The 41,547-nt window shown below is 63.1% G+C and carries 41 protein-coding genes, 1 tRNA gene and 1 pseudogene (1 of these 43 only partly in view); 25 read left to right on the top strand and 18 right to left on the bottom strand.

Annotated features, from left to right (window positions below; all coding sequences use genetic code 11):
• The 4 genes and pseudogenes from ACWUKX_RS13690 to ACWUKX_RS13675 form a co-directional block, all read left to right on the top strand.
• Window positions 1-1,326 (top strand): OmpA family protein (locus tag ACWUKX_RS13690; RefSeq protein WP_456007316.1); only part of this gene is annotated, 1,326 nt, incomplete at its 5' end.
• Between the two features lie 16 nt (window positions 1,327-1,342).
• Window positions 1,343-1,834 (top strand): Rab family GTPase, encoded by a 492-nt coding sequence (locus ACWUKX_RS13685; RefSeq protein WP_240992676.1) that lies wholly within the window; start codon window positions 1,343-1,345, stop codon window positions 1,832-1,834.
• Between the two features lie 3 nt (window positions 1,835-1,837).
• On the top strand, window positions 1,838-2,908 hold the full coding sequence (locus ACWUKX_RS13680; protein ID WP_456007308.1) for an adenylate/guanylate cyclase domain-containing protein: 1,071 nt from the start codon (window positions 1,838-1,840) through the stop codon (window positions 2,906-2,908).
• Between the two features lie 249 nt (window positions 2,909-3,157).
• Window positions 3,158-3,364 (top strand): annotated as a pseudogene (locus ACWUKX_RS13675) (transposase); the annotation flags it as partial.
• A 68-nt stretch (window positions 3,365-3,432) separates the two neighbouring features.
• Here the strand turns inward: ACWUKX_RS13675 and ACWUKX_RS13670 are convergent.
• A tRNA-Gly gene (locus ACWUKX_RS13670) sits at window positions 3,433-3,507 on the bottom strand.
• 231 nt (window positions 3,508-3,738) lie between these two features.
• Between ACWUKX_RS13670 and ACWUKX_RS13665 the strand changes: the two genes are divergently transcribed.
• The 4 genes from ACWUKX_RS13665 to ACWUKX_RS13650 all read left to right on the top strand — a co-directional run bounded on the left by ACWUKX_RS13665 (window position 3,739) and on the right by ACWUKX_RS13650 (window position 6,599).
• Entirely contained in the window at window positions 3,739-4,236 is a 498-nt protein-coding gene (locus ACWUKX_RS13665; RefSeq protein WP_065007342.1) for a prolyl-tRNA synthetase associated domain-containing protein, read from the top strand.
• A gap of 94 nt (window positions 4,237-4,330) precedes the next feature.
• Entirely contained in the window at window positions 4,331-5,329 is a 999-nt protein-coding gene (trxA, locus tag ACWUKX_RS13660) for a thioredoxin (protein ID WP_287336239.1), read from the top strand.
• A 165-nt stretch (window positions 5,330-5,494) separates the two neighbouring features.
• Window positions 5,495-6,166 (top strand): LON peptidase substrate-binding domain-containing protein, encoded by a 672-nt coding sequence (locus tag ACWUKX_RS13655; protein ID WP_029349515.1) that lies wholly within the window; start codon window positions 5,495-5,497, stop codon window positions 6,164-6,166.
• A 196-nt stretch (window positions 6,167-6,362) separates the two neighbouring features.
• Entirely contained in the window at window positions 6,363-6,599 is a 237-nt protein-coding gene (locus ACWUKX_RS13650) for a Trm112 family protein (RefSeq protein ID WP_095520024.1), read from the top strand.
• A gap of 12 nt (window positions 6,600-6,611) precedes the next feature.
• Here the strand turns inward: ACWUKX_RS13650 and ACWUKX_RS13645 are convergent, their stop codons facing one another.
• The 3 genes from ACWUKX_RS13645 to ACWUKX_RS13635 are packed head-to-tail and all read right to left on the bottom strand — an operon-like array spanning window position 6,612 to window position 12,416.
• Window positions 6,612-9,977 carry an error-prone DNA polymerase gene (locus ACWUKX_RS13645; RefSeq protein WP_456007305.1) on the bottom strand — a complete coding sequence of 1,122 codons (3,366 nt, stop codon included), beginning with the start codon at window positions 9,975-9,977 and terminating at the stop codon, window positions 6,612-6,614.
• Complete coding sequence (locus tag ACWUKX_RS13640) at window positions 9,974-11,455, bottom strand: DUF6504 family protein (protein ID WP_095520026.1); 1,482 nt, start codon at window positions 11,453-11,455, stop codon at window positions 9,974-9,976. The genes ACWUKX_RS13645 and ACWUKX_RS13640 overlap by 4 nt, the downstream gene beginning before the upstream one ends.
• Window positions 11,397-12,416, bottom strand: a complete 1,020-nt coding sequence (locus tag ACWUKX_RS13635) for an ImuA family protein (RefSeq protein WP_456007303.1) — start codon at window positions 12,414-12,416, stop codon at window positions 11,397-11,399. Before ACWUKX_RS13635 ends, ACWUKX_RS13640 begins: the two co-directional genes overlap by 59 nt.
• 174 nt (window positions 12,417-12,590) lie before the next feature.
• Between ACWUKX_RS13635 and ACWUKX_RS13630 the strand changes: the two genes are divergently transcribed.
• Window positions 12,591-13,013, top strand: a complete 423-nt coding sequence (locus ACWUKX_RS13630) for a metallopeptidase family protein (RefSeq protein ID WP_127314839.1) — start codon at window positions 12,591-12,593, stop codon at window positions 13,011-13,013.
• Between the two features lie 88 nt (window positions 13,014-13,101).
• Here ACWUKX_RS13630 and ACWUKX_RS13625 read toward each other — a convergent pair whose 3' ends face one another.
• Both ACWUKX_RS13625 and ACWUKX_RS13620 read right to left on the bottom strand, forming a co-directional pair.
• Complete coding sequence (locus tag ACWUKX_RS13625) at window positions 13,102-13,308, bottom strand: DUF1737 domain-containing protein (RefSeq protein WP_135934097.1); 207 nt, start codon at window positions 13,306-13,308, stop codon at window positions 13,102-13,104.
• Between the two features lie 25 nt (window positions 13,309-13,333).
• The gene (locus ACWUKX_RS13620) at window positions 13,334-14,230 is read right to left on the bottom strand and encodes an HpcH/HpaI aldolase/citrate lyase family protein (protein WP_456007301.1); all 897 of its coding nucleotides are present in this window, start codon (window positions 14,228-14,230) and stop codon (window positions 13,334-13,336) included.
• A 298-nt stretch (window positions 14,231-14,528) separates the two neighbouring features.
• On the opposite strand from ACWUKX_RS13620, the gene ACWUKX_RS13615 reads away from it, so the two are divergent.
• The 4 genes from ACWUKX_RS13615 (at window position 14,529) to ACWUKX_RS13600 (ending at window position 19,567) form a co-directional block, all read left to right on the top strand.
• Complete coding sequence (locus tag ACWUKX_RS13615; RefSeq protein ID WP_456007299.1) at window positions 14,529-16,076, top strand: DUF4153 domain-containing protein; 1,548 nt, start codon at window positions 14,529-14,531, stop codon at window positions 16,074-16,076.
• A 3-nt stretch (window positions 16,077-16,079) separates the two neighbouring features.
• On the top strand, window positions 16,080-16,775 hold the full coding sequence (locus tag ACWUKX_RS13610) for a response regulator (protein WP_456007297.1): 696 nt from the start codon (window positions 16,080-16,082) through the stop codon (window positions 16,773-16,775).
• A 59-nt stretch (window positions 16,776-16,834) separates the two neighbouring features.
• Entirely contained in the window at window positions 16,835-18,337 is a 1,503-nt protein-coding gene (locus tag ACWUKX_RS13605) for an ATP-binding protein (protein ID WP_456007335.1), read from the top strand.
• 63 nt (window positions 18,338-18,400) lie between these two features.
• Complete coding sequence (locus tag ACWUKX_RS13600) at window positions 18,401-19,567, top strand: NAD(P)/FAD-dependent oxidoreductase (protein WP_456007295.1); 1,167 nt, start codon at window positions 18,401-18,403, stop codon at window positions 19,565-19,567.
• On the opposite strand, the gene ACWUKX_RS13595 is transcribed toward ACWUKX_RS13600, so the two are convergent.
• Entirely contained in the window at window positions 19,486-20,274 is a 789-nt protein-coding gene (locus ACWUKX_RS13595) for a DUF72 domain-containing protein (RefSeq protein ID WP_456007293.1), read from the bottom strand. The genes ACWUKX_RS13600 and ACWUKX_RS13595 overlap by 82 nt on opposite strands.
• Window positions 20,275-20,431: 157 nt before the next feature.
• Window positions 20,432-20,857, bottom strand: coding sequence for a GNAT family N-acetyltransferase (locus ACWUKX_RS13590; RefSeq protein ID WP_456007291.1), 426 nt, complete (start codon window positions 20,855-20,857; stop codon window positions 20,432-20,434).
• Window positions 20,858-21,009: 152 nt separating this feature from the next.
• On the opposite strand from ACWUKX_RS13590, the gene leuD reads away from it, so the two are divergent.
• Both leuD and ACWUKX_RS13580 read left to right on the top strand, forming a co-directional pair.
• Window positions 21,010-21,615, top strand: coding sequence for a 3-isopropylmalate dehydratase small subunit (gene leuD, locus ACWUKX_RS13585; protein WP_456007289.1), 606 nt, complete (start codon window positions 21,010-21,012; stop codon window positions 21,613-21,615).
• 59 nt (window positions 21,616-21,674) lie between these two features.
• Window positions 21,675-22,604 (top strand): hypothetical protein, encoded by a 930-nt coding sequence (locus ACWUKX_RS13580; protein WP_456007287.1) that lies wholly within the window; start codon window positions 21,675-21,677, stop codon window positions 22,602-22,604.
• A 112-nt stretch (window positions 22,605-22,716) separates the two neighbouring features.
• Here ACWUKX_RS13580 and ACWUKX_RS13575 read toward each other — a convergent pair whose 3' ends face one another.
• Window positions 22,717-23,511: a lytic murein transglycosylase gene (locus ACWUKX_RS13575; RefSeq protein WP_456007285.1), complete on the bottom strand. Its 795-nt coding sequence runs from the start codon at window positions 23,509-23,511 to the stop codon at window positions 22,717-22,719.
• A 264-nt stretch (window positions 23,512-23,775) separates the two neighbouring features.
• Between ACWUKX_RS13575 and ACWUKX_RS13570 the strand changes: the two genes are divergently transcribed.
• The 7 genes from ACWUKX_RS13570 (at window position 23,776) to rpsP (ending at window position 30,827) form a co-directional block, all read left to right on the top strand.
• The gene (locus ACWUKX_RS13570; RefSeq protein WP_456007283.1) at window positions 23,776-25,023 is read left to right on the top strand and encodes a flavin monoamine oxidase family protein; all 1,248 of its coding nucleotides are present in this window, start codon (window positions 23,776-23,778) and stop codon (window positions 25,021-25,023) included.
• 100 nt (window positions 25,024-25,123) lie between these two features.
• A complete protein-coding gene (locus ACWUKX_RS13565) occupies window positions 25,124-26,215 on the top strand; it encodes a zinc-binding metallopeptidase family protein (RefSeq protein WP_456007281.1) in 1,092 nt (363 codons plus the stop codon).
• 64 nt (window positions 26,216-26,279) lie between these two features.
• A complete protein-coding gene (locus tag ACWUKX_RS13560; RefSeq protein WP_456007279.1) occupies window positions 26,280-26,879 on the top strand; it encodes a DUF1236 domain-containing protein in 600 nt (199 codons plus the stop codon).
• 204 nt (window positions 26,880-27,083) lie between these two features.
• Window positions 27,084-28,031, top strand: a complete 948-nt coding sequence (locus ACWUKX_RS13555; RefSeq protein ID WP_456007278.1) for a CPBP family intramembrane glutamic endopeptidase — start codon at window positions 27,084-27,086, stop codon at window positions 28,029-28,031.
• Between the two features lie 342 nt (window positions 28,032-28,373).
• Window positions 28,374-30,002, top strand: coding sequence for a signal recognition particle protein (ffh, locus tag ACWUKX_RS13550; RefSeq protein WP_456007276.1), 1,629 nt, complete (start codon window positions 28,374-28,376; stop codon window positions 30,000-30,002).
• Window positions 30,003-30,009: 7 nt separating this feature from the next.
• Window positions 30,010-30,336: a chorismate mutase gene (locus ACWUKX_RS13545; protein ID WP_127209851.1), complete on the top strand. Its 327-nt coding sequence runs from the start codon at window positions 30,010-30,012 to the stop codon at window positions 30,334-30,336.
• An 89-nt stretch (window positions 30,337-30,425) separates the two neighbouring features.
• Window positions 30,426-30,827: a 30S ribosomal protein S16 gene (rpsP, locus tag ACWUKX_RS13540; protein WP_027153676.1), complete on the top strand. Its 402-nt coding sequence runs from the start codon at window positions 30,426-30,428 to the stop codon at window positions 30,825-30,827.
• 79 nt (window positions 30,828-30,906) lie between these two features.
• On the opposite strand, the gene ACWUKX_RS13535 is transcribed toward rpsP, so the two are convergent.
• The 3 genes from ACWUKX_RS13535 to ACWUKX_RS13525 form a co-directional block, all read right to left on the bottom strand.
• Entirely contained in the window at window positions 30,907-31,170 is a 264-nt protein-coding gene (locus ACWUKX_RS13535; protein ID WP_456007274.1) for a YMGG-like glycine zipper-containing protein, read from the bottom strand.
• Window positions 31,171-31,324: 154 nt separating this feature from the next.
• Complete coding sequence (locus ACWUKX_RS13530; RefSeq protein WP_456007333.1) at window positions 31,325-31,735, bottom strand: DoxX family protein; 411 nt, start codon at window positions 31,733-31,735, stop codon at window positions 31,325-31,327.
• Window positions 31,736-31,864: 129 nt separating this feature from the next.
• A complete protein-coding gene (locus tag ACWUKX_RS13525; RefSeq protein WP_455840745.1) occupies window positions 31,865-32,770 on the bottom strand; it encodes a bestrophin family protein in 906 nt (301 codons plus the stop codon).
• Between the two features lie 155 nt (window positions 32,771-32,925).
• Here ACWUKX_RS13525 and ACWUKX_RS13520 point away from each other — a divergent pair, with 155 nt between their 5' ends.
• The gene (locus ACWUKX_RS13520) at window positions 32,926-33,333 is read left to right on the top strand and encodes an ACT domain-containing protein (RefSeq protein WP_456007272.1); all 408 of its coding nucleotides are present in this window, start codon (window positions 32,926-32,928) and stop codon (window positions 33,331-33,333) included.
• A 265-nt stretch (window positions 33,334-33,598) separates the two neighbouring features.
• Here ACWUKX_RS13520 and ACWUKX_RS13515 read toward each other — a convergent pair whose 3' ends face one another.
• Complete coding sequence (locus tag ACWUKX_RS13515; protein ID WP_455840747.1) at window positions 33,599-34,633, bottom strand: aspartate-semialdehyde dehydrogenase; 1,035 nt, start codon at window positions 34,631-34,633, stop codon at window positions 33,599-33,601.
• A gap of 436 nt (window positions 34,634-35,069) precedes the next feature.
• On the opposite strand from ACWUKX_RS13515, the gene ACWUKX_RS13510 reads away from it, so the two are divergent.
• Together ACWUKX_RS13510 and ACWUKX_RS13505 are read left to right on the top strand one after the other, a co-directional pair.
• Window positions 35,070-36,911: a DEAD/DEAH box helicase gene (locus tag ACWUKX_RS13510; RefSeq protein ID WP_456007270.1), complete on the top strand. Its 1,842-nt coding sequence runs from the start codon at window positions 35,070-35,072 to the stop codon at window positions 36,909-36,911.
• 276 nt (window positions 36,912-37,187) lie between these two features.
• A complete protein-coding gene (locus tag ACWUKX_RS13505; RefSeq protein ID WP_456007268.1) occupies window positions 37,188-37,901 on the top strand; it encodes a DUF805 domain-containing protein in 714 nt (237 codons plus the stop codon).
• Here the strand turns inward: ACWUKX_RS13505 and ACWUKX_RS13500 are convergent.
• The 5 genes from ACWUKX_RS13500 to ACWUKX_RS13480 form a co-directional block, all read right to left on the bottom strand.
• Complete coding sequence (locus ACWUKX_RS13500; protein ID WP_456007266.1) at window positions 37,891-38,259, bottom strand: hypothetical protein; 369 nt, start codon at window positions 38,257-38,259, stop codon at window positions 37,891-37,893. The genes ACWUKX_RS13505 and ACWUKX_RS13500 overlap by 11 nt on opposite strands.
• Before the next feature lie 7 nt (window positions 38,260-38,266).
• On the bottom strand, window positions 38,267-39,370 hold the full coding sequence (leuB, locus tag ACWUKX_RS13495) for a 3-isopropylmalate dehydrogenase (RefSeq protein ID WP_456007264.1): 1,104 nt from the start codon (window positions 39,368-39,370) through the stop codon (window positions 38,267-38,269).
• Window positions 39,371-39,636: 266 nt separating this feature from the next.
• On the bottom strand, window positions 39,637-40,020 hold the full coding sequence (locus tag ACWUKX_RS13490) for a RidA family protein (RefSeq protein ID WP_456007262.1): 384 nt from the start codon (window positions 40,018-40,020) through the stop codon (window positions 39,637-39,639).
• A 316-nt stretch (window positions 40,021-40,336) separates the two neighbouring features.
• Entirely contained in the window at window positions 40,337-40,624 is a 288-nt protein-coding gene (locus tag ACWUKX_RS13485; RefSeq protein WP_456007331.1) for a GIY-YIG nuclease family protein, read from the bottom strand.
• A gap of 259 nt (window positions 40,625-40,883) precedes the next feature.
• On the bottom strand, window positions 40,884-41,547 hold the 3' portion of the coding sequence (locus ACWUKX_RS13480) for an argininosuccinate synthase (protein ID WP_029349459.1). The gene runs 560 nt beyond the window's last position; the window shows 664 of its 1,224 coding nt (coding positions 561-1,224); its start codon lies beyond the right edge, outside the window; its stop codon occupies window positions 40,884-40,886.

Raw genomic sequence — 41,547 nt, 5'->3', positions numbered from 1 at the left:
GATCGCATCGTTGCCGAGGGTGAGGCTCCCGACACCTGGATAGATCGGGCGCGCGTAGCGGCCCGACAGCTTTCGGCAGGCGGACCGGTATTCGACATCTCCAAGGTTCGTGATGTGAGCCCCGAAGCACGCGCGGCGGAGCACTGGCAGGCCTATGTGTCGCGACTGGAGACCCAGCCGGGCATCATCGTTGCCGATCAAAAGGTGCGCGATGGCCAATTCTATATTGCCGGCCTGAGAGACCCGCTTGCCGCCGACCCGCAGGCTCTGCTGTCCGGAACGCAGATTGATCCTGCCCGCGTTCATTCGCAGTGGCAATTCTATCAGAGCCTTGATCCGAAGTTCGTGCTGAAGCGGCTAACGGCGTCCCTGACCCCGCCGAAATCGGTTCGGCTTTCGATCGTCGAGGATCGCATCGTTGCCGAGGGTGAGGCTCCCGACACCTGGATAGATCGGGCGCGCGTAGCGGCCCGACAGCTTTCGGCAGGCGGACCGGTATTCGACATCTCCAAGGTTCGTGATGTGAGCCCCGAAGCACGCGCGGCGGAGCACTGGCAGACTTATGTGTCGCGACTTGAGGCCCAACCGGGAATCATCGTCGCCCAACAGACGGCGAGGGGTGGACACTTCTATATTTCCGGCCTGAGAGACCCGCAGGCCGCCGACCCGCAGGCTCTGCTGTCCGGAACAGGGGTTGATCCGGCTCGCGTTCATTCGCAGTGGCAATTCTATCAGAGCCTTGATCCGAAGTTCGTGCTGAAGCGGCTGGTGGCGTCGCTTACTCCGCCGAAATCGGTTCGGCTTATGACCATCCAGGATCGCATCGTTGCCGTGGGTGAGGCTCCTGCCGCCTGGATAAACCGGGCGCGGGTCGCCTCCCAACAGCTGTCCGCGGACGGACTCTCTCTAGATATCTCCGAGCTGCGTGAGTCGACCCCTCAGGAACTCACGCATTTGAGGGACGCTATTCAAGCGGTCGACATTTTCTTCGATTCTGGCAAGGCTGTACCGGGACCAGAGCAATTGCCGGTTCTCGACAAATTGGCGAATCAGTTGAAGGAATTGGCCAAGGACGCCCGCGAGGCAGGCGTAACAGCCCAGTTCATGTTGACCGGCCATTCGGACGCGACGGGCCGTGAAACGGCCAACGTGTCGATCAGCGCCGCCCGCGCGGAGACAGTTCGCGCGCTTCTCAAGAAGCGCGGCGTCGATCCGGAATTGCTCTTGGTTCGCGGCGCGGGCACCTTTGAGCCAGCGGAGACTGAAAATAGCCGAACCGGGAGCTCCGCCAATCGCAGAGTTTCGGTTACGGTAAACTTCCACTAGGGCGGAGCCCAGGATATTGCAAAAGAAGATCTGCATGTTGGGCGGGTTCGCTGTCGGAAAGACGAGTCTGGTTCGCAGGTTTGTGCAAAGCATCTTTTCAGAAACCTACTTGACCACGGTGGGAGTGAAAATCGACAAGAAGAGTGTCGTATTGCCCGATAAAACCGTGGATCTGATTTTGTGGGATTTGGCCGGCGAAGACGATATCGGCTCATTCCGCGTCAGCTATGTGCGAGGTGCGAGCGGGCTCGTGCTTGTCGTCGATGGAACCCGCGCCGCGACTCTTGCCGTGGCGCTCACGCTGCGCGAGCGGGCCGAGGCCGAATTCGGCCCTATGCCGTTCGTATTGCTGGTCAACAAATCCGATCTGGCCGATCGGTGGGCAATATCGGATGGCGAGATTAACGAACTGAGGCAACTAGGATGGCAAATCTATCTAACAAGCGCGCTTTCGGGTGAATGTGTTGATGATGCGTTTCGTCAGCTTGCTTCGATGGTTGCCAAATAGACCATGCATGAATTGCCAAGAGAAGTCAGAAACTGGATTTACGATTTCTTCTACAACGAGCACTCTGTCGCATATCTGAAAATTGACGCCCAGCTTTGCATCGCTGCGAAGGGCGGTAGTGTTGAACATTACGGCCTATCATCACTTCGCATTGGCAAGCCCGTAGCCGAGCAGCTTGAATTCATGGAAGGCTTGCTGCCTTGCCCGGAGCTTCCATATCATATGGCCATGGTCGAACTGCCCAGCGGGCGTGTCGCGGACCTTCATCTTTTTGCTGACAATGCCTGCGTGTGGCTGCTCTTTCTTGACGCCACTGCCGAACGCGACAATAGGCAGCGGCTTCAACAGAAGGCTTATGAAATGACACTCCTGCAAGAGAGGGAGCGTCAACTCAACGAAAAATTACAATTGACGAACGAGGCGTTGAGGCAGAGCCAAGAGGGATTGTCGCGTGAATACCAGCGCGCCGAAAACCTACTCCTCAACATTCTTCCGGCGTCGATCGCGGAGCGGTTAAAAGCGGACGAACAAATTGCAGACAACCATGCTGACGTGAGTGTGCTTTTTGCCGACATCGTCGGCTTTACGGAAAGAGCGCGGAGCGTCGGAGCCGAGACAACGCTAGCTATTTTAAATTACTTCTTCAAGGCGGCGGATCTGCTCTCGGAACGATACGGCTGCGAAAAGATCAAGACAATCGGCGATTGTGTGATGGTGGTCGCTGGCCTGCCCGCCGCGCGATCCGATCATGCAGAAGCCCTTGCACACTATGCACTTGAACTGCGGAATGCGGTCAAGCACGAGCGCTTCGCAGGAGAACCGATAAGACTCAGAATTGGAATTCACTCGGGACCAATCGTCGCGGGCGTCATAGGCAAAAGGCGGTTTGCCTATGACCTGTGGGGCGAGACCGTTAATCTCGCCGCACGTATTCAAACGTCAGCGGAGCCCGATGAAATCCGTATTTCGGATGCAACTCGCAAACTGCTTGGACCGAATTTTCCTTGCGACCCACTCGCGGAAACGGAATTGCGTGGTACAGGTCGTGTGCGAATGTGGCGGCTCCCGGCCTGATTTGCCGGTTGGCAGTGCCGACGCTGGAGCGCATTGCAGCTCAAGCAACATCATGGTTTCGAATGTCCGCAGAGGTGCAGTCGACCACCGAGCGGGGTCGCGTCCCCATAGGTGGTGTGGCTCGGCGGTAGCGACGCCGCTCGCGAGCGCGCCCTCGATAGCGCTGTAGCGAGCGAGCGGCTTTGCCATGGTCATCGACAATTCGCCGTTAAGGTTGGGTTGCTGACACCAACCTCGAAGGAACCATCGATGACCAATGGCATGATGAACCTGCGCGCTCGTGGAGAAGCCTCCAGATTCCGATCTCTTGCGCGAGATGATTGGCTTTGCCGCCGAGCGGCTGATGGAGTTGGAGGTTGGGGGCCGCCACCGGCGCCGCCTATGGCGAGAAGAACCCGTTGCGCGCACGGCCCAGCGCAACGCTATCGCGAGCGCGACTGGGAGACGCGCGCCGGTTACAGCGCCATGTAAGCAAAAGGCGCCCCGAAAGGCGCCTCTTAATCGCTTGATTCCCCGTGGGAAACTGGAGCGGGTGAAGCGATTCGAACGCTCGACCCCAACCTTGGCAAGGTTGTGCTCTACCCCTGAGCTACACCCGCTCGCGCGGCTTTTGGGCCGCAAGCCGCGCCTATATGGCTGAAGGGCGCGGCGATTGCAACAGGGGAATCGCAGGTTTTTTGGCCGCACCCGGCGACGTAACCGAGCCTTCCGTGGCGTGTATCGCCACGGAATTCAGTGCGTCGCCGCGCAACGGTCTTGTCTCGGCCGCGTCATTGGCCGTAAACGGCATGATCCAAACCGCGACAGCAAGAAGTCCGACAAGAAACAACATGCCGAAAACCGAAGCCGAGCTTTTTGCCTTTCTCGCCGATCTCGGGATCGAGGTCTCGACCTTGCGCCATCCGCCGCTGTTCACGGTCGCCGATTCGCAGGCGCTGCGTGGAGAAATTGCCGGCGGGCACACCAAGAACCTGTTCCTCAAGGACAAGAAGGACAATTTCTTCCTGGTCAGCGTCGATGAGGAGGCGGTGGTCGATCTCAAGCAGATCCATCATGTCATCGGCGCCGCCGGGCGCGTTTCCTTCGGCAAGCCGGAGATGCTGATGGAGCTTCTCGGCGTCGTACCGGGCGCGGTCACGGTGTTCGGCGTGATCAACGATACGGAGTTGCGGGTCAAGGTCGTTCTCGACCAGGAGTTGATGCGCCATGCGGTCATCAATGCTCATCCGCTGACCAATGAGGCAACGACCTCGATCGCCGCTGCCGACCTCGTCAAATTCGTCGAGGCAACCGGGCATGATCCTGTTATCTTGAAAGTCACGGGATGATCGCCACATGGATGACGATAAACCGATTTCTGAGTGAGAATAAAGGACGTTGCGCCGGGCCGGTGGCCGGCGGCGCGACCGAAAGGGCGACGAGATGAGCGACAACAATCAATTTGGCGGCCCATTTGGCAGCAATGGTGGACAGTATGCCACCACAGTGCAGTATGGCGGCACTGAGGCCACTCCCGCGGGAGTCGCGCTTGGCGAGCCGCCTGTCACCGTCGACGTCATCAAGGATACGACGACCGCCACATTTGCCGCCGACGTCATCCAGGAATCGCGCCGTCAGCCGGTTCTGGTCGATTTCTGGGCGCCATGGTGCGGGCCCTGCAAGCAACTGACGCCGCTGCTGGAAAAGGCGGTCACCGCCGCCGGCGGCAAGGTCAAGCTGGTCAAGATGAACATCGACGACCATCCTTCGATCGCCGGACAGCTCGGCATTCAATCAATACCGGCGGTCATCGCCTTTAGGGATGGCCAGCCGGTCGACGGCTTCATGGGCGCCATTCCGGAGAGCCAGATCGCCGCGTTCATCCAGAAGGTCGGCGGCAAGAACAATGGTGCGCCGCAGGTGGCCGAGGCGCTTGCCGCGGCCGCGGAGGCGCGCGCCGCCGGCGATGTGCAGACCGCGGCGGACATCTACGACGCCGTCCTGGAACAGGCGCCGGACACGATCGAGGCGATTGCCGGGCTTGGCGATCTGCTGTTCGAGGCCGGCGATGCCGAGGGCGCCGAAGCGGTGCTGGCGCGGGCGCCGGAAGCCAAGAAGGATGCGCCGCCACTCGCCGCCGTACGCGCCAAGATGGCGCTTGCCGCGCAGGCAGCAGCACTTGGCAATCCGGCCGAACTCCAGCGGCGCCTGGCTGAGAACCCCGGGGACCACCAGGCACGTTTCGATCTTGCGATGATCCAGAACGCCAACGGCGAGCGCATGGCCGCGGCCGACAATCTGCTGGCGATCGTCAAGGCTGATCGCTCGTGGAACGACGACGGCGCCAAGACGCAGTTGCTGCAGTTCTTCGAGGCATGGGGCATGACCGACGAGGCAACGCTGGCGGCGCGGCGCAAATTGTCGTCGCTGCTGTTTTCCTGAGCGCGCATCAAGCTGTTTTTTCCTGATGGCCTTGCGATCGACGACGGCTGCGCCAGATTAGGAGGCCTGACCGATCCGTTCTTCGCTTCGTGATGATTACGCGTCAGGTTGCGATGGGATGGGCGGGGTTCATGCGCTTCTTGAGGGAGCGACCGGAGGCTTGAAGTGCAGGCGGGAAACGCGCATTACCGACTCGATACGGATTTGCCGTCGACGGTGCCGATCTTCCCGCTCGAAGGCGCATTGCTGCTGCCGGGCGGCCGCATGCCGCTCAACATTTTTGAGCCGCGTTATCTTGAGATGGTGGATGAGGCGATCGCCGGATCGCGGCTGATCGGCGTTATACAGCCCAGCCTCGACGGTGCAAGGCGTGGCGATGGCGAGCCGGAACTCTGCAATGTCGGCTGCGCCGGACGTATCATCGCGCTTTCCGAGAGCGGCGATGGCCGCTACCTGATTTCGCTGCAAGGTGTGTGCCGGTTCCGCATCGTGCAGGAGCTTGCGGTCAAAACGCCCTTCCGCCAGTGCCGGTTTGCGCCCTTTCTCACCGATCTCGACGAAGATCAGGCAGAGGCCGAGATAGACCGGCCAGCGCTGCTCAAGGCATTTCGCGCCTATTTGCAGGCCAACGATCTTGAAGCCGACTGGGAAAGCGTCAGCCGCGCCGAAAATGCCATGCTGGTCAATGCGCTGTCGATGATGGCTCCCTACGGGCCGGCCGAGAAACAGGCGCTGCTTGAAGCGGCGGACCTGAAGACACGCGCCGAAACGCTGATAGCCATCACCGAAATGGCACTGGCACGTGAGAACGAGGATTTCGGGTCGAGCCTGCAATAGGGGCTCTTCCTTCTCCCCTTGTGGGAGAAGGAAGATTGGCGCGCAGCGCCAAGACGGTTGAGGGGTGCTGGACGGAGCGCGGTTGGTGCCAAGCTGGAACACCCCTCATCCGTCGCCTTCGGCGACACCTTCTCCCACAAGGGGAGAAGGGAGAGCCGCGCGAAACCTAAAGTGACCCCAGAGAAGGACAGACCGAATGGTGGATGGGCGTGATGGAAAGAAGGCCAATGTCGACCCCAAACTGCTGGAATTGCTGGCCTGCCCGCTGACCAAGGGCCCGCTTACCTGGGATCCGGAGCGAGGCGAGCTCATCTCGAGGGTCGCACGGCTTGCCTATCCGGTGCGTGACGGCATTCCGATCATGCTGCCTTCGGAGGCGCGCTCGCTCCCCTTCGAGGACGGATTGCCGCCGCGTCTGGGCGGACCGTCCTGAACGGTGTAAGGCCTATTGAAAATTGCGCCCTTTGGGCATGACCTTCTCCGCCTTTCCCGACAGCGCCACGAGATCCCGCTGGACCGGCGCGGCTTGTGGGGCATGTGCGTCTGCAACGCCCTCTTCGCGGTTGTCATTCTCCATGCGCCCACTGGCCGAAGGCTCATTGACAGGCTGGCCGTTGCCGGCCTCCTCCAAAAGCACGGACAGCCACGGTGTCAAATCCTCGACCTTGTCGGCGACGATATGGATGACGTCCGATTCCGACTGCAGTTTGCCGGTGACACGGATTAACCGCGCGCCCATGACAATGGGCCGGTAGCGGTTGAAGGTTCTTTCCCAGAAAATGACGTTGGCCACCGCCTGCTCGTCTTCCAGCGTCAGGAAAATCGCTTTGGCGTTACCCGGCCGCTGCCGCACCAGGACAAGACCGGCGACCGAAACCCGTTTGCCGTCCCGAACCTGGCCGAGGCGCGCATTGGGCGTGACGCCGGAACGCTCCAGCCGCTGGCGCAGAAAGGCAAGCGGATGCGCCTTCAGCGACAGGCCGAGCGAACGGTAGTCGTGGATGACGTGCTCGCCGAGCGGCATTGTCGGCAGCCTGGTCTCGGGCTCAAGATCGCGCAAGCGGATCGCCGGCTGGTCGAACAGCGGCAAGGTCTCGGCGGCACTCTTGCCGTCGAGCGCGCGGACCGCCCACAGGGCCTCGCGGCGGTCGAGGCCGAGCGAACGGAAAGCGTCGGCTTGCGCCAGCTTCTCGATCTCATCGACGTAGAGGCCTGAGCGCAGCCAGACATCGCGAACGGATTTGTAGCCGTCGCCGCGTCTGGCGACAAACACCTCCATGCGCTCCTTCGACAGGCCCTTGACCTGGCGAAAACCCAACCGGACGGCATGATTGGTCCGGATGACACCGCGCATTTCGGCATGGCGGCCGAGGATGCGGGCCGGGTCGAAGGGTGCGTCCTCCAATGCGCAGTCCCAACCGGAAAAATTGACGTCGACCTCGCGGATTTCGACGCCATGGTCGCGCGCGTCGCGGACAAGCTGAGCCGGCTGATAAAATCCCATCGGCTGGGAATTCAGGATCGCGGCGCAGAACACGTCTGGATAAAATGTCTTGAACCAACAGGAGGCATAGACCAGCAGGGCGAAGGAGGCGGCATGGCTTTCGGGAAAGCCGTATTCGCCAAAACCCTCGATCTGCTTGAAGCAGCGCTCGGCGAAGTCCTTTTCGTAACCCCGCAAAACCATGCCATCGACCATCCGCTTGCGATAATTGCCGATCGTGCCGGTGCGCTTGAAGGTGGCCATCGCGCGGCGCAGTTCATCGGCCTCGCCCGGCCTGAAGCCGCCGGCGACGATGGCGATCTTCATCGCCTGTTCCTGGAACAGCGGAACGCCCAGTGTCCTGCCGAGTATTTCTTCCAGTTCCGGCTTGGGATATTCGGGCTTTTCCTTGCCCTGCCGGCGGCGCAGATAGGGGTGGACCATGTCGCCCTGGATCGGGCCTGGTCGCACGATCGCCACCTCGATGACCAGGTCATAGAATGTTTTCGGCCTGAGGCGCGGCAGCATCGACATCTGGGCGCGGGATTCGATCTGGAAGACGCCGATCGTGTCGGCGCGGCGGATCATGTCGTAGACATGTGTGTCCTCGGCAGGGAGGGTGGCCAGCACATAGGGTTGCCCATAGCCATCCCGCGCCTCCGGATAATGATCCTGGAGCAGGGTGAAGGCGCGCTGCAGGCAGGTCAGCATGCCGAGCGCCAACACGTCCACTTTAAGGATTTTCACCGCGTCGAGATCGTCCTTGTCCCACTCGACCATCTTGCGTTCGTCCATCGCCGTCTTGATGATGGGCACGATCTCGTCGAGCCGGTCCCTGGTGATGACGAAGCCACCGACATGCTGCGACAGATGACGGGGAAAGCCCATGATCTCGTTGGCGCATTCGATCACATGCCTTGTCGATTGGTCGGTCTGGTCGAGGCCGCCGGCCCTGGTCTCCTTTTCGCCGAGCTCCGAGGTCGACCAACCCCAGATCGAGCTGGACAACGCGCTCCTGACATCGTCCGACAGGCCCATCGCCTTGGCCACTTCGCGCATCGCCGAGCGGCCCCGGTAGCTGACGACGGCCGCGGCAAGCGCAGTGCGCTTGGCACTGTATTTCTCGTAGATGTACTGGATGACCTCTTCGCGCTTTTCATGCTCGAAATCGACATCGATGTCGGGCGGCTCGTTTCTTTCCTCGGAAATGAAACGCTCGAAAAGCGAGTCGATCCGCTCGGGTCCCACTTCGGTGATGCCGATGCAATAGCAGACCACCGAGTTAGCCGCGGAGCCACGCCCCTGGCAGAGTATGCCCTGGCTGCGGGCGAATTTGACGATGTCGTAGACAGTCAGGAAATAGCGCGCGTAGTTCAGGCGCTCGATCAAAGCGAGCTCTTCCCGGATCCGCCTAGTCACATCGGCGGGAACGCCTGAGGGGTAGCGCATCGCGGCTCCCTCTCGAGCCAGCCTTTCCAGTTCGGCCTGTGGCCCGAGGCCCGATTCCGTCGGTTCATCGGGATAATTGTATTGGAGGTCACTGAGAGAGAAGCTCAATTCGCCGGCAAAGCGCAGCGTTTCCGCCAGTGCTTGCGGATGCCGCCGGAACAGCCGCGCCATCTCCATTGGCGGCTTCAAATGGCGCTCGGCATTGGCCGCCAGTTCCAGCCCCGCTTCGGCAACAGGCACGTTGAGGCGGATCGCCGTCAGCACGTCCTGCAACCGGCGCCGTTCGGACGTATGGTAAAGAACGTCGTTGGTCGTCATCAGCGGAAGGCCTGATGCCTCAGCCATGGCAGCTGCCTGCTCGATACGGTAGTGGTCGTTGCCGCGATAATCTGGCGAAACGGCAAGCCGCAGATTCTTGCCGAAGCGGTCTTTGAGTCGGCTAACCAGCCTGAGACCATCCTCCGCCGGCGTCGACAGATCCGGCAGGACCGCCAGGGACATGAGATCGCCCCATTCAAAAAAGTCGTCGCGATAGAGAAGCGGTGCGCCCTTTTCGCTATCGTCGCGCATATTGGCTTGCGTCAGCATGCGGCACAGATGGCCCCAGCCCTTGCGGTCCTGCGGATAGGCGAGAACGTCGGGCGTGCCATCGCAAAAAACCAGGCGGCAGCCGGGATGATAGGAAAGACCTTCCACCTTGGCCTGCTGCCAAGCGCGCACGACACCGGCCACCGTGTTGCGATCGGCAAGCCCGATCGACGAAAAGCCCAGAAACTTTGCCGCGACCACCAGCTCCTCCGGTTTCGAGGCGCCGCGCAGGAACGAGAAATTCGACTGGATGCCGAATTCGGCATAGGGAACGACCGTCAGCGCGTTCATGCGAAGACCCCATGCATGAACCAGCGCGGCGGGACTTGAGAGGCGCCGTAGAGACCCTGGCGGTAGAGCCAATAACGGCGGCCGTCGCTATCCTCGATGCGGAAATAATCCCGGGTCGGCGCGTCTTCCGGCCCCGACGTCTCCCGCCACCATTCCGGGGCGATGCGTTCCGGCCCTTCGGCGCGCGCGACCCGGTACAGCGCGCGCCGCCAGCGGAAGTTCATCGGCGGTCCCTCAGGCATTTCGGTGGCCGGCACCTCGATCGGTTCGGGCGAACGGAACAGCCGGATCGGCCGTTCCGGCCGAAAGACAGGCGTGGATGAAGTGTCTTGTATCTTGTCCGGCTTCTTCGGCGGAGAGACCCTTTGCGGTGCCTCCGCATAGGGAAGCGTGGCGACGGCGCGCTCCGGCAGATGACTCTCGACGGCAACCGGTTTCAAAACCGCGCTTTCGCCGAGCCGGGCGCGGATGCGGTCGGCGAAAAGGGCGATGTCGGCGCCGTCATCGTGCGTTTCGCCGGCGAGATCCGCCTGCTGCATGTCGAAGGCCGCGGCCGACAGGACCGAGAGGCGCACGAGATCGAAGCCATAGCCGGCATCGATGTCCTGTTCGAGCGCGGCGAGCCTTTCGTGAAACAATTTCTGGATCAGCAACGGCTCGCGCAAGGGCCGCGACGTGCCGACGGCGATGCGGCTGACGGCGCCGTCAACGCGGAAAAGCAGCAGCGCCAGCCTTCTTGCGCCCTCGCCGCGGCGCTCGAGGTCCACCTTCAATGTCGTCGCCAGCATTTTCACCAGCCGCTCTAATTCGTCGGTCAGCATGATGGGTTCTGCGAGATGGCGTTCGACCGAAAGCGGCGCGACCGGCAGGCGCGGCGACACCGCCTCGTCGAGGCGGCCGAGCGCCTGGTCGAGGCGCAAAAGCAGCGATGTGCCGAAGCGGCGGGCGAGCGGCGCGCGCGGTGCTGCCATGACGGCGCCCGCCGTGCGCAGGCCGACGCTTTCCAGGCTGGCGCGGATATCAGGCTCGATGCGCAGCGCCGCCAGCGGCAAGGGTGCGAGTAGCGCTTCCTCCTCGCCACCGGGGACGATGCGGTCACTGGCAAACCGCGTTGCCGCCCAAGCAGCACCAGGTGTGGCGGCAAGGCCGGCGCGGACATCGAAACCCTGATGGAAAAAGCGCGACAGAATGTCGTCCAGCATCGCCCGTTCACCGCCGAAAAGGTGGGTGCAGCCGGTGACGTCGAGAAACAGGCCGTCGGCTGCGTCGATCGCCACCAGCGGAGTGTAGCGGTCGCACCAGTCGGCGAGGCTTTCGAGCAGGCGGCGGTCGGCCTCGGGATCGGCTTCCACTACGTCGATCGATGGGTGCATGGCGCGCGCGTCGGCTATGCCCATGCCGCGCTTCAGATGAAGCGCCTCAGCCCGCTCGTCGAGGGCGGCGATGCGCTGCGCGTTCGCTTGGCGATGGCTGATCACCAGGGGCAGGTGATCCGACGGCCGCGAACGCCAGGACCGCCCCAGACGCTGCCGCAGGATCCTTTCCGCGGCGAGGTGCGGAAACCACAGGGACAGGATTCGCTGCCCGTTCTTCCCCGGCCCTTCTTTCCTCGAAATTGCGTTCATCCGGGTTCCACTCCAGTGTGAATTGTCCCGGCAAGGCCGTGCGGCTCTTGCCGATGCTGACGGTGAAGGCGGGGCGGCCGATCGAGCCGGCGAGCGGCCCGGCGAGCGTCTGGCGTGGTGCCGACGGCGCAGCCGACAGGACGAGGCGGACGGATGCCGCCGTCGGTTCGGCCTCGCCGGCCTGGCGCAGCAGGAACACCGGCCGGCCGGCGCTCTGTGCCCGGGCGTGCAGCCGCCGCGTCGCGGTGAGGTCCAGCCGCTGCGGGCTGCCGCGGATTTCGAGGATGACGGCGGCGAGCGCCGTCATCCGGGCGGCTTCCTCGGCGACCCACAGCCCATCGAGGAGCCTTGGCGCCTCGGAAAACAGCAATTGCTCCGGCTCGATCCCGAAAAGGCCATGAAGCCCTCTGGCATAGGGGAAGCCGGCCTCGCGGAAGACCTCCGCGGTGCCGATCCACAGGACCGGCAGTCGCGGCGGCTCCTGTTTGAGGATCAGGCTGACGAGCGACAGGGCGAAACCGGCGACGACCCCGGCATCACGTGTCGCGGCGCCATGGATCTCGCTCAGCGCCGCCTTCGGCAGGCCGCCGCTGAGCGCAGTATCGAGACCCTCCGCGCCGGTGCGCAGAAACGCATCGGGCGGCGCCACGGCGAGGCCGCGGCGGACGATTGTTAGATCCCGGGGCGTGACATCCGCATCAACGGGAGCTGCGCCGGCCGGCGTCTCCAGGCGCTCGGGCAGCGTTCCCTCGATCTTCGCGATCTGTCGGCGCAGGGCAAAAACAGTCTCCCGCGCCACGGCGCTTGTCGCCATGACGGTCAGCTTCCACTCACAATTGTTCCTGTTATGTTCCTATTGATTCCAGAGGCCGCCCGAAGAGTCAAGCGGAGTCATGGGGAATTTATTCCTGCCCGCGTCGGGACGGCAAACCGGCCATTTGCCGAGTCCGGCTCGAAAGCCTATATGCCGGGATCAGAAGGACAAAGCATGGCCCGCATCTATAAGACCCGTACCTGGCACGACGAGCTTTCGCCGTCGATGGAGGAAATGGAGTTCCTGGCCTTAGAGGCTTACGCCCATCTGCCGGAGGAATTTCGCAAGCTGACCGGCGAGATTATCATCCAGATCGCCGAATTTCCGACCGACGAGATCATGGACGATCTGTCGCTGGAAACGCCTTTCGACCTGCTCGGCCTGTTTGAGGGGCGCGGCATCGCCGAGCGCTGGAATCCGCAGACCGGCGAGGGGCCGAACCGCGTCACGCTCTACCGCCGCGCCATCCTCGACTACTGGGCCGAGAACGAGGAGACGCTTGGCGATATCGTCACTCATGTGCTGATTCACGAGATCGGCCACCATTTCGGCCTGTCGGACGACGATATGGAACGGATCGAAGAGGCAGCGGAGTAGGCTGCCTCACGCTTCGTCATCCCAGGGTCTCCGCGACGGAGCTTCGCTCCTGCTTCACCCAGGGACGAGGGATGAGCGTTTCAGCGCCCTACCAATCGCTGAGCTTGGTGCTGGGCCCGTATTCCTGGCCCTCGACATCCTTCACCACGGCCTGGCCGCAGCGCATGCTCTTGGTCTGCTTGTCGTAGGAATAGGTCGGCGAGCCGAACAGGTGCCAGCCCTTGTTCAGCGCCGCTGTCACCTTGTGGCAGAAGCTGGAATCGTCCGGAGCGGACAGAAAGCGGTAGAGTTTCATTTTCATTCCTGTGGTGGGTTGCCAATCATGCCCCGATGGCGGCCGCCTTCGCCAGCAGTTTTTCGGCCTGCGCCAGATGCAGCCGCTCGACCATTTTTCCATTCAGTGCGATGGCGCCCTTGCCGGCATTTTCGGCAAGTGCGAAGGCAGCTTTCACCAAGCGCGCCTCGGCCACGGCTTCGGCAGATGGCGCGAAGGCCCGGTTCGCGGCATCGATCTGAGCCGGGTGGATCAGCGACTTGCCGTCAAATCCCATGGCGGCCGCTTCCGTGCATTCGCGCGCAAAGCCATCCAGATCGCGAAACTCATTGAAGACCCCATCGAGTAGGTCGAGGCCACCGGCGCGCGCGGCGAGCACCATCTGCATCAGCCACGGTGTGAGATAGCGCCGGTCGGGCGTGGCGCGAATGCCGGTGTCCTTGACCAGGTCGTTCGTTCCGGCAACGAAACAGACCAGCCGCGAGGCCGGATCGCGGCCAAGCTCGGCAATCGGCCCGATGTTGAGCAGAGCCTTGGGCGTTTCGATCATCGCCCATAGTTTCACCGCGTCGGGTGCGAAATTGTCGTCGAGCACGTCACCGGCCTCGAGGACGTCGCGCGGCGTGTCGACCTTGGGCAGCAGGATGGCGTCGGGCTCGCAGCGTAACGCCGACAGCAAATCGTCGGCGCCCCATTTGCTGGAGAGCGGGTTGATGCGCACGATCATCTCGCAGCGCCGGCCATTATGGTTGGCAACCGGGCGATTGGCGAAGATGCCGGCCAGTTTTTCGCGCGCAGAAACCTTATCGGCCGGGGCTACCGCATCTTCGAGATCGATGATGACGGCGTCGCAGGCCAGCGATGAGATCTTGGCCAGCGCCTTGTCGTTCGAGGCCGGGACGTAGAGCACTGAGCGGCGCGGGAGGTAGGTTTCGGTCGTCATGTCCGATCTATGCCGTCTGCGGCGGGTCGAGGCAAGCGGTCTTCGCCTGCACGAAAACTGCATAAAACTCCCGAAAATCTCCTCGGACCCGCCTCGCTGCCTGCATTTCGGCTGGCGAGAAGGGCGGCATGCAAGAGCGAGAAAAATCCCGTTGGTCCCTGCCTTACCGCCTCCACAATGACGGTTGGTGGCTCGTCGATCCGCCGCGGGCGCACCGTTCGGCGACCATCTTCCCCTTCATCCGCAAATCTCCGCCCCGGTATGCCGCCCGGATCAAAGCCGCTGAGAAAGTCCGATCATGACATCGTTACTTACGGCCGCTCCGAGCTTTTGCGCGCGATTCGGCGTTGCGGTCCTGCTTGCCGCGCTGGCCGATTTCTTCTTCTACGGGCAGCCGGTCGGCATCACGCTTTTCCTGTTCGGCACTACGCTTGCCGCCGCAGTCGCGGCCATCCATCCCTCGGCGCTCAGCGCCCGCGGCCTGTGGCTCGGACTCGCCGCCCTGCTTGTCGGGCTGCTGCCGCTCATTGAAAATGTCAGTGCGCTGTCCGTCGCGATCGGGCTGGCGGCGATGGTCGTCTTCGCGCTTTGGCTGGTCGGCCGGCTGCGGCGTGGGCTTGCCCGCATTGCTGGCCAGGTCGCGCTCTTCCTGCTCGCGGTACCATTCCGGTTCGTCCACGATTTCTTCCGCTGGCGCAAGGCGGCGCGGCGGCTTGGCCAGCGGCGTATCCGCCTTGCGGCGATCGGCGTCTGGATCATGCCGCTGACCTTGGGCGCAGTGTTTCTCGCGCTGTTCGGCGCCGCCAATCCGGTTATCGAATACTGGCTGTCGCTGATCGATCTCCACGCACTGCTCGACCTCATCCAGCTGCCACGGCTGGCGTTCTGGCTGGTCGTGCTTGCCGGCGTCTGGGTCTTTCTGCGCCCGCGCCTGCCGCTCTTTTTCCGCCGCATTGCACATCTCGCATTGCCTATCCCCCTCGGGGTGTCGACAAAACCCGCCAAGGCGATCGAGGACATCGTCTTCGGCAAGGCCGCCATCCTTCGCGCGCTGGTCGTCTTCAACATCCTGTTCGCGGTGCAGACCGCACTCGACGCCACCTATCTGTGGGGCGGCATCGCCCTTCCCGACGGGCTGACCTACGCCGCCTATGCGCATCGCGGCGCCTATCCATTGATCGTCACGGCGCTGCTTGCCGCCGGCTTCGTCCTGGCGGCGCTGCGGCCGGGAAGTGCTACCTCCAGCGATCCGCTCATCCGCCGGCTGGTCTATGTCTGGGTGGCGCAGAACATCGTGCTGGTCATCTCGTCGATCCTGCGGCTCGATCTCTATATCGGCATCTATGCGCTGACCTACTGGCGCGTCGCCGCCTTCGTCTGGATGGGGCTGGTGGCGACGGGCCTTGCTCTGATCATCGCCCGCATCGCACTCGAAAAATCCAATGAATGGCTGCTTTCCGCCAATCTTCTGACGCTTTCGGTGACGCTCTATGCCTGCTCCTTCATCAACTTCGCGGCGCTGATTGCCAACTACAATGTCGAGCACTCATTCGAAATGACCGGCCGCGGCACCAAGCTCGATTTCTGGTATTTGCGTTCGCTCGGTCCCAGCGCCTGGCCGGCGCTTGATCGCTTCCTCGAGCAACAGGCCGAGACGAATGCGGCCAGCATTCCCTCTTACCGCCAACTCGCCCGTCTGCTTGGGCAGGACCAGGCCCGCTACCGCGCGGGCCAGGAAAACTGGCGCGCCTGGAGCTTCCGCGACTGGCGGCTACTTCGTACTCTCGACACATATATCCCGTTCGTGGTTCCTCAGGGCTCCGAACCCTTCGCGCCGGGCCGCTGATCCATGCCGCATGTTATCCTTGTCGCCGACGATGATCCGCATATCCGCGAAATCATCTGCTTTGCGCTCGAAAAGGCGGGGATGAAGACGGTTGCGGTATCGGACGGCGCCGCCGCATTGCAGGCGATCGGGCGCCGCGCGCCCGATCTTGTCGTGCTCGACATCGGCATGCCGGAGATGGATGGGCTGGAGGTCTGCCGGCGGCTGCGGCATACATCGGATGTGCCGGTGCTGTTCCTGTCCGCGCGTGATGAAGAAATCGACCGCATCCTCGGGCTCGAAATGGGTGGCGACGACTATGTCACCAAGCCGTTCAGCCCGCGTGAACTGGTCGCACGCGTCAATGTCATCCTGCGGCGCGCCCGCCCGACAAAGGCGGAACAGACCGACGACCGGCAATTCTCGCATGGCAGACTGGCTTTGCTGCCGGCTAGCCACGCGGCCAGCTTCGACGGCAGGCCGCTGGTGCTGACCTCGATCGAATTCGCCATCCTGAAAGGCTTTCTGGCGCGGCCAGCACATGTGCTCGGCCGCGACATGGTTATGGCCAATGCCTATGCCGCCAACATCCATGTCGCCGACCGCACCGTCGACAGCCATATCCGCAACATCCGCGCCAAGCTGGCGGCGGCCGGCTGCACGGATGCGATCGAGACCGTGCATGGCGTCGGCTTCCGGCTCGGCCGGTGCGGCGCGTGACCGCGCATAAATGGCGGCCGCGCCTCGCCACGATCGTTGTTGCCATCCTGATCATGGTGATGGCGCTGCCGCTGGTCGGCCTGTTCTTCTTCCGGCTCTACGAGAATCAGCTGATCCGCCAGACCGAGGCCGAGCTGATCGCGCAAGGTGCGGCCCTTGGCGCCATCTATGCGCAAGAGGTCCGCGACGCCGGCGTCGCCATCGAAAAGCTCGGCGCGGCCGTGCCTGCGGACAGTGCCACCGATCCGGACTCTCCCTACCGGCCGATCGAGCCGCGCCTCGATCTTGCCTCCGACTACGTTCTGCCGGCCCGGCCGCCCGCCATCACCGCGACCGCCACGGATCCAGCCGTCGCGGCGATCGGCGCGCGGCTGTCGGGCATTCTTGCCGAGACGCAGAAAACCACGCTTGCCGGCTTTCGGCTGCTCGACCCCAAAGGCGTCGTCATCGCCGGACGCGAGGAGATCGGCCTGTCGCTCGGCGCCGTCGAGGAGGTTCGCCAGGCGCTGGCCGGGCGCTATGCCAGCGCGCTCCGGCAGAGGATCTCCGACGAGCCGCCACCATCGCTCTATTCGGTCAGCCGCGGTACGAGAGTCCGCGTCTTCGTCGCGATGCCGGTCGCGGTCGACGGCAAGGTCGCCGGCGTGGTCTATCTGTCGCGAACGCCGAACAACATCGTCAAGCACCTCTATGGCGAGCGCGGCAAGGTGGGGCTGGCGGCGATCGCCATCCTCGGCGGCACGCTGCTTATCGGCCTGGTCTTCCTGCGCACCGTCAGCCGGCCGATCTACGCGCTGATGGAACGGACAAAGCGCATCGCGGCCGGTGATCGCGACGCGATCAGGCCGCTCGATCATCACGGCACGCGCGAGATGGCGGCGCTTTCCGACGCCTTCCTCGACATGGCCGAAAAGCTGCATGCGCGCTCGGACAGCATCCAGACCTTCGCTACGCATGTCTCGCACGAGCTCAAATCGCCGCTGACGGCCATCCAGGGGGCGGCCGAACTGCTGCGCGATTCGGGCAGCGCGATGGATGAGGGCGAACGGCGGCGGTTTTCGAACAACATCGTCACCGATGCTGAACGGCTCAACCTTCTGGTGCGCCGTCTGCTCGACCTGGCGCGCGCCGAAAATCTTGCGCCCGGCGGCGAAAGCACGTTGGTTGGCGCCGCACTGGCGCTGCTGCCGGCCGAGGACAGGCTGGCGGTCCGTGTCGAGGGAGGCGGCGATATCCGCCTGCGCATGTCGGCCGAGAACGCGGCCATCGTGCTCGCCAATCTCATCGACAATTCGGCGCGCCATGGCGCAACGCTCGTTTCGATCACGGCGGCGAGCGCGGGCGGCAAGGCGACGATTCTGGTGAGCGACGACGGCGCCGGCATTTCGCCCAGCAATCGGGGGCGGATATTCGAGCCGTTCTTCACCACGCGCCGCGATGCAGGCGGCACCGGCATGGGCCTCGGCATCGTGCTGGCCCTCCTGAAAGCGCATGATGGCACGATCCGCCTGGTTGACTCCGAGCGCGGCACGCGCTTCGAGATCATCCTGCCGGCTGTATGAATTGGAGCCTGATTCCGAAAACCGGCTTTCGGGATCATGCTCTAGAACTGGAGACGCAAAAAAGTGCGCTACGACGTCGTCATCATCGGCGGAGCCATCGTCGGCTCCTCGATCGCCTATTATCTGCGCGAGGAAGGGTTTTCCGGTTCGATCGCGCTGGTCGAGCGCGACCCGCAATTCGCCCATGCGGCAACGACGCTGTCTTGTGCTTCCATTCGCCAGCAATTTTCAATTCCCGAGAACATCCGCCTGTCGCAGTTCACGCTGAAACTGTTCCGGCGGCTGACGGAAGAGTTTGGAGCCGACGCCGATATCGGCTTTCGCGAAGGCGGTTATCTCATCCTCGCCGGCGAGAACGGACTGCCGATCCTCAAGGCGAACCACGAGGCGCAGATCGCCGAAGGCGCCGACATCGTCCTTGAGGATGCGGATGCGTTGGTGCGTCGCTTCCCATGGCTATCGGCCGAAGGCATCACCGCGGGCGCCTATGGCCGCAGCGGCGAGGGCTGGTTCGACGCGCATGCGATGCTGATGCTGTTCCGCAAGGCGCTCCGCGAGAAAAACATCGATTTCGTCACCGCTGATGTGACCGGCATCGAGCGGCAGGGCGACCGCGTCACCAGCGTCAACCTCGACAATGGCGAGCGGCTCGAGGCCGGCATCGTCGTCAACGCCGCCGGGCCGAATGCCGGCAAGGTTTCTGCAATGGCCGGACTGGTACTGCCGGTGGAACCGCGCAAGCGCAATGTCTTCATCTTCGAGGCGCGCGAGAAGTATGCCGACATGCCGCTGCTGGTCGATCCGAGCGGCATTTATGTCAGGCCGGAAGGCTCGGTCTACATCACCGGCGGCGCCGAGCCGCAAGAGGGTGACGGCCCCGCCGATCCCGGCGATTTCGAGCCCGACTGGCCGCTGTTCGAAGAGGTGATCTGGCCAGTGCTGGCGACCCGCATTCCCGCCTTCGAAGCGATCAAGCCGACGCGCGCCTGGGCCGGCCATTACGACTACAACACGCTCGACCAGAACGCGGTGATCGGCCCGCATCCGCAGGTCAGAAATTTCCTCTTCGCCAACGGTTTTTCCGGCCACGGCCTGCAGCAGGCGCCGGCGGTCGGCAAGGCGCTGGCCGAGCTGATCGTGCATGGCGGCTACCGCACGGTGGATTGCGCGTCGTTTGGGTACAGCCGTGTCGCTGAAGGCCGGGCGTTTCGCGAATTGAACGTGATCTGAGGCGCCATCGCGTCTACGGCAAGGGCGTTGCCGAGCGCATGGCCCTTAACCGTGTTGTCGAAAATGCACCAGACCTCAGCGCCCGCCGCACTCGCCGCATCCAGCCGCTGCCTGATCGCGATCAGGCTGTCAGTGTCATAGTCCGAGTAATAAATACGCGGCGCGCCATGCAGGCGGAAATAGACGAGGCCCGGCCAGCCGGATGGCGTGGCTGCAGCGGGAACGCGAGCCGGATCGGCTGCCACACGCGCTACACGGAAGCCGGTCAGAAGCGCATCAGCGTCCTGTTCGAACCAGCTCGCATGACGAGGCTCGCAAGCTATTTTCGAGCCGGTTTGCTTTCGCAACAAACCGAAGAACTCCTCGGTGACAAGCGGCTCGAATGACAGGCTGGGTGGCAACTGCACTAGCAGCACAGCGAGCTTCCGGCCTAGGCCTCCGGCCTGCCCGAGGAATGCCCCGATCAGGTCTTCGCAGTCGGCAAGCCGATGCTCGTGTGTCACGGCCCTGGGGACCTTCACGCAGAAGCGGAAATCTTCCGGGACCGAATGCGTCCAACGCTCATAGGTCTCACGGCGGTGCGGCTTATAAAAGGATGAATTGATTTCGACGCCGGCAAGACGGCCGGAGTAACGCTCGAGATGCGCCCCGGATCCCGGGAAAAGATCCTTGTAGCGCGACGGGATGCCCCAACCGGCCGTGCCCACGAAGCATCGATGCTTTTCCATGCTGGAGATGTGGACAGGGCACTGCGCAGGTCAAGGGAGCGGTACTAGGCCGAGACCATGCGGCCGGCGCTCACCTGTCAGCACTATTCCGCGTGCTCGGCCGCTGCTGGCTCCCGCCGGCAGAAAAATGCGTCCGTCAGCGCTCGCGGCCAAACCAGAACGCGTCCGCCATGCGCGTCATGCCGATCCGTTCGTAGAAGCCGACGGCGTCGGGCACGGAAATCAGTGACATGGCGACGGATGGCCCGAGCTGCCGCCGCGCTTCGTCGAGCAGGCCCTTGCCGATGCCGAGCCCTTGCGCCGATTTGCAGACGGCGAGCTCGGAAATATGGCACACCCACGAGAAGTCGGTGATGCCTCGAGCGAGGCCAATCAGCGGCTTGCCAGGCGTATCGAGCCGCGCCGTCAACACCAGATCGGCATTGGCAAGCATCGCCTTCAGACGGAGGTCGTCATCGATAGGCCGAGTGACGCCGAGGCCGGATTCCACCAGCACGCGGCGGAACTCGGCTGCGTCGAGGGTCGGTTCGCTGGCGTAGAGAACTTTGGGACGTGTTGTCATGCCGGCCAAGGTGCACCATAGGGCGGCGGTTTTGAAGCGGTCTGTGCTCCAGGACCAAGGCTAGCAGAAAACAGCCGCCTTTTATTTGCCCGCAGCTTTGTGTAAACCGGACGCCAACACATCCCCGCAGAGAAAAGAAGACGGGCAAGACCATGGAAAAATTCACCAAGCTCACCGGCGTTGCCGCGCCGATGCCGATCGTCAATGTCGACACCGACATGATCATTCCCAAGGATTATCTCAAGACGATCAAGCGCACCGGGCTCGGCAGCGGACTGTTTGCCGAAATGCGCTACAAGGACGACGGTTCGGAAAACCCCGACTTCGTGCTCAACAAGCCGGCCTATCGCAATGCGCAGATCCTGGTCGCCGGCGACAATTTCGGCTGCGGCTCGTCGCGCGAACATGCGCCGTGGGCGCTGCTCGATTTCGGCATACGCTGCGTCATCTCGACCTCGTTCGCCGACATTTTCTACAACAACTGCTTCAAAAACGGCATCCTGCCGATCACCGTCAGCCCCGAGGATCTGGAGAAGCTGATGGACGACGCCTCGCGCGGTTCCAACGCAACGCTGTCGGTCGACCTCGAAGCCAAGGAAATCCGCGGACCGGACGGCGGCGTGGTCAAGTTCGACCTCGACGACTTCAAGCGGCACTGCCTGCTCAACGGGCTCGACGATATCGGCCTGACCATGGAGAAGGCCGACGCCATCGCCTCGTTCGAGAAGAAGAACGCCGCTGAACGCCCCTGGGCCTGAGCGGTACGATGACCCGGCCGCGACAGGCCGGGTTCGTGGCGGCTGAACGAGGGACAGTCATGACACGTTCGCTTCTTGCCGGCGCCTGCGCGCTGGCGTGGATTCTGATGCCGGTGACTGGCGCGCATGCACAGACCGACATGGTGCTTGTGCCGGCTTACGATGCGTCCGGCGGGGCCGCCGACCTGGGCGCGTCGAGCAATGCGGCCCTAGCCGACGATGACAGCCAAGCACCGGTACCGTTCGAGAGTGGGCAGCTGACCATCACCCAGCAGGAAGAGTATGGCGAGAAGGTGCTGGCCTATGACGGCAAGCAGCTGGCCAGCAATTACGAGGTGTCGTTCGACAAGATAGTCAAGGTCGGCGGGGTCAACGTCGCGCTGGTCGATGTCGGCGGTGGCGGCAACCAGTGCGGCCCGGCCACGGTGATCGTCTGGAAGCCAGAAGGCGGCACCATCCAGAGCATCACGGTCGAGCAGGATGAATGTGGCGCACCGCCGGCTGCGATCTCCGACAGCGCCATCTATTTCGTGCCCTACCTGCTGCCGGGCGTTTCCAAGCCGGCGCTGCAATGGTCGCCGTCGGACGGGCTGACGACTTCCGGCAATCTCACCTATATGCCGGAGCCCGGCACTGACTGGAAAGACGTCGATCCGTCGAAATACGACAACGTCGTCGACGCTTTCCACAACGAGGCCGTCTACAGGCTGGCCGAGACGCTGCTCGGCAAGGAGATGCCCGAGATGGCGACCAGCCTGCTGGTCGGCGGCGGCACCGAGAAAACCGCCTCGGGCGCCTTCTATGCCAGCGGCTGCGTGCCGCACGATTGCGGCGGCAATGACGGCTTCATGGCGGTCGATCCGGCCAACAACAAGCTCTATTTCGCCCGCCGGGGCGACAAGCCCGAGCCGGACGCGTGGCCAGCTGTGAACACGTGGCCCGCCGGGGTCAGGGAAGCGATGGACAAGGCGCTCGGCTCGCCGAATTAGCTTCTTGCTTCGCGCGTTCCCGAGGCGGGGCCGAGCGGCGGCTGTCGTAACCTTAGAGCATCAACAAAAAAGCCCGGCGCATGGCCGGGCTTTCCGTCGAATAGAGATTCTATCAATCGCCATCGATCGCCGTGGCCATGCGGGCGATGGCCTGTTGATAGACGCTCGCGGAATTCCAGCCAGCAATTGCGCCCATATTCGCCTGCGCGCTCGCGCCGGCCCGCCAACCATGACCTCTGAGGAAGTTGGCGGTGGAAGCCAACGCAGTGGCCTTGTCGCGCAGATTTTTGTTGCCAACTCCATACGTCAAAACATTCCCGGGCAGGAACTGCGTGTGGCCGATCTCGCCATGCGCGGCACCGACCGACGAGGCGCTCAAAGCGCCGCTATCAACCAGCTTCAGGGCTGCAACAGCATGCGGGTAGAAGAACTCCGGGCGGCGGCAATCATAGGCAAGCGTTAAAATGGCGGAGACCGTATTCTGCTTGCCCAAGAAGGAACCGAAGCCGGTTTCCATACCCCAGATGGCGAGCAACACACCCGGCGACACGCCGTAGGTCCGTTCGATCTTGCCGAACAGCGCCGCGTTCGACTTCTTCAGCGAACGGCCCTTGGAAATGATGGTGGACGCGCCACGGCGCTTCATGAAACTTTCCACCGAGCCGCTGAAAGCCTTGTGGATGGCGCGGTCGACGCCGATCGTCTTTGTTGCGTAGGTCGCGCGTGCCAGAGCGGCCAGACCCTTCGAGCCTACACCGCTGGCCTTTGCTTCCTGCGCGAACTCAGCCTTCCACGCTTCGAAGCCCGCGCCCGTATTGCCGCATTGAGCGGCCTGTGCGCCTGTTGCCGCCGCAAGCATCATCGATGCCGCCGCCGCGAAAATCTTTCCCTTGGCAAAAAATGCCATGTTGCTCTCCTGGTTGCCTGGATATGTCCCGAATACGAATTTGCCAGCGAAACGCCCGCTTGTCACCGTTGGAGCGACGTGCGCCCGCTTGGACGCAGTACGTTCCAACACTTTACAATCTGCGCATCGTGCTTCCGAAAATCGGCACCGATTTTCGAGCCGATGCGCTAAGAACTCGTTTACGCATCGCCGCCGCAGCGCTGGCGAATGCCGGAGAACTTGCTTACGATCAAGTAATTATTGTGGCGGGGGGCTAGAATATTCATGGAAGACGTTGACGTCGTGGTCATCGGCGCCGGCTCGGCGGGACTTTCCGCCGCCAAGACCCTGGGTGGGGCCGGCCTTTCCTTCAAGCTGTTCGAAGCGATGAACCGTATCGGCGGCCGCGCCTGGACCAGCGATCAGCATTTCGGCATTCCTTTCGATATCGGCTGCGCCTGGCTGCACGCGGCCGACCGCAATCCCTACTTTCCGGAGGCGCAAGCTGCCCGCTGGACGCTTCACCATCACGACATGAATGTCGATCATCTCTATTATCGCAATCGAAAGGCGAGCGAGGACGAAGAGGCCGCGATGAAAGCGGCCGATAGCAGGCTGTTCGAGCTTCTGGCGGCGCATGAGGTCAAGGTTGGTGACGACGACCGTCTTTCGGCGTTGCTCGCCAAAGGCCATGCGCCGCGCGCCGCCGCCACCTTCGCCGGGCCAATGGACTTCGGCGCCGACGAGGACGAGATCTCGATCCGCGACTTTCAGGCCGCCGCCGATCTCGATCCAAACTATTTCACCAAGGAGGGGTTCGGCGCACTGGTCGCCCGTTTCGGCGCCGACGTGCCCGTCGAGCTGTCGACGCCGGTGCGGAAAATCCTCTGGGACGTGCCTGGCGTCGCCTGCGTCACCGATCGCGGCACCATCCGCGCCAAGGCGGCCATCGTCACCGCCTCGCCGGCGGTGCTCGCCTTCGAGGAGATCGAATTCTCGCCGGCGCTGCCCGACACACATTTCGCTGCCTTCTTCGACCTGCCGATGGGCATGCTGACCAAGCTGCCGGTCGAAATCAGGGGCACAAGGCTCGGGCTGGCGCCCTTCGACGACCTGCTGATCGAGCGGCTGGCCAGGCACGACATCTACTTCCTTTGCTTTCCCTTCGACCTCGACCTGATGGTCGGCTTCGTCGGCGGCGATTTCGCCTGGGAGATGTCGGCGGCGGGCGAGGCGGCAGGCGTCGACTTCGTCGTCGACCGGCTGTGCGCCATATTCGGCGGGGACGTGCGGAAACATGTCGGGCGCGCCATGATGACCAATTGGGGCGGCGAGCGGTTCGTGCGCGGCGCCTATGCGGCCGCCCGCCCCGGCCGTTCGCAGGCGCGCGCCACGCTGATGCAGCCGGTGGCGGAAAAAATCTTCTTCGCCGGCGAGCATCTGGCCGGTCCGCTGATGCAGACCTGCGGCGGCGCCAGGCTGTCGGGCGAGGCGGTGGCGAGAACGGTCGCCGCCCAGCTTGCGGCAAAATAGCATTGGCAGGAACGCCGGCCGCCGACAGGCGTTTGGGTGATATGCCGCTCCGCACTATATCCGGACCTGATGATTTGAGACCTGATGATTTGAGATTGGGATGAAGCTCTTCGCTTGCCCGCATTGCGGCCACCGCCTCTATTTCGAGAACGCCCAGTGCCTGAACTGCGCCAGCCCCGTGCTGTACGATCCCGAGCATGCGGGCTTCGTGTTGTCCGGCGCCGGCGGCGTTTTCCAGTGCACCAATGCCGACGAGTGCGCCTGCAACTGGATGGCGGAACCTGGCCATGCCTTCTGCCGCGCCTGCGAGCTGAACCAGTTGATCCCGGACCTTTCGGTCGATGGCAACCGCCGTCGTTGGATCCGCGTCGAAGCGGCTAAGAAACGGGCAATCTATTCGCTGCTCGCCGCCGGACTGCCGGTCGCGTCCAAGCGGAACGCCGGCGACGAGGCCGGCCTCGCCTTCGACTTCCTCGCCGATCCGATCGGCGGCCCAGGGGGCGCGCGCATCCTGACCGGCCATGACAACGGCCTGATCACACTGAATGTCGCCGAGGCGGACTCGGCCGAGCGCGAAAGACGGCGCGTCGAGATGGGCGAGAACTACCGTACGTTGCTCGGCCATTTCCGCCACGAGCTCGGCCACTATTACTGGGACCGCCTGATCCGCGACGACCCGCAACGGCTTGCCGCCTTCCGCGCATTGTTCGGCGACGAGCGCATCGATTACGAGCAGGCGCTGAAGACCTACCATGCCGAAGGTGCTGCGCCCGACTGGCAGCAGGACCACATTTCCGCCTATGCCACGTCTCATCCCTGGGAGGACTGGGCCGAGACATGGGCACACCACCTGCACATCACCGATACGCTGGAGATGGTGCATGCGCTGAATTTCCCGCTCGGCCGACTGGAAACGGTAGAGGCCAACGAGCTGTCGTGCAGCGACACCGGCGGCGAGCTGCAACCGGCGCCGTCGGAACCTGCCGCCGTTCCCGAACCGTTCGAAAAGATCCTGGCCCGCTGGCTGGTGCTGTCGGAAGCGTCCAACTCGATCAACCGCTGCATGGGCCTGCCGGACCTTTATCCCTTTGTCATCTCGGAGGTGACCGCACGGAAGCTGGCCTTCGTCCATGAACTGCTGGCTGACGTGAAAGAAACCGGAACAAAACGTGAGCCGGCCGAGGCGTTTTAGCCGGAACGCATGAAGCCCTGTTTCGTTTTCGTTCGCGAGGGACTATCAAAACGGAGCGAAAACCATGAAGCGCATACTGTTTCCTGCTGTCGCCGGAGCGCTTGTCGCCATGTCGGGTACAGCCTTGGCCGATACCGCTGTCTCGGCTGTCGCCGATCTCAACATTCGAGCCGGCCCCGGCCCGCAATACCCGGTCATCGGCGTGCTCGCCGCCGGCCAGTCGGCAACGCTTGATGGCTGCATCCAAAACAGCAAATGGTGCACCATAGCCGAGGCCAATGGCCAGGGCTGGATTTATTCCGACTATGTGACGGCCGAATTCGGCGGCAACGAGGTCGTCCTGACCCGGCGCCCGGCCGACGCAGACATTACCATCGTCGAAGCGCCCGCCGACGTCGACGATCCCGACGTCTATACCGGAGCGATCGTCGCTGGCGAGCCGATCGAGCCGATCAGGCGGCCTCCGGCCGAGGTCCGCACCTACATCGAGACCAACCGGGTCGACCCGGTCTATCTCGAGGGCGAGGTGGTTACCGGCGCGACCTTGCCCGATACCGTCGAGTTGCGCGAGATTCCGGACTACGACTACCGCTATGTCTATGTGAACGGTCAGCCGGCACTGGTCGATCCCGGCACCCGACGCATCATGTACGTCGAGCGCTGACATCAGCGAGCAATTCAGGCGGCCGCCCGGCAAGAGCCGACTGCGGCCGCCGCTGTCCGCTATTTTTAACCGGAGCTTCGTGCTGGAGCGGCGTGCCCGCCGCTCCAGCCTTTTGTTCGAGCGTCGGATTTGCCCAAAACCGGTTCCACTTTCGGGTCCGATGCTCTAGACCATGCGACCCTATGCATCAGGCAAGGAACCCTCGTGATATCAGACCCTGCCGCCTTCGAGCGCTACCGGCATACTCCCAACTCCAAGACGACCCTGCCGCGGCTCCTGCTCGGAACGGCGATCGTCGTCCTGTTCTGGGTCGCGACAACCATCGCCGTGCTGTTCGGCGGCGCCTATGTTTTTGTTATCTGGCAGGCATCGTCCGGCGCCCCGATGGAAGGAGGGGCGGTGCAGAATTTCATGGCCTCGCCCGCCGGGATCCTCGCCGCGCTCGCCTCCTTTGCCGGGATTTGGCTCGGCCTGTGGGCTGCCATGCGCTGGGCCCATCGCGAGCCGCTGATGGCGCTGATCGGCACCAGCCGCCGCGTTTCGCGCTCGGGATTTCTTAGGGGATTGGCCGCGGTGTTGATCACATCGCTGCTCTCCGAAATCCTGCTCTATCTCCTGCAGCCCGAGATTGCGCGCGGCGCAATCGGCCTGTCGTCTTGGCTGCTGTTCCTGATCCCGATCGCTGCGCTGACCCTGCTGCAGACCTCGTCCGAAGAGGTGCTGTTTCGCGGCTATCTCGTGAGGGGCCTGGCCAACCGGTTTCAAAACCCCTTCATCTGGGCGCTGCTGCCAGGACTTCTGTTCACTGCGATGCATTGGAGCCCAAGCTCGACGGCCGCCATCAACGCCTGCGTGCTGGCCTCGATCGCCGCTTTTGCGCTGCTCCTGACGCTTGTGGTCTATGCCACGGGCAACCTCGGCGCGGCGTTCGGCGCCCACCTCGGCAACAATCTGACCGGTTTCCTGTTGATTTCGCATCAGCAAAGCTACAATTCGTTCGCCCTGTTCAACGCCAAGCCGCTCGAAGGGCCCGGCTGGACGACGCTTGATGCCGTCATCATCGCGGCGATCGGCATCGTCTGCAGCCTGTTGACTGTTCTGCTGCTGCTGCATCCGCGCTCGCCGCTGAAGGTCGAGCCGGATATTTCGTAGCCCGGCGGCCCAAGCTGATGCGCATCACGCCGCTGGTGCTGCCATAAACCGAACCGGCCCGGTTCAGCGTATTCGGCCCGCGCCTTGACTTCGCGGCCGATTTCCTGTCTACACGCCGCGAATTCCGCGACGAGTATCCGTCCGAGCAAGCCGACCGGGACGCCGAAGCCTCTTTGAGGTGACGTGCTGTAAATCGATCCTGGAGGCCAACATCCGGCAGCGCTGCGCGCCCCCGGGTGCTTTTTGGCTTTGGGTTTTGCTTGGACCGGCTTTTGGTTGGACACTGGGCGCGAACGCATTACCTCTCGGGCATCATCCGGATGCCGGGGAAAAGGAAACAGAATGTTTGAATCGCTTCAGGAGCGCCTTGGCTCCATCCTGAACGGCCTCACCGGCCGCGGTGCCCTGTCCGAGGCCGATGTCTCCGCGGCGCTGCGCGAGGTGCGCCGTGCGCTGCTCGAGGCCGACGTTGCGCTGGAAGTGGTGCGTTCCTTCACCGACAAGGTACGCGAGAAGGCCGTCGGCGCCGCCGTGCTGAAGTCGATCAAGCCCGGCCAGATGGTCGTCAAGATCGTCCATGACGAGCTGGTCGAGATGCTGGGCGCCGAGGGTGTCGCCATCGACCTCAATGCGCCGGCTCCGGTCGTCATCATGATGGTCGGCCTGCAGGGCTCCGGCAAGACGACGACGTCGGCCAAGATCGCCAAGCGCCTCAGCGAGCGCCAGAACAAGAAAGTCCTGATGGCCTCGCTCGACACGCGGCGTCCCGCCGCGCAGGAGCAGCTCCGTCAGCTCGGCGAACAGGTCAAGGTCGCCACGCTGCCGATCGTCGAGGGCCAGACGCCGGTCGACATCGCCCGCCGCGCCGTGCAGGCGGCAAAGCTCGGCGGCCATGACGTCGTCATCCTCGACACCGCCGGCCGCACCCATATCGACGAGCCGCTGATGGTCGAGATGGCCGACATCAAGAAGGTGTCGTCGCCGCACGAAATCCTTTTGGTCGCCGATTCGCTGACCGGCCAGGACGCCGTCAATCTGGCGAAAAGCTTCGATGAGCGCGTCGGCATCACCGGGCTGGTGCTGACCCGCATGGACGGTGATGGCCGTGGTGGTGCAGCACTTTCCATGCGCGCCGTCACCGGCAAGCCGATCAAGCTGATCGGCACCGGCGAGAAAATGGACGGGCTGGAGGAATTCCATCCCAAGCGCATCGCCGACCGCATCCTCGGCATGGGCGACATCATCAGCCTCGTCGAAAAGGCTGCCGAAAACATCGACGCCGAGCAGGCGGCGGCGATGGCCAAGAAGATGCAGTCGGGCAAATTCGACCTGAACGACCTTGCCGGCCAGCTTCAGCAGATGTCGAAGATGGGCGGCATGGGCGGCATCATGGGGATGATGCCGGGTATGGGCAAGATGAAGGACCAGATGGCCGCCGCCGGTCTCGACGACAAGATGTTCGGCCGCCAGCTCGCCATCATATCATCGATGACCAAGGCCGAGCGCGCCAACCCCGAGATTCTGAAGCACTCGCGCAAGAAGCGCATCGCCGCCGGCTCCGGCACCGATGCGGCCGAGATCAACAAGCTCCTGAAGATGCACCGCGGCATGGCCGACATGATGAAGGCGATGGGCGGCAAGGGCAAAGGCGGTGGCCTGATGCGCGGCATGATGGGCGGGCTGGCGCAGAAGATGGGCCTCGGCGGCATGATGCCAGGGGGTATGGGGGGTATGGGAGGCATGGGTGGCCCGGGCGGCATGATGGGCGGCGGCATGCCGGATCTGTCCAAGATGGACCCCAAGCAGCTCGAAGCCTTGCAGAAGCAGGCACAGGCAGCCGGTCTCGGCGGCATGAAGGGCCTGCCCGGTGGCCTTCCCAGTGGGGGTGGCGGCCTGCCTGGGCTGCCCGGCGGCATGAAGCTTCCTGGCTTGGGCGGTGGCGGGCTTCCCGGCCTTGGCAAGAAGAAGTGAGGGCGCCATGAACGAAGAAAAGGACATGGCCGACGCACGTGCGGCGCTGGTCGACTACCGCTCCTCGATCGACAACATCGACGCAGCGCTCATCTACATGCTGGCGGAGCGTTTCCGCTGCACCAAGGCGGTCGGCGAGCTGAAGGCGTCGCATGGCCTGCCGCCGGCCGATCCGGCACGCGAGCAGCAGCAGATCGCCCGCCTTCGCCAACTGGCGAAGGATGCCCATCTCGACCCGGATTTCGCGGAGAAATTCCTGAACTTCGTTGTCCGCGAAGTGATCCGACATCATGAGCAGATCGCCGCATCCAACGGCGTAGCGAAAACCGGCTGAGGACCAGTGCATGTCGCCCAACAACGACATGCATAAAGACGACAGCCATAACCCCGATCAACGAAAATCAGAATTTTAGGAGAAAGAAAATGCCACTGAAAATCCGACTAGCCCGTGCGGGCTCGAAGAAGCGTCCCTATTACCACGTCGTCGTCGCCGACGCCCGTTCGCCGCGCGACGGCCGTTTCATAGAGTCGCTCGGCTCGTGGAACCCGCTGCTGCCCAAGGACGGCGAGCGGGTCAAGGTCGACGCCGACCGCGTCAAGCATTGGCTCTCGCACGGCGCCCAGCCGACCGACCGCGTGCTGCGCTTCCTCGACGAGGCCGGCATTGCCAAGCGTGAGGCCCGCTCCAACCCGAAGAAGGCCGAGCCCGGCAAGAAGGCGCAGGAACGCGCCGCACTTCTGAAGAAGGCGCAGGACGATGCAGCCGCCGCTGTTGCCGCCGCGGCAGCCGCGCCGGCCGAGGCGGAAGCCGCGACCGCCGAATAATTCGCTTTCTATCCCCTACGAGACGGCGGGCCCCTTTGTCCGCCGTTTGCTGTTTCTTCCGACTTATGACGCGGCCCGATCAATAGCCTTCAGGGCAGCGGGCGATGTAGACACGCCCATCGCGACCGCGATAGCGGCACCGGCCGGGTTCGGTAGCACGACCGATCAGTGCGCCGGCGAGGGCGCCGACAGCACCACCGATCACCGCCCCTTCAACGTCGTCATCGGCCACTGCAGCGCCGACAGCAGCGCCCCCTAGTCCACCGACCGCCGCGCCCTGTTCTGTCCGGGAACAGGCTGCGAGCGAGGTTACCAGTACCATCAGGACTACCAGTTTCTTCATTGTCGTTCCTCTCAACCGGGTTTTCCGTCCTCGCCGCCACATCTTCTAACTCGCAAACGGGCGATTTGATCCAAAGTCAAAAGAAGAAGGGTGGCGGCAGACCGTGGTCCTCTCCGGCGACGCGACCGCCATCGAACGGCTTTTGAAGTCGGCTCTATCGGTTGAGCAGGATCAGCGCGCGCACCCTGGGGTTGCGCAGGAAAAGGCCGCCCCACAAGATGAAGCCGAGATAGACGCCGAACAGTGTGTGCGAAAACAGCGGGCTGCCAATACGTATATGCGTCGCGATGGCGCCACCGAGATAGGCGGTGAGCAGGATGGCGCCAAGCACCGAGGTGCGCGGCACCGCATAGAGCGCGGTCGAGACCAGCCCGATGATGCCGAGCATGCGCGAGACATTGGGATCGGCCGGCCAGCCGAGCTGCACCATGGTCCGGGTGACGACATCGAGCGGCGGCAGCTTGATGACGCCGTCGAAGATCATGAACAGCACGATGAGGGCGCTGAGCCCTCGGCCGGTCCACAGCGCGCCCGGCGTGACGGATGCAGTTTGAGACATGGTTATTGGTCCTCCGGTTTTTGCAAGCGCTGGCCCCTCTACGCCAGGGTCGAACCAAGGACGCGGCGTGAGACGACGATCCGACACGCCTACGATCTTTTGAGCGCATGTGCTGCGATGAGCGCCCGAACAACCCTAGGAAAAATAGAACTTTTCGGCAGGGATCATTTTCGGCGGCGGCTCGCCGAGCGCTTCGAACACCGAGATTTCACAGACGCGGCATAGGCCGTCGAGGGCGAGATCGTTGGCCTCGGTGCCGAACGGGTCCTCGAGTTCTTCCGAAAGCGCGTCGAGGCCGAAGAAGGTGTAGGCGATCAGCGCCGTGAACAGCGGCGTCGCCCAGCCGGCAGTCGATGCCAGCCCAAACGGCAGCAGCAGGCAGAAGATATAGGCAGTGCGCTGCAAGAGCAGCGTGTAGGCAAACGGAAGCGGTGTCCCCATAATGCGCTCGCAGCCGGCCTGCGCTGCGGCGATTTCCGACAGGCGCTCGTCGAGGATGCGGTAGCCCATGACATCGATCGCCCCGGCCCTGTATAGCGCGGCGGCTCGCTCGCCCATACGCCGCACCATGGCGTCGGGCGGGTTGGCCAGCTTGGCGGCACTTTCGGCCTCTTCGCCGATGAACGCGCGTGCTTCGGTCGTGGCATCTACCCGCCGAAGCAGGCCGCGCAGGAAATGGCAGAAGGCGATCGCCTCCATCAACATCCCGCGCAGTTCGATGCGATCCTCGATCAGCCCCGTGCTGGCGCGCGCCAGATTGCGAATGTCGAATACAAGCTGGCCCCACAGCTTGCGCGCTTCCCACCAGCGGTCATAGGCGGCATTGTTGCGGAAACCGAGATAGATCGACAGCGCCACACCGAGTAAGGCAAACGGCGCGGGGCCGGCATCGCCGAAGTCGAGCTTCAGCGCCCCGACCGCCAGCACCACCAGCGCGCCATAGACACCGAAGCCGAAGATCTGCGGCAGGATGCGCGGCACCACCGAGCCGCGCATGATGAAGAACAGATGCAAGAACCCCGGGCGCGGGCGAACGATCATCGAAACCCCTTTCACGGACCGGCAATGATCCTGATCGGTTCCATTGTGCGATGCAATACACGCATAAGCCCAGCCGTCAGCGACATGGCGGCGTCGCCTTGCCGGCTGGGGCCGAGCACGTTATCGAAAATCCGCAAGACATTCGGGAGCAATCGATGGCCGGCGAGACCGATCTGAAGAAACTGCTGGCAACGATGACGCCGGAATTGCGTCCCGGCATCCATGTCTTCGCCACACTGCCGCCCGATGCGCCCGTGCCGGACAGCGTCGAGACGGTGATGCTGTTTCGCGAGCGCGAGGGCACGACGGTGATCGCGCTAGAGGAGGAAGCCAAGGCCGCTGGCCTGGCGACCGTCTTCCGCTGCCGGATGGTGACGCTGAACATCCATTCGTCGCTGGAGGCGGTCGGCTTCCTCGCCGCCATCACCGCGCGTCTGGCCGCCGCCGGCATGGGGGTCAATCCGGTCTCGGCCTTCTACCACGACCATTTGTTCGTGCCCGCCGACCGGGCGGAAGAGGCGATGGAGCTGCTGGAAAAGCTAGCGGAGGAGAGCCGGCTGTGAAGCAGGCGCCTTGCTGCCTACTTGAGACGCCTGTGCTGCCCCTCATCCCCCTGCCGGAATCCCGGCCCTCGCTACGCCAGGGGCGTTCGTCGTTCGGAAAGCCAAGCATTGGCTTTCCGTCCGCTTCGCGGACCACTTCTCACCCCCGTGAAGGGGGAGAAGGAAGCTAATGGCCGAGGGCCGCGCCCGCGACTGCGGGCCGCCGGCTTTCCGGCGCCCGCGGAGGGCCCGCCGCGGCAGCGGCGATACGGCCCGTGAGCGAGAATCAAGCCGCCTTTTTCTTCGGCTGGATCAGCCCGCGCTCGATCAGCAGCTCCGCGATCTGCACCGCGTTGAGTGCCGCGCCCTTGCGCAGATTGTCGGAGACAATCCACATCGAAAGGCCGTTGTCGACGGTCGAATCCTCGCGGATGCGCGAAATGAATGTGGCATCTTCGCCGGCCGAGTCCAGCGGCGTGATGTAGCCGCCGTCCTCACGCTTGTCGAGAACCTGGCAGCCGGGGGCATCCCGGAGAATTTCCCGCGCGTCGTCGGCGGTGATCGGCTTTTCGAACTCGATGTTGACGGCTTCCGAATGGCCAATGAACACCGGCACGCGCACGCAGGTCGCCGTCAGCTTGATCTTGGGATCGAGCATCTTCTTGGTCTCGGCGACCATCTTCCACTCTTCCTTGGTGAAGCCGTCGTCGAGGAAGACGTCGATATGCGGGATGACGTTGAAGGCAATGCGCTTGGTGAATTTCTTGACGTCGACCTGGTCGGCGACGAACACGGCCCGCGTCTGCGTGAACAATTCGTCCATGCCTTCCTTGCCGGCGCCGGATACCGACTGGTAGGTGGCGACGACGACGCGTTTGATGGTGGCGAAGTCGTGCAGCGGCTTTAGCGCCACGACCAGTTGCGCCGTCGAGCAGTTCGGATTGGCGATGATGTTCTTGCGCGTGAACAGCGAAATCGCGTCCGGGTTCACCTCCGGCACGATCAGCGGCACGTCCTGATCGTAGCGGAAGGCCGACGAATTATCGATGACGACGCAGCCCTGCTTGCCGATCTTCGGCGACCATTCCTTCGAGACGTTGCCGCCGGCCGACATGATGCAGATGTCGGTGTCGGAAAAATCAAATTGGTCGAGCGCCCTGACCTTCAGTGTGCGGTCGCCGAACGACACTTCCGTGCCCTGGCTGCGCCGCGAGGCCAGCGCCACCACCTCGCTCACCGGAAAGCCGCGCTCTTCCAGTATGTTGAGCATTTCCCGGCCCACATTGCCCGTGGCGCCGACGATTGCAACCTTGAAACTCATCGAAATCTCCTGTCCTCTCCGCTCGGTTTTTGGAGAAAACCCGCCGACCGATGCGGGTTTCAACCCCCGGGCCGGACCCGGGAGAGGGTGGTTAGGCCAAGGGAATTAGACCGTTTTAGTGGTCGTTTTAGCCGTAGTTTTGCTGGAACGAGGAGACGCGCCGACACGCCCGGCCCAATGGTTCGCATTGCGGCCGGGGAGGTCGAATGCAAGAAGCGCCATCAAAAGGCCGCGCATCGAAACTATCCCGTTCGGTGCCGGCTTTTACGCGGTTTGCGCAAAGAGTCAATCGCGACCCGGCGAGGCGGCTTGCCCTGTACAATGGCGGCGGCGCGAAGTACGAACGATTGGATCGTTTGGCTCGTGGCGCTTCTGGCGCTCGCCGACGGATGACCCATTGCGGGGCATAAAAGAATCCGAATTCCGAAAGAAGCATATGTCCAATTTCGAAGCTATTGTCCCCGCGCTTGCAAAGGCGCTGGAAAAACGCGGTTATGTCGAGCTGACGCCGGTGCAGAAGGCGGTTCTCGAGCTCGGGCAGGCCGATGCGCTGGTTTCGGCGCAGACCGGCTCTGGCAAGACCGTTGCCTTCGGGCTGGCTCTGGCGCCGACTCTTCTCGACGGTGCGGAGCGCTTTTCCCATGCCGCAGCACCGCTGGCGCTGGCCATCGCGCCGACGCGGGAGCTCGCTTTGCAGGTGACGCGCGAGCTCGAATGGCTCTACGAACCGACCGGCGCAGCGATAGCGTCCTGCGTCGGTGGCATGGACATGCGCACCGAACGGCGCGTGCTGGAGCGCGGCGCCCATATCGTTGTCGGCACGCCCGGCCGGCTGCGCGACCACATCACCCGCAATTCGCTCGACATGTCTGAACTGAAGGCAATGGTGCTCGACGAGGCCGACGAGATGCTCGATCTCGGCTTTCGTGAGGATCTCGAATTCATCCTCGATGCCGCCCCTGCCGAGCGCCGCACGCTGATGTTTTCGGCTACCGTGCCGCGCGCCATTGCCACGCTGGCCAAAGGCTACCAGCGCGATGCGGTGCGCATCTCGGCCTCCGGCGAGGAGAAGCAGCATCTCGACATCGAATACCGGGCGCTGAGCGTAGCTCAGCCCGATCGGGAAAACGCCATCATCAACGTGCTGCGCTATTACGAGGCGAAGAACGCACTGGTGTTCTGCAACACGCGCGCCGCCGTCAATCACCTGACCGCGCGCTTCAACAACCGCAACTTTTCCGTCGTGGCGCTTTCGGGCGAGTTGAGTCAGAACGAGCGCAGCCACGCGCTGCAGGCGATGCGCGACGGCCGCGCCAAGGTCTGCATCGCCACCGACGTGGCGGCACGCGGCATCGACCTGCCCAACCTCGAACTGGTGATCCATGCCGACCTGCCGACCAATCCGGAGACGCTGCTGCACCGAAGCGGGCGGACGGGACGGGCGGGACGCAAAGGTGTCAGCGCGCTGATCGTGCCCAACAGTGCCCGCAGGCGCACCGAACGGCTGCTGCAAAGTGCCGGCCTTGCGGCGACATGGGCAAGCCCGCCTTCGGCCGACGACGTGCTGCGCCGCGACGACGAGCGCATCCTCGCCGACCCGGTCTTCAGCGAACCGGTGAAAGAAGAGGAGCGCGGCTTCATCAATGCGCTTCTCGAGCAGCACGGCCCCGAACAGGTGGCCGCCGCGTTCGTGCGCTTCTGCCGCTCCAGCCGCTCGGCGCCCGAGGATCTTCTTGACGTCGCGCCGTTCACGCCGTCGGGCGACAAGTTTGCGCGCAGGGACGAGGCGCCCAGCCGCCGCGACGATTTCGGCGACAGCGTCTGGTTCTCGCTGTCGGTAGGACGCCGGCAAAATGCCGAGCCGCGCTGGCTGATCCCGATGCTGTGCCGGACCGGCGGGATCAGCAAGCGCGAGATCGGTGCCATCAAGATGCAGCCTGAGGAAACCTTCGTGCAGATCGCGGCGGATTGGTCTGACCGGTTTCTCCAGGCGATCGGCCCCGACCGCAAGCTGCAGAACAACATCGCGGTGAAGCGGCTGGACGGCACGCCCGACATGTCGCGGGCCGGCTATCAGGAAGCGCGACCCGACAAGAAGCCTCACCGCGGCAAGCGGACGTTCGACCAGAATGCGCCCAAATTCGAGAAGCGCACACCGTCAGCCGATCAGCGCGCTGAAGCATTCGAGGCAAAGCCCTGGGCGGGGAAGGCAGCAAAGGCGAAGTTCGAAAAGACCGGACCCGCCAAGAACAAGAAATCGAAGAAGCGGCCGGCTTAGCGACGTGCCGGCATGGTTGGCTTGTCATGGCCTGCAAGGGGCTGTCTTTCGCTCGATTCAGGTCTGCGCTGCCCCTCATCCGCCTGCCGGCACCTTCTCCCCGTAAACGGGGAGAAGCCCGCTGGCGGCGCAGACTTCGACGGTTGGTCGTCTCCCAACACGAGTGGGGCGCCATCTTTTGTCTGAAGCGATTGCTTCCCCATTTCCGCGCATACCCCTTGCGATCTGCCGGAACTTTGAACAGTCTGGCGAGACGCGAATGGGGGTGGGCAGGACGTGCGCGGCGAAGTTCTTCACTATGACGAGGACCAGGGCTTCGGTTTCATCACCGGAGCCGATGGCAACCGCTACACGTTCGCGCGCGAGGATCTGCGTCGAGAAGCGTCGATGGCCAGGGGCACGGCCATCGAGTTCCAGCCGGCTGGCGGACGGGCACGCGACGTTTTTTCGATCCGCGCCCAAACCGCCAGTCCGCCCGCCGCTGTGCCCGCCGCAACCGCCGCCGCGGCTCATGCCGGCAATACGCCGGGTGCACGTCAGCCGCAACATTTCGGCCGGTCCGCTGAAAACAGTCCCGCCGCGGCTACCGGATTGTGGGATTATTTCTGGCGGGGCCTGACTGAGAATTACTTCAACTTCGCTGGCCGTGCCCACCGCAAGGAGTATTGGGGCTATTGCCTGTTCTGGACGATCTCGCTGTTGGTGATTGCCGGCATTGGCCTCTTTGTCGACGACGCAATGGGCAATTTCGACAGCGATCTATCGGCGGTGGTGACGGTCGGCCTTTGCGGTGTTTTCGTCCTGGCAACATTCCTGCCGGGTCTCGGCATGACTGTTCGCCGCATCCATGACATCGGCCTGTCGGGCTGGTTCTATCTGGTGGTGTTCATTCCGACGATCGGCTGGCTGATCATCCTGGTCTTCGCGCTGATCCCGACTCAGGCCCGTGAAAACCAGTGGGGACCGGTGCCGCAGGGTGTCAGGGTTTAGCGTCGTGACTGCCGTGTTCGCTAGAAGCGATGTGTTCGATGATCTTGAAGTGCTTCGCGGTGTGACCACGAAGGCCCTTCTTGTGGGCCTGGATCGTTTCGGTCCCAATAATCTCGAATTCTGATCCTTCATAGGCAATTTCACAGTCAACCACTCTGCCGGGCCAAAGCCAGATCAGGAGACCCACTTCAAACTGATCTGGGGTCACCTGTAGCAGGTAAAGATCGCTCTTCTCGATCTGATATTGTTCGCAGACGAACTGCAGCAACGGCGCGAGATGCTGATCGCCGCGAAAGTCAGCTTGGCGTTCCTGCTCGCCAAGAATATCCCTTTCGATGGCGCGTCGTACCTCGCCCATATGCCTGTCAGCCCAGGAACTTGGCGATGATCGCATCGCCCATCTCAGTGGTGCCGACCTCGGTCATCCCACGGGAAAGAATATCCCTGGTGCGCAAGCCCTGGTCGAGCACGGCGGCGATGGCGCTTTCCAGGCGATCGGCCTCGGCCACCATGCGGAAGGAATAACGCATGCACATGGCGAAGGAGGCGATCATGGCGATCGGGTTGGCAATGCCCTTTCCGGCGATATCGGGCGCCGAACCGTGCACCGGCTCGTAGAGTGCCTTGCGCTTTTTCGTCTTGGCATCCGGCGCGCCGAGCGACGCCGAAGGCAGCATGCCGATCGAGCCGGTCAGCATGGCGGCGATGTCGGACAGCATGTCGCCGAACAGATTGTCGGTGACGATGACGTCGAACTGCTTGGGCCAGCGCACCAGCTGCATGCCGCCGGCATCGGCCAACATGTGATCGAGCTTGACGTCGGCATAGCGCGCCTTGTGGGTCTGCGTGACGACCTCGTTCCACAACACGCCTGATTTCATCACATTGCGCTTTTCCATCGAGGTCACATGGTTGCGGCGTGTCCGCGCGAGCTCGAAGGCGACGCCCGAAATGCGCTCGATCTCGAACGTGTCGTAGACCTGCGTGTCGATGCCGCGCTTCTGGCCGTTGCCGAGATCGATGATCTGCTTTGGCTCGCCGAAATAGACGCCGCCGGTGAGCTCGCGCACGATCAGAATGTCGAGTCCCTCGACCACCTCCTGCTTGAGCGAGGAGGACGCCGCCAGCGCCGGATAGCAAATGGCGGGCCTGAGATTGGCGAACAGCTCCATGTCCTTGCGCAGCCGCAGCAGTCCGGCTTCCGGACGCACTTCATAAGGCACCGCATCCCATTTCGGCCCGCCGACGGCGCCGAACAGCACCGCGTCGGCAGCCATCGCCTTGGCCATGTCGGCGTCGGAAATCGCCGCGCCATGCGCGTCGTAGGCGCAGCCGCCGACCAGCCCCTCATCGGTGATGAAGCCGCTACCGAGCTTGTCGTTCATGGCAACGATCAGTTTCTTCACCTCGGCCATCGCCTCGGGGCCGATGCCGTCGCCGGCGAGCAGGAGAAGATTTTTCGAAGCCATCAGAACCGTCCTAAACTATGGCGCATGACCCCGAAATCGGAATCGATTTCGGAAAGGATCGTGCGCAGAACCAAAATTCTACAGCGTCCTTTGCGCGTCCAAAGGACGCGGCGCTGTCGTGAGCCGCGGTCTTGCTAAACGCCAAGCGGGCTATGCGCAAGCTTTGGTTCAGAGCGTCTTGGCGATCCTCGTGCTCCCATCAGTCTTGTCGGACAGCGGGGCGCTGTCCAGCCGACATCGCGCAAGCTTCTGCACCGCCGCCACGCTCAGGCCGTGCGCTTGAGCGCCGTCACTTCGATCTCGATCTTCATTTCCGGCTTGTTGAGCTGGCAGACGATCATCGTAGCCGCCGGCCTGATGTCGCCAAAGGCATCGCCGAGGATCGGAAAGACGATGTCGACGAAAGCCGCGTCGGTGATGTAGTAGTGCGCCCGCACCACATCGGCCATCTCGAAGCCGCCGTCCTGCAACGCCTTGGCGATCGTCGCCAGGCAATTGCGCGTCTGCGCCTCGACCGTCTCCGGCATCGACATGGTCGCATAGTCGTAGCCGGTCGTTCCGGAAACGAAACACCAGTCGCCCTGGACCACGGCGCGCGAATAACCGGCTGCCTTCTCGAAGGGCGAGCCGGTGGAGATCAGTTTTCGCATGGTTCCCTCGCAAATCCTTTAAGCAATGTTGAGTTGAGCTGAAGAAGTGTCGTCCTGCCATGGGCCAGACGGTGCGGTTCGACAGTGCAAAAACCGTGATAGGCATCGGGCCGACGCAGTTGGAAGCCGACCGGCAGCGAACGTCGCTAGTTTTTCGGCGGCCAATTTCAGTGGCAAATCGCAAACTTTCGAGATTAGCCGAAACACCCCTCCCTTCGTCATCCCAGGGCGGAGCAAGGAGCGAAGCGACGCGGCGCAGACCCTGGGATCCATGCCGTTACCTCGCGGCAGTGCTCCAGCGGACCAGAACCGAACGCTACCACCCGGTTCCGCGAAAAAGCTCGAACCACTCTGGATTGGTCTTCTCGATCAGTTCTATCTTCCATGGGCGGGGCCAGCGCTTCAGCGACTTCTCGCGCTGGGTGGCATCGCGGATATCGAAATGTTCTTCATACCAGACCAGACGCTGCACTCCGTAGCGGCTGGTGAAGCGCGAGCTTTGGCCGGATTTGTGCTCCGGCATGCGGCGGCCGAGATCGTTGGTGACGCCGATATAGATCGTGCCACGCTTCTGGCTCGCGGTCATGTAGGCATAGCCGGTCATCATTGAAGGGTAGCTGGCGCAGTTGCGGATACAAGCGCCATTCTGAGCCGCTGCATTCTTCGGCTGAGGTAACGGCATGGATCCCAGGGTCTGCGCCGCGTCGCTTCGCTCCTTGCTCCGCCCTGGGATGACGAAGATGTGGTGGGCCTAACGCTAATCGCGAGCGTTGGAGATTTGCGGCCGGAAGCCGATCGGCAGCGGTCCACAGCTTTTTCCAGGCCCAGTCAAAGAGCCAAGTCCCTCTGTGCAGAGAAACCGGCTAGCTTTTACGATTACGCGCCGCCAGCGTCCGCAACCTTAGCGCGTTAAGGCGGATGAAGCCTTCAGCGTCCTTCTGGTCGTAGGCGCCACGGTCGTCCTCGAAGGTGACCAGCGCGTCGGAATAGAGCGTCTTCTTCGACTTGCGGCCGGTGACGATGACGTTGCCCTTGTAGAGCTTCAGCCGCACCGTGCCTTCGACATCTTCCTGGCTCTTGTCGATCATCGCCTGCAGCATCAGGCGCTCGGGCGCGAACCAGAAGCCGTTGTAGATCAGCTCGGCATAGCGCGGCATGAACTCGTCCTTGAGGTGGGCAGCACCCCGGTCGAGCGTGATCGATTCGATCGCCCGGTGGGCTGATATCAGGATGGTGCCGCCAGGGGTCTCGTAGACGCCGCGCGATTTCATGCCGACGAAACGGTTCTCGACAAGGTCTAGCCGGCCGATGCCGTTGTCGCGGCCGAGATCGTTGAGCGCCGCCAGCATCGTCGCCGGTGACAGCTTCTTGCCATCGAGTGCGATCGGATCGCCCTTCAGGAATTCGATTTCGATCTCGGTGACCTTGTCCGGCGCGTCCATCGGCGAGATGGTGCGCTGATGGACGAATTCCGGCGGCTCGCTCCACGGATCTTCCAGCACTTTGCCTTCGGAGGACGAATGTAGC

Source organism: Mesorhizobium sp. f-mel (assembly GCF_053850215.1).
This window is presented reverse-complemented; position numbering and strand designations above follow the sequence as displayed.

What these genes read in the sequence shown, in the direction of transcription:
- ACWUKX_RS13545 (WP_127209851.1), top strand. Translation starts at nt 30,010, where the DNA reads ATGAACGAAGAAAAGGACATGGCCGACGCACGTGCGGCGCTGGTCGAC.
- ACWUKX_RS13510 (WP_456007270.1), top strand. Translation starts at nt 35,070, where the DNA reads ATGTCCAATTTCGAAGCTATTGTCCCCGCGCTTGCAAAGGCGCTGGAA.
- ACWUKX_RS13570 (WP_456007283.1), top strand. Translation starts at nt 23,776, where the DNA reads ATGGAAGACGTTGACGTCGTGGTCATCGGCGCCGGCTCGGCGGGACTT.
- rpsP (WP_027153676.1), top strand. Translation starts at nt 30,426, where the DNA reads ATGCCACTGAAAATCCGACTAGCCCGTGCGGGCTCGAAGAAGCGTCCC.
- ACWUKX_RS13485 (WP_456007331.1), bottom strand. Translation starts at nt 40,624, where the DNA reads ATGACCGGCTATGCCTACATGACCGCGAGCCAGAAGCGTGGCACGATC.
- ACWUKX_RS13590 (WP_456007291.1), bottom strand. Translation starts at nt 20,857, where the DNA reads ATGACAACACGTCCCAAAGTTCTCTACGCCAGCGAACCGACCCTCGAC.
- leuD (WP_456007289.1), top strand. Translation starts at nt 21,010, where the DNA reads ATGGAAAAATTCACCAAGCTCACCGGCGTTGCCGCGCCGATGCCGATC.
- leuB (WP_456007264.1), bottom strand. Translation starts at nt 39,370, where the DNA reads ATGGCTTCGAAAAATCTTCTCCTGCTCGCCGGCGACGGCATCGGCCCC.
- ACWUKX_RS13630 (WP_127314839.1), top strand. Translation starts at nt 12,591, where the DNA reads ATGGCCCGCATCTATAAGACCCGTACCTGGCACGACGAGCTTTCGCCG.
- ACWUKX_RS13625 (WP_135934097.1), bottom strand. Translation starts at nt 13,308, where the DNA reads ATGAAACTCTACCGCTTTCTGTCCGCTCCGGACGATTCCAGCTTCTGC.
- ACWUKX_RS13615 (WP_456007299.1), top strand. Translation starts at nt 14,529, where the DNA reads ATGACATCGTTACTTACGGCCGCTCCGAGCTTTTGCGCGCGATTCGGC.
- trxA (WP_287336239.1), top strand. Translation starts at nt 4,331, where the DNA reads ATGAGCGACAACAATCAATTTGGCGGCCCATTTGGCAGCAATGGTGGA.
- ACWUKX_RS13565 (WP_456007281.1), top strand. Translation starts at nt 25,124, where the DNA reads ATGAAGCTCTTCGCTTGCCCGCATTGCGGCCACCGCCTCTATTTCGAG.
- ACWUKX_RS13490 (WP_456007262.1), bottom strand. Translation starts at nt 40,020, where the DNA reads ATGCGAAAACTGATCTCCACCGGCTCGCCCTTCGAGAAGGCAGCCGGT.
- ffh (WP_456007276.1), top strand. Translation starts at nt 28,374, where the DNA reads ATGTTTGAATCGCTTCAGGAGCGCCTTGGCTCCATCCTGAACGGCCTC.
- ACWUKX_RS13610 (WP_456007297.1), top strand. Translation starts at nt 16,080, where the DNA reads ATGCCGCATGTTATCCTTGTCGCCGACGATGATCCGCATATCCGCGAA.
- ACWUKX_RS13680 (WP_456007308.1), top strand. Translation starts at nt 1,838, where the DNA reads ATGCATGAATTGCCAAGAGAAGTCAGAAACTGGATTTACGATTTCTTC.
- ACWUKX_RS13645 (WP_456007305.1), bottom strand. Translation starts at nt 9,977, where the DNA reads ATGAACGCGCTGACGGTCGTTCCCTATGCCGAATTCGGCATCCAGTCG.
- ACWUKX_RS13635 (WP_456007303.1), bottom strand. Translation starts at nt 12,416, where the DNA reads ATGGCGACAAGCGCCGTGGCGCGGGAGACTGTTTTTGCCCTGCGCCGA.
- ACWUKX_RS13520 (WP_456007272.1), top strand. Translation starts at nt 32,926, where the DNA reads ATGGCCGGCGAGACCGATCTGAAGAAACTGCTGGCAACGATGACGCCG.
- ACWUKX_RS13560 (WP_456007279.1), top strand. Translation starts at nt 26,280, where the DNA reads ATGAAGCGCATACTGTTTCCTGCTGTCGCCGGAGCGCTTGTCGCCATG.
- ACWUKX_RS13535 (WP_456007274.1), bottom strand. Translation starts at nt 31,170, where the DNA reads ATGAAGAAACTGGTAGTCCTGATGGTACTGGTAACCTCGCTCGCAGCC.
- ACWUKX_RS13525 (WP_455840745.1), bottom strand. Translation starts at nt 32,770, where the DNA reads ATGATCGTTCGCCCGCGCCCGGGGTTCTTGCATCTGTTCTTCATCATG.
- ACWUKX_RS13620 (WP_456007301.1), bottom strand. Translation starts at nt 14,230, where the DNA reads ATGACGACCGAAACCTACCTCCCGCGCCGCTCAGTGCTCTACGTCCCG.
- ACWUKX_RS13580 (WP_456007287.1), top strand. Translation starts at nt 21,675, where the DNA reads ATGACACGTTCGCTTCTTGCCGGCGCCTGCGCGCTGGCGTGGATTCTG.
- ACWUKX_RS13650 (WP_095520024.1), top strand. Translation starts at nt 6,363, where the DNA reads ATGGTGGATGGGCGTGATGGAAAGAAGGCCAATGTCGACCCCAAACTG.
- ACWUKX_RS13500 (WP_456007266.1), bottom strand. Translation starts at nt 38,259, where the DNA reads ATGGGCGAGGTACGACGCGCCATCGAAAGGGATATTCTTGGCGAGCAG.
- ACWUKX_RS13605 (WP_456007335.1), top strand. Translation starts at nt 16,835, where the DNA reads ATGGCGCTGCCGCTGGTCGGCCTGTTCTTCTTCCGGCTCTACGAGAAT.
- ACWUKX_RS13665 (WP_065007342.1), top strand. Translation starts at nt 3,739, where the DNA reads ATGCCGAAAACCGAAGCCGAGCTTTTTGCCTTTCTCGCCGATCTCGGG.
- ACWUKX_RS13515 (WP_455840747.1), bottom strand. Translation starts at nt 34,633, where the DNA reads ATGAGTTTCAAGGTTGCAATCGTCGGCGCCACGGGCAATGTGGGCCGG.
- ACWUKX_RS13575 (WP_456007285.1), bottom strand. Translation starts at nt 23,511, where the DNA reads ATGGCATTTTTTGCCAAGGGAAAGATTTTCGCGGCGGCGGCATCGATG.